At 40.8% G+C, this 57671-nt stretch carries 61 protein-coding genes (1 of these 61 running past the window's edge); 22 read left to right on the forward strand and 39 right to left on the reverse strand.

All coding sequences use genetic code 11. From position 1 onward, the window contains the following. Positions 1-23: 23 nt before the first annotated feature. From DU508_RS20325 to DU508_RS20430, 22 genes are all read right to left on the reverse strand, one after another. Positions 24-581 (reverse strand): ArdC-like ssDNA-binding domain-containing protein, encoded by a 558-nt coding sequence (locus tag DU508_RS20325; RefSeq protein ID WP_115404609.1) that lies wholly within the window; start codon positions 579-581, stop codon positions 24-26. Further along, positions 574-1110 (reverse strand): M23 family metallopeptidase, encoded by a 537-nt coding sequence (locus DU508_RS20330; protein ID WP_158542220.1) that lies wholly within the window; start codon positions 1108-1110, stop codon positions 574-576. The genes DU508_RS20325 and DU508_RS20330 overlap by 8 nt, the downstream gene beginning before the upstream one ends. Before the next feature lie 70 nt (positions 1111-1180). Continuing rightward, complete coding sequence (locus tag DU508_RS20335; RefSeq protein WP_056095029.1) at positions 1181-1603, reverse strand: hypothetical protein; 423 nt, start codon at positions 1601-1603, stop codon at positions 1181-1183. Positions 1604-1639: 36 nt separating this feature from the next. Then, complete coding sequence (locus DU508_RS20340) at positions 1640-3682, reverse strand: type IV secretion system DNA-binding domain-containing protein (protein WP_056095033.1); 2043 nt, start codon at positions 3680-3682, stop codon at positions 1640-1642. A 9-nt stretch (positions 3683-3691) separates the two neighbouring features. Further along, positions 3692-4519: a DUF4138 domain-containing protein gene (locus tag DU508_RS20345; protein ID WP_158542221.1), complete on the reverse strand. Its 828-nt coding sequence runs from the start codon at positions 4517-4519 to the stop codon at positions 3692-3694. An 18-nt stretch (positions 4520-4537) separates the two neighbouring features. Then, the gene (traM, locus tag DU508_RS20350) at positions 4538-5764 is read right to left on the reverse strand and encodes a conjugative transposon protein TraM (RefSeq protein ID WP_056095039.1); all 1227 of its coding nucleotides are present in this window, start codon (positions 5762-5764) and stop codon (positions 4538-4540) included. A 9-nt stretch (positions 5765-5773) separates the two neighbouring features. Continuing rightward, complete coding sequence (locus DU508_RS20355; RefSeq protein ID WP_056095041.1) at positions 5774-6160, reverse strand: hypothetical protein; 387 nt, start codon at positions 6158-6160, stop codon at positions 5774-5776. Beyond that, positions 6157-6780, reverse strand: a complete 624-nt coding sequence (gene traK, locus DU508_RS20360; protein WP_056095045.1) for a conjugative transposon protein TraK — start codon at positions 6778-6780, stop codon at positions 6157-6159. The genes DU508_RS20355 and traK overlap by 4 nt, the downstream gene beginning before the upstream one ends. 4 nt (positions 6781-6784) lie before the next feature. Beyond that, the gene (locus DU508_RS20365) at positions 6785-7912 is read right to left on the reverse strand and encodes a hypothetical protein (RefSeq protein WP_056095048.1); all 1128 of its coding nucleotides are present in this window, start codon (positions 7910-7912) and stop codon (positions 6785-6787) included. A 3-nt stretch (positions 7913-7915) separates the two neighbouring features. Continuing rightward, positions 7916-8689, reverse strand: a complete 774-nt coding sequence (locus DU508_RS20370) for a hypothetical protein (RefSeq protein ID WP_056095051.1) — start codon at positions 8687-8689, stop codon at positions 7916-7918. Further along, positions 8686-9351 (reverse strand): hypothetical protein, encoded by a 666-nt coding sequence (locus tag DU508_RS20375; protein WP_056095054.1) that lies wholly within the window; start codon positions 9349-9351, stop codon positions 8686-8688. The genes DU508_RS20370 and DU508_RS20375 overlap by 4 nt, the downstream gene beginning before the upstream one ends. Positions 9352-9355: 4 nt before the next feature. Beyond that, positions 9356-10012 (reverse strand): hypothetical protein, encoded by a 657-nt coding sequence (locus DU508_RS20380; protein ID WP_056095057.1) that lies wholly within the window; start codon positions 10010-10012, stop codon positions 9356-9358. Next, on the reverse strand, positions 10009-10671 hold the full coding sequence (locus tag DU508_RS20385) for a hypothetical protein (RefSeq protein WP_056095060.1): 663 nt from the start codon (positions 10669-10671) through the stop codon (positions 10009-10011). Before DU508_RS20385 ends, DU508_RS20380 begins: the two co-directional genes overlap by 4 nt. Positions 10672-10682: 11 nt before the next feature. Next, complete coding sequence (locus tag DU508_RS20390; protein WP_056095063.1) at positions 10683-13121, reverse strand: TraG family conjugative transposon ATPase; 2439 nt, start codon at positions 13119-13121, stop codon at positions 10683-10685. Further along, complete coding sequence (locus DU508_RS20395; RefSeq protein WP_115404611.1) at positions 13102-13398, reverse strand: DUF4133 domain-containing protein; 297 nt, start codon at positions 13396-13398, stop codon at positions 13102-13104. The genes DU508_RS20390 and DU508_RS20395 overlap by 20 nt, the downstream gene beginning before the upstream one ends. A 1-nt stretch (position 13399) precedes the next feature. Continuing rightward, positions 13400-13711 (reverse strand): DUF4134 domain-containing protein, encoded by a 312-nt coding sequence (locus DU508_RS20400; protein ID WP_056095071.1) that lies wholly within the window; start codon positions 13709-13711, stop codon positions 13400-13402. A 33-nt stretch (positions 13712-13744) separates the two neighbouring features. After that, positions 13745-14056 carry a DUF4134 family protein gene (locus tag DU508_RS20405; RefSeq protein ID WP_056095073.1) on the reverse strand — a complete coding sequence of 104 codons (312 nt, stop codon included), beginning with the start codon at positions 14054-14056 and terminating at the stop codon, positions 13745-13747. Positions 14057-14061: 5 nt separating this feature from the next. Continuing rightward, positions 14062-14394, reverse strand: coding sequence for a hypothetical protein (locus DU508_RS20410; RefSeq protein WP_147273667.1), 333 nt, complete (start codon positions 14392-14394; stop codon positions 14062-14064). Continuing rightward, positions 14381-14761, reverse strand: a complete 381-nt coding sequence (locus DU508_RS20415) for a hypothetical protein (RefSeq protein WP_056095077.1) — start codon at positions 14759-14761, stop codon at positions 14381-14383. Before DU508_RS20415 ends, DU508_RS20410 begins: the two co-directional genes overlap by 14 nt. Further along, positions 14758-15393, reverse strand: coding sequence for a ParA family protein (locus DU508_RS20420; protein WP_115404612.1), 636 nt, complete (start codon positions 15391-15393; stop codon positions 14758-14760). Before DU508_RS20420 ends, DU508_RS20415 begins: the two co-directional genes overlap by 4 nt. Before the next feature lie 12 nt (positions 15394-15405). Next, positions 15406-16596 carry a relaxase/mobilization nuclease domain-containing protein gene (locus DU508_RS20425; RefSeq protein WP_056095080.1) on the reverse strand — a complete coding sequence of 397 codons (1191 nt, stop codon included), beginning with the start codon at positions 16594-16596 and terminating at the stop codon, positions 15406-15408. 3 nt (positions 16597-16599) lie between these two features. After that, a complete protein-coding gene (locus tag DU508_RS20430) occupies positions 16600-17007 on the reverse strand; it encodes a plasmid mobilization protein (protein ID WP_056095082.1) in 408 nt (135 codons plus the stop codon). A gap of 258 nt (positions 17008-17265) precedes the next feature. Between DU508_RS20430 and DU508_RS24380 the strand changes: the two genes are divergently transcribed. Next, on the forward strand, positions 17266-17472 hold the full coding sequence (locus DU508_RS24380; RefSeq protein ID WP_056095085.1) for a DUF6965 family protein: 207 nt from the start codon (positions 17266-17268) through the stop codon (positions 17470-17472). Between the two features lie 129 nt (positions 17473-17601). Here the strand turns inward: DU508_RS24380 and DU508_RS20440 are convergent, their stop codons facing one another. Both DU508_RS20440 and DU508_RS20445 read right to left on the reverse strand, forming a co-directional pair. Continuing rightward, positions 17602-18573, reverse strand: coding sequence for a toprim domain-containing protein (locus DU508_RS20440; RefSeq protein WP_082489583.1), 972 nt, complete (start codon positions 18571-18573; stop codon positions 17602-17604). Positions 18574-19140: 567 nt separating this feature from the next. Beyond that, positions 19141-19983 carry an RteC domain-containing protein gene (locus DU508_RS20445; RefSeq protein ID WP_056095091.1) on the reverse strand — a complete coding sequence of 281 codons (843 nt, stop codon included), beginning with the start codon at positions 19981-19983 and terminating at the stop codon, positions 19141-19143. A gap of 295 nt (positions 19984-20278) precedes the next feature. On the opposite strand from DU508_RS20445, the gene DU508_RS20450 reads away from it, so the two are divergent. From DU508_RS20450 to DU508_RS20470, 5 genes are all read left to right on the forward strand, one after another. Next, positions 20279-21418 (forward strand): hypothetical protein, encoded by a 1140-nt coding sequence (locus tag DU508_RS20450; protein ID WP_056095094.1) that lies wholly within the window; start codon positions 20279-20281, stop codon positions 21416-21418. A gap of 109 nt (positions 21419-21527) precedes the next feature. Next, the gene (locus DU508_RS20455; protein ID WP_056095096.1) at positions 21528-21995 is read left to right on the forward strand and encodes a cyclic nucleotide-binding domain-containing protein; all 468 of its coding nucleotides are present in this window, start codon (positions 21528-21530) and stop codon (positions 21993-21995) included. 33 nt (positions 21996-22028) lie between these two features. After that, complete coding sequence (locus tag DU508_RS20460) at positions 22029-22595, forward strand: Crp/Fnr family transcriptional regulator (RefSeq protein WP_056095098.1); 567 nt, start codon at positions 22029-22031, stop codon at positions 22593-22595. A gap of 158 nt (positions 22596-22753) precedes the next feature. Continuing rightward, complete coding sequence (locus DU508_RS20465) at positions 22754-23230, forward strand: MauE/DoxX family redox-associated membrane protein (protein ID WP_056095101.1); 477 nt, start codon at positions 22754-22756, stop codon at positions 23228-23230. 102 nt (positions 23231-23332) lie between these two features. Further along, positions 23333-23710: a hypothetical protein gene (locus DU508_RS20470; RefSeq protein WP_056095103.1), complete on the forward strand. Its 378-nt coding sequence runs from the start codon at positions 23333-23335 to the stop codon at positions 23708-23710. Positions 23711-23754: 44 nt separating this feature from the next. Here the strand turns inward: DU508_RS20470 and DU508_RS20475 are convergent, their stop codons facing one another. The 4 genes from DU508_RS20475 to DU508_RS23930 form a co-directional block, all read right to left on the reverse strand. Further along, positions 23755-25143 carry a RagB/SusD family nutrient uptake outer membrane protein gene (locus tag DU508_RS20475; protein WP_115404613.1) on the reverse strand — a complete coding sequence of 463 codons (1389 nt, stop codon included), beginning with the start codon at positions 25141-25143 and terminating at the stop codon, positions 23755-23757. A 4-nt stretch (positions 25144-25147) separates the two neighbouring features. Then, complete coding sequence (locus DU508_RS20480; RefSeq protein WP_158542222.1) at positions 25148-28321, reverse strand: SusC/RagA family TonB-linked outer membrane protein; 3174 nt, start codon at positions 28319-28321, stop codon at positions 25148-25150. 58 nt (positions 28322-28379) lie between these two features. Next, positions 28380-29126 (reverse strand): TlpA family protein disulfide reductase, encoded by a 747-nt coding sequence (locus DU508_RS20485; RefSeq protein WP_056095111.1) that lies wholly within the window; start codon positions 29124-29126, stop codon positions 28380-28382. Positions 29127-29263: 137 nt separating this feature from the next. After that, a complete protein-coding gene (locus tag DU508_RS23930) occupies positions 29264-29413 on the reverse strand; it encodes a hypothetical protein (protein WP_158542223.1) in 150 nt (49 codons plus the stop codon). 356 nt (positions 29414-29769) lie between these two features. Between DU508_RS23930 and DU508_RS20490 the strand changes: the two genes are divergently transcribed. The 3 genes from DU508_RS20490 (at position 29770) to DU508_RS20500 (ending at position 32281) form a co-directional block, all read left to right on the forward strand. Beyond that, complete coding sequence (locus tag DU508_RS20490) at positions 29770-30144, forward strand: helix-turn-helix domain-containing protein (RefSeq protein ID WP_115404615.1); 375 nt, start codon at positions 29770-29772, stop codon at positions 30142-30144. A gap of 57 nt (positions 30145-30201) precedes the next feature. Then, positions 30202-30939 carry a LytR/AlgR family response regulator transcription factor gene (locus tag DU508_RS20495; RefSeq protein ID WP_056095117.1) on the forward strand — a complete coding sequence of 246 codons (738 nt, stop codon included), beginning with the start codon at positions 30202-30204 and terminating at the stop codon, positions 30937-30939. A 253-nt stretch (positions 30940-31192) separates the two neighbouring features. Further along, a complete protein-coding gene (locus tag DU508_RS20500; protein WP_056095120.1) occupies positions 31193-32281 on the forward strand; it encodes a sensor histidine kinase in 1089 nt (362 codons plus the stop codon). Between the two features lie 17 nt (positions 32282-32298). Here the strand turns inward: DU508_RS20500 and xth are convergent, their stop codons facing one another. From xth to DU508_RS20540, 8 genes are all read right to left on the reverse strand, one after another. Further along, entirely contained in the window at positions 32299-33075 is a 777-nt protein-coding gene (xth, locus tag DU508_RS20505) for an exodeoxyribonuclease III (RefSeq protein ID WP_056095123.1), read from the reverse strand. After that, positions 33072-33845, reverse strand: coding sequence for a DNA-formamidopyrimidine glycosylase family protein (locus DU508_RS20510; RefSeq protein WP_056095127.1), 774 nt, complete (start codon positions 33843-33845; stop codon positions 33072-33074). The genes xth and DU508_RS20510 overlap by 4 nt, the downstream gene beginning before the upstream one ends. Positions 33846-33849: 4 nt before the next feature. Next, a complete protein-coding gene (locus DU508_RS20515) occupies positions 33850-34143 on the reverse strand; it encodes a DUF3606 domain-containing protein (protein WP_056095131.1) in 294 nt (97 codons plus the stop codon). Between the two features lie 13 nt (positions 34144-34156). Further along, a complete protein-coding gene (locus tag DU508_RS20520) occupies positions 34157-34465 on the reverse strand; it encodes a hypothetical protein (RefSeq protein WP_056095133.1) in 309 nt (102 codons plus the stop codon). Next, entirely contained in the window at positions 34452-34643 is a 192-nt protein-coding gene (locus DU508_RS20525; RefSeq protein ID WP_056095135.1) for a DUF3606 domain-containing protein, read from the reverse strand. The genes DU508_RS20520 and DU508_RS20525 overlap by 14 nt, the downstream gene beginning before the upstream one ends. Before the next feature lie 98 nt (positions 34644-34741). Next, positions 34742-35563 (reverse strand): SOS response-associated peptidase, encoded by an 822-nt coding sequence (locus DU508_RS20530; RefSeq protein WP_056095137.1) that lies wholly within the window; start codon positions 35561-35563, stop codon positions 34742-34744. A 2-nt stretch (positions 35564-35565) separates the two neighbouring features. After that, positions 35566-35802 carry a hypothetical protein gene (locus DU508_RS20535; RefSeq protein WP_147273668.1) on the reverse strand — a complete coding sequence of 79 codons (237 nt, stop codon included), beginning with the start codon at positions 35800-35802 and terminating at the stop codon, positions 35566-35568. Between the two features lie 37 nt (positions 35803-35839). Then, entirely contained in the window at positions 35840-36472 is a 633-nt protein-coding gene (locus tag DU508_RS20540) for a hypothetical protein (protein WP_056095141.1), read from the reverse strand. A gap of 252 nt (positions 36473-36724) precedes the next feature. On the opposite strand from DU508_RS20540, the gene DU508_RS20545 reads away from it, so the two are divergent. The 7 genes from DU508_RS20545 (at position 36725) to DU508_RS20575 (ending at position 47934) form a co-directional block, all read left to right on the forward strand. After that, positions 36725-37462 carry an ImuA family protein gene (locus tag DU508_RS20545; RefSeq protein WP_056095144.1) on the forward strand — a complete coding sequence of 246 codons (738 nt, stop codon included), beginning with the start codon at positions 36725-36727 and terminating at the stop codon, positions 37460-37462. A gap of 5 nt (positions 37463-37467) precedes the next feature. After that, on the forward strand, positions 37468-38976 hold the full coding sequence (locus DU508_RS20550; protein WP_056095147.1) for a Y-family DNA polymerase: 1509 nt from the start codon (positions 37468-37470) through the stop codon (positions 38974-38976). A gap of 12 nt (positions 38977-38988) precedes the next feature. Then, complete coding sequence (locus tag DU508_RS20555; protein ID WP_056095149.1) at positions 38989-42219, forward strand: error-prone DNA polymerase; 3231 nt, start codon at positions 38989-38991, stop codon at positions 42217-42219. 148 nt (positions 42220-42367) lie between these two features. Next, positions 42368-43333, forward strand: a complete 966-nt coding sequence (locus DU508_RS20560) for a PDDEXK family nuclease (protein WP_115404617.1) — start codon at positions 42368-42370, stop codon at positions 43331-43333. Further along, positions 43320-43925, forward strand: a complete 606-nt coding sequence (locus DU508_RS20565) for a hypothetical protein (RefSeq protein ID WP_056095155.1) — start codon at positions 43320-43322, stop codon at positions 43923-43925. The genes DU508_RS20560 and DU508_RS20565 overlap by 14 nt, the downstream gene beginning before the upstream one ends. Beyond that, positions 43903-45903: an AAA family ATPase gene (locus tag DU508_RS20570; RefSeq protein ID WP_056095160.1), complete on the forward strand. Its 2001-nt coding sequence runs from the start codon at positions 43903-43905 to the stop codon at positions 45901-45903. Before DU508_RS20565 ends, DU508_RS20570 begins: the two co-directional genes overlap by 23 nt. 345 nt (positions 45904-46248) lie before the next feature. Further along, a complete protein-coding gene (locus DU508_RS20575; protein WP_056095163.1) occupies positions 46249-47934 on the forward strand; it encodes a hypothetical protein in 1686 nt (561 codons plus the stop codon). 125 nt (positions 47935-48059) lie between these two features. Here the strand turns inward: DU508_RS20575 and DU508_RS20580 are convergent, their stop codons facing one another. Further along, complete coding sequence (locus DU508_RS20580) at positions 48060-49997, reverse strand: DUF262 domain-containing protein (protein ID WP_158542224.1); 1938 nt, start codon at positions 49995-49997, stop codon at positions 48060-48062. 533 nt (positions 49998-50530) lie between these two features. Here DU508_RS20580 and DU508_RS23935 point away from each other — a divergent pair. Further along, a complete protein-coding gene (locus tag DU508_RS23935) occupies positions 50531-50701 on the forward strand; it encodes a hypothetical protein (RefSeq protein ID WP_157263924.1) in 171 nt (56 codons plus the stop codon). Positions 50702-51058: 357 nt separating this feature from the next. On the opposite strand, the gene DU508_RS20590 is transcribed toward DU508_RS23935, so the two are convergent. Continuing rightward, positions 51059-51865: a phospholipase D-like domain-containing protein gene (locus tag DU508_RS20590; RefSeq protein ID WP_056095173.1), complete on the reverse strand. Its 807-nt coding sequence runs from the start codon at positions 51863-51865 to the stop codon at positions 51059-51061. Between the two features lie 532 nt (positions 51866-52397). On the opposite strand from DU508_RS20590, the gene DU508_RS20595 reads away from it, so the two are divergent. From DU508_RS20595 to DU508_RS20615, 5 genes are all read left to right on the forward strand, one after another. Next, positions 52398-53489, forward strand: coding sequence for a hypothetical protein (locus DU508_RS20595; RefSeq protein WP_056095176.1), 1092 nt, complete (start codon positions 52398-52400; stop codon positions 53487-53489). A 33-nt stretch (positions 53490-53522) separates the two neighbouring features. Then, positions 53523-54242 (forward strand): FRG domain-containing protein, encoded by a 720-nt coding sequence (locus tag DU508_RS20600; protein ID WP_056095179.1) that lies wholly within the window; start codon positions 53523-53525, stop codon positions 54240-54242. A gap of 65 nt (positions 54243-54307) precedes the next feature. Beyond that, the gene (locus DU508_RS20605; protein ID WP_056095182.1) at positions 54308-54772 is read left to right on the forward strand and encodes a hypothetical protein; all 465 of its coding nucleotides are present in this window, start codon (positions 54308-54310) and stop codon (positions 54770-54772) included. A gap of 5 nt (positions 54773-54777) precedes the next feature. After that, positions 54778-54966 (forward strand): hypothetical protein, encoded by a 189-nt coding sequence (locus tag DU508_RS20610; RefSeq protein WP_056095184.1) that lies wholly within the window; start codon positions 54778-54780, stop codon positions 54964-54966. Next, a complete protein-coding gene (locus DU508_RS20615; protein ID WP_056095188.1) occupies positions 54950-57376 on the forward strand; it encodes an AAA family ATPase in 2427 nt (808 codons plus the stop codon). The genes DU508_RS20610 and DU508_RS20615 overlap by 17 nt, the downstream gene beginning before the upstream one ends. Before the next feature lie 57 nt (positions 57377-57433). Here the strand turns inward: DU508_RS20615 and DU508_RS20620 are convergent, their stop codons facing one another. Then, positions 57434-57671: the 3' portion of a type ISP restriction/modification enzyme gene (locus tag DU508_RS20620; RefSeq protein ID WP_056095192.1), read on the reverse strand. Its footprint extends 2741 nt past the window's final position; only the last 238 of its 2979 coding nucleotides appear in the window; its start codon lies off the right edge, out of view; its stop codon occupies positions 57434-57436.

Below are 57671 nucleotides of genomic sequence, written 5' to 3' on the forward strand. Positions count from 1 at the left end.
GGTATAACAGAAAGAGAAGGCATTCAGCATTGGACTATAACACTCCCGAACAAGCCGGGCAGACCATCGCTGGGGAAAAAACAGAAGCTGCATAAAAAGGTCTCTACTTTTCTATTGCAATTCCATGGCTTTTCTCTTTCCAGTTTGGGCATGCCCTCGATCTGCGCGGCATTAAACACGTAAGCATTGCGAACAATGGCATGGGGAAGTTCCCTTGTTTCCTTTATGGGCTTTCCGAGCTCATCATGCATAACCTTTCCTGAAGCGTCGCGCCTGGTTCGCTCATCACTTGTTTTAACGAACTGGATGAGCATGGATTTCTCTCCCTTTCTCACCTGCATTCCGCTTTCCTCTGCCTGCCTGTAGGTCATCCATCTTGGATCTTCCCTACCTGCCATCAAAAGTGATAGGGCATTGATTCCCTTATATCTATTGCCGCTCTGAAAATTGTAAGGCATTAGAAGAGGCATGCCCGCTGAATCCCATGGAATCTGCCAGGGTGCGGTTCCGGCGCGGAGTGCCTCAATTACTTTCTCGGCAACCTGAACGTGCAGGGGTTTATGAACATCTTTTTTATCCATCTTGCTCTTCCTCCGTATCCGCAAAACCAATTCCGTAAACCCAGGCCTCGTCCTGATTCAGTTCCACTTCCTCTTCCATGGCGAGTAGTTCCAGTTTTTGCCTTAGGGTCAAATAGGCTGAATTTTCCATAAAATTTATTTGATTAATTTTGGCTACTTTATAGTAGCGAAGAATAAAGTTTACAGGATCGATGTAGACTCCCCCGATGCGCAAACTAAAGTGCAGGTGTTCGCCAGTCACCCTACCGGTAGATCCCGTAACCGCTATAACTTCCCCAGAACGGACTTCCTCGCCCTTTCGAACCAGAATAATGGAGAGGTGGCCATATATGCTTTCAAGGCCTGAATGATCAATCCTTATAAATTTTCCCAGAATTGGATTAAAGCCTACGCCGGATACCTTTCCGGTAAGAAAAGAAAATACAGGCTCATTTCTTGCGTGAAGATCAATGCCACGATGGAAATCCGCAAAATGGGTAATAGGATGTATCCTTTTACCAAAAGCGCTATTTACCTTTATTGAATTCAAAGGCAAGGAGATTTGGGAGTAGCAGGATAGAGAAGAGCAAACAAAAATGAGAAGTACGCCTGCCAAAAGCCTAACGCTCAAAAGAAACCGCTTCGCTGACATTTATATTGTGATTTCGTGAAATATAGTCCTCCAGGGAAATCATGCTCCTTTTCATCACCTCTGGATTTTCGACAGCAATCTTCATCGCAGCAGAGATGTGACCATAATCTGAATACTCCTGTTTCATATTAATATCGAGCAAGTCTTTAAAAGTACCGGCATCCATATCCTTTACCCCAGTCATAATATCCTGATAAAGCTCCCTTTTATCCTTTAGCACAAGGAGGGCATCTGAGGAATACCTGCCAAGTGGGCCACCACCAAAGCCGACGCTAATGTTATCTTTTTGAAGATCCGCTATTGCAATTACACCTATCTGACCCTGTCTGGAAACAGGATCTGTTGTCAGCTGGGGATGTACCACCACAAGCCGGCCGGTTAATTCTTCCATAAAAATTGATTTTAAGATTGAAAAAAAATAGTTTGTTTATCTCTTCATTCCGCCTGCCATGGAGGCTTTGGGACTTTCCCCATTTTTTGGGACGGCAGCCTCGGTTCTGAATTTTTTAACCAATACCTGTATTTCATCATTTATGCGCATGAAGTTTTTACGGAGAATCTCATCCTTTTTTCCTGCGAAATCATAATACAACGGCATATCAGGGTAAGCTTTTTCCTCTGTAGCTAATGCCTCCATATCAAGATTCACCCTGCAGTTGATCGCCGAGGTATCAAATTTTCCGGTATATTCTTCTACCGCATCCGCTGCAAGCATACCAACGAGCTCTCCGGCCTTCAATGATGCGATCTTACCTGCAGGAATCAGCGATTCTAGTTTTTCCGAGAGCGACACCGATGTCTTGGTTCTATCAATGGACAAGCTCTCTGACTGTTGCTTAACTTTCCCAAAAAGCCGCTCCAGCCATTCGAGCGTTTCCTTGTTCCTTACCGAGCCAGAAAGTACATTCCCTACTACCGAGGTAATGGTGGTTGCGGTATCCTTTCCATATTGCTGCTGAAACTGTGGAAGCTCCTGGAGTCCCATGAGAACCGCTACCTTATTTGATCTGGCAGTGGCAATTAGATTTTCAATGCGGTGCACAAATAAGGTTGGCAGCTCATCGATAATCAAGGCCGAGGGCCGGTTTCCTTTAGAGTTGATAAGCCTGGTCAGCCTGTTGAGCACCACAGAATAGCAGGCGGAATTGATATTCTGTGTATTGGGGTCATTGGCAAGGACTAATATAGAGGGCTCCGCCCGGGATGAAATCTTTAAGTTGAAATCATCCGCGGAAAAAACCCAGAACGTCTCTTTAGTAGCTAAGCGGGAGATGAATACCTTTAGCGTTCCTATCTGCCCCTCTAGCTGGTTGAAAGCTTTAGCCTGCCATGCAGTGGCAAATGGAGAAAGTAAGCTCCCAAGCTCAGGATTGGAAAATAGCACCGAAAAAATCTGCTCATAACTGCAGTTCAAAAATGAAAGTACGTGCGGAAAAGTAGAATACTTCCCTCCCTGGTACTGAGAAAAGAAATAAATGCAGGAAGAAAGAAAATTTACCGCACTCTGGGTAAAGAACTGATCGCTACCACCGGATTTATCCCCTTTTTTCAAGGCTTCAACCAGGGCTTCCGCTGTTTCGCCAGCATCGGCGAGCGTTACTATGTAATCTGGTCTTAATACATTTATCCTCCTGCTTCGCTCTACCTGGGTTAAGTTGATGACATGAAAATCAAAGCCTGAGAGCCTGCCCTGCTTTTTACCCAGCAGATAATGGTAATAGGCGATCTGACCCAGGTCGGGAAACTTAAAGTCATAACAGCAGATACAGAATTCCTTAAAGATAAGCTGCCGGATAAAGGGCATAACAATGCCAAAACTCTTGCCCGAGCCCGGGGTCCCGATCAAAAGCGTTCCGCGAAAGATGTTCTCTATGTTAATGAAGCCCGAATGTACTTTCTTGCGGTAATAAAAAAGTGAGGGGATGGTAACTGCAAATGGTCCGTTTACAGGCTTTCTTGCCTGCATAAAGGATTCTTCTTCGGTATTCCACTTATCCTTACCTAAAGAAGAGCTGATAATCTTGGAAACATTATCCATCGCTAGGTGCACCAGGATCGTACCTATCAACAATAAAAAGATATACCCGATATCCTGCCAGCTGGTCAGATAAAAAACCGCAGTCCCCTTTTCACCAAAAAAAAAGATACTGGCCGCCATTAAGACTAATCCCAACACGAGCGGATAAATGATCGCTGTTTTAGCATCAAGATCTTTTTCTTTTTTGCTCAGTGTCCCGATTGAAACCAGCGAGATAAGCAACAACGAGAAAAACCGGCTATAGAGAGGGTGCTGGTAAATAATAATCCGTGACATGCGCACTAGAAACCTGGCGAGCCCGATTTTCTCTGCACCTAAATCAGTTAACAGCTTAGTTGCATAGACAAACATGAGCACATCTAGCAAAAGGGCTAGATAAATGGCAAACTGAAGGAAGCGGTGCAGGCTCTGTTGTTCCTTGCTTTCTTCCATAATGAAACATTAAAAGGTGTCGGCGTTTAGGATATCGGAGTAACTTAATGAAGCGCGAAGATTTCTTCCGGAAATCTGCTTTTCCGATAATTCAATACTGAATTCCTTGTCACCGGGAAAGGTGGTTTTTTTAATGAAATAAATATTACGATAGGATTTCGAAAATCTTTCAAAGGGATAAAGCTGAAAAACCGGCTTTAATTCTATGGACTGGACATTGGTAGATTTATTGATCTTTCTGTCCGCTATCTTAAACCTGAGCTCGTCGACATCAAAGGTGAGATTTGTCGAGTTATGGAAGCTCAGGTCAAGAAGGATGCAATCGCCAAGGGTATAAACCCGGTTTACCACCAGTGATATCCCGAAAGCTGATTCTTTTTTAATTCGGGAATCCCCTCTGCGCTTTAGCAGGGAAAGCGCATTGCTCTTCATTTCGTTCTGTGATAATCCTATCCCCGAAATATCAATGGATCTCATATAGGTTGGCAGGATATCGATTTGTGTGGAAACCAGCTCGGGACTAGCAGGCGATAAAAAGGAGAGTCTGTATTGTGCAATAAAGGTTTCTCCGACAATGGTAACCAGGCCAGCATCGCCGCTGGAGAAAAGAGCGGCAACAGAGTCTGGAATCGCCTTGATCCTGAGAATGTTCTTTTCCGGAAGGTCACCAATCAGCGAACTGCTGGATAGGTCTACATAGGAAATTTTCTCTGGCGAGATGAAGTGGATAGAAACTGAACCCGATATTCCGATTACCGGAATATCGGCAACGGTAACTGAGTGTGGCACTTGCGCATAAAGGGCCAGTGAGCTCAGGAAAATTTGAGCTAGGAACAATATTTTTTTCATGAAATTCTAATAAGATTGTTGTTTTCTTTTAAGCTCATTGGGATCAATGAGATAAACCTGGGTATTGTATCTGACCTTGACCTTATTGGACCGGATCAACTTGTTTACCGCTGTTGTTGTAGACTGGAACATCTTGGAAAGCACCCCCATAACGAGTTGATTGTTGTTTTCTGCCATCTGCTGTATGGTAATCCCTTGCGTGCTTGAACTGCTCATGTCCCTGGTAAATTCGCGAAAGGCGGAAGATGGAACATAAATACCGGCCATTCCGTCGTTGTCATAAACCTGAAGATTTACCGGCAGAATTTCCCCGCCATGGAATACCGATGAGATCACCAAGGAAACCCTTTGGGCAGAGAAGCCTGAAATAGTTGCATAGAGGTAGGTGCCTTTAGGGATCATAAACTTGCCGGCCATGATATCATCAGTCAGCCTTATACGCAGGCGCGATCCGGAAAAGCCTGTAACATCCTGATCAATGATCGCAGAAATAGGGCGTTCGACATCTCCGGAAAGTATGGTATTGAAGCCAGCCGAAAATCCATGCGATCTTTTGACCGGAATGATCTTCTTGCTTTTGGCTTCTGCTTCGGCCAGTTTCAGAGCCCGTTCTTTTTCAATATTCTCCTTTACAGCGGGATCATTAGCTTTCCCCATACTGTCGACAAGAGCCATCTGTGCCCGAAAAAGCTGCATGGGATCGGATGGGTTTTTAGAGTTATCAACCTCCTTAGTTACCCTGTTCTCCTGCATTTTTATCTTCGACAGTGCCGAGGCGAGTGCGATGTCCTGCTCAGTTCTGGAAGGGTTCCGCGACTTTACAAAGCTCTGTCCTGCCGCAGAATATCCATGGTTTACATTTTCCGGTCTGCCTGGCAGACCATATTTTGCCTTCATTACCTGGTCAATGGAATCTAGCATATGCTTTTCCCTCAAATTGTAGGATGAGCTTATCTCTGCCAGCTGTTGGTTTTCTTCACCAATACTACCAACAGCAGTGTATCCATCGGCCTGCTTGAATTTATTTCTAAAGGCATCCAGCTTTCCCGAAAGCTCCTGGTTCCTCACCTGCTCGGAAACATTTGCCACGTTGGTCTGTAGCGAATCTCTTCCCAGGACTATTTTACCTTCTTTTCCAAAACTGCTTTTATAGACATAAAAGAAGAGAAAAAGAAAAGGCAGACAGATTATGGGAAGAGCGTACCTGGGCTTTTTTAAATCTATTTTTTTCATATAATTTAATTAATTCTTCGTGTGGCCGGCACGCTCAAGCTCGGCTACCATACTGACCATGAGCAGGCTGTCCTGGCTATTTAGCGTTTCCTTGGCCAATAAAACTTTCAGCGCTTCCCTAATTTCCAGAGTTCTTTTAAGCTTACTTACAGTTGTTCCTATTTCGCTAAGCCCACTCTCAACTTTTAGCAGTGCTTTTTTTTCTAAAGGGGCTTTTTTTGAATCCATTCTCAGCAGCGTAAAGCACAAGAGAAAGGAACTGCCTAGTAGCAGCACCATAGATGAGAAGATAACCTTCGGATATTTTTTGAAAAAACCTGATATGGAGGCCAGGAGGCGTTCGATCAGATCAGAGAACTCATTTCTGAGTTCTGAAAACACAGTTGTCTTTTTCATTGGAATGCATTTTTATCTATAGTTGAAATATCCCTGTTCTCTAATGTCTTCCATCTGGTAATTAACACCGCGTGGGGATTATTATCAGATCTTGTTTCAAGATCGACCAGGCTTCCCTCCGTGATAAGCGAGCGGGTGACGCTTGAACTTCTCCTGTCTATTTTCTGTGTACCATAATACCGGAAATACATTCTTTTTTCATCTAAAAAAATAGAATCGGTTCGGAGCGTGAGTACAGCAGAGGAGGAGAGAATAGAGGTGAAAAAACCTTTTTCCTTCAGATTATTATACTGAAGGGCACCACTTTCATCAATAAGGTACATGGCCTGTTTCATCTGATATTCTATGAACTTATCATCTGGTACCAGCGAAAAGAAAAGAGAATGGAATTTTGCAATATGTGCGCGATATTCTGCTGCTCTGTTTAGCTGCACATCGGTCTGTTTTGCCAGGATTGGTGTTCCCGAGGGGTCAAGAATATAAATACTTTTACGAGAATCCCTAACATATCCATAGGCAAAAAAAGAAACAACAGCGACTACCGATAGACAGAGCAAAAAACTTCCCAGCGAAAGGAATGTGGCTAGACGGATTTTGGATTCGATACTTTTTATCATCATCTCTCTATCCTCCCATTATCTGTCCAGCAACCCTGGTCATGCTTGATGCACCTCTTCCCATAGAACTTGCGGCAGAAGATACACCCGATGTGGATACTATCCATGTTGAAATGCTCGGCACGGTAAGCATGGTTAGTGCACCGATGATAAAGGTTACGATTACCATTCCAAAGGAGAGAACTCCATTGCTGGCAAACCAGCCGAGCTTTTCAAGGCTTGCCCCGCCAGTCCCAACAAGCTCCTGATAACGGGTAATTTCCGCCTCAAGTGCATAATGCTGGAAAAGGGACGCTACATACATCACCAGATATGCAATCCCTGAATAAAGGTTTACCGAGATGAACCTGGCGACCCATGTCGAAAAGGAATCCCTGAAAGCTGGCAGAATAGAGACGGCTACTGAAAAGGGGCCTAAAATAATCAGTATCGTGGAAAAGATGATCTGAATGATAAAAATAATGTAGGTGCAGACCCTGAGTATCCATATAGCGAGTGTTTCCAAAAGAGAGGTAGCCAAAAGTTGCAGACCAACCTCCAGCCGGTTTCTCATTTCCACTATCGGGTTCCAGACTTCGGAAAACCCTTCCTTTACCGAAGACTTAACAGATTCCCATGCATTTTCATACCAGGTATCCGCTTCTGTTTTTGCTGTCTGCGTCTCGGCCTGAATTTTATAGAGCTGATCAGAAACCTCTACCATGAGCTTCGCCCGCTGTAGCCTGAGATCATTGATCTCTGCCTGGCTGCCATCGAACATTGCTGAGGTCTTCTGTTCTACAACATCGGTTGGATACGCAAGGACCCGGGTAAAGATGCTCCACCATAGAATCACCATGGTCAGACCGAAAGGACGGAGCAGCGGCATAATTTCAAGCTGTTTATCCCCGGAGATCATTTCATAGCTTTTGATAGCAAAAAAGATGAGCATAAAAATTGCCGCCAGTGCCTGCGCATCTGCAATAAAGGCATCATAATGAGTCCAGATCGTACTTTTCATCTCATGCAGAAAATGCATCATCCCCTCTTCATACACGCCGTTGCCCTGAAGAAAATTAAAAGTGTCCTTGAACGAATCGGGCACTGCCTGCACAAAAAAACCGGCTGTGCCGGTTATAACATTTAAAATATCCATTGCTTATAGTTTTGATTTTTTAAGAATATCATTGGCAATCTGGATATCGCTCTTTGGGGATGCTGGTCTTTGAACTTCACCGGCCCGTAACTTCTGGACAGACGAGCGGATAGAGAGATAGGTTTTTGCCCTGGATTTCTTGGTTTCCCAGCTTGCCGAGAGTTTTCTGAATTCAGATAGCATCCTGTGGTAGGCCATTATCCTTGATCCCCGGTCTAAGGTAGTCGACCTCGCGATTTCCAGCCTTTCAAGAAGTGCACTGCTTTCCTCCCTGTACCAGTCAAACAGACCCACAGATATTATGTATTTCTGTTCTGCAAGCGAAAGGCCTGCAAGCATATCGGCATCTGCCTGATTTAATAATCCTTCAAACTCGTTGCGATAGTACATTAGCCAAAGGGGATCGGCAAAAGAAAGTGCCGAAGAATAATTGGAGGCCTCGCTCAGCGCAGTATTGCGAAGGGTATCCGCATGCAGTTTGTAGAGATTATCTGTGTTCTGCATGGCTGCTGCCAACATCAGCCGTTGCGTTTGTGGACCGAGCGGGCCAAGGGGTCTTAGATCCGTTTTGGGATAATTGGGGTGAAGCGCCCAAGTAATCCAGTAATCAGGGTTGAGCCCTAAAAATCCTGGTTTGGGCGTAAACTTATCCGCATCCCATTGCTTGAAGACCATTCGTTCCTGCTGGTAGGTAATGTGTTTGTCGGTAATTTTCTTCTGTGACCAGAGGAGCGTTGAGAGCAAACAGAGGAAAAGAAGCAAAAAAGGTTTTTTCATGGTTTTAAAAGTTTTGATTTGAATAAAATATCACTCCCGAGACGCAGATCCTGATTGATAAAGCCCTGATAGGGATTAAGCGAACGGAAGACTCCATTCATTTTTGTCCAGTACATGGATTTTTTCATGCTGAATACCAGGGCACGGATGACGCGGAGCTCTAGGGCAATTTTCTTAAGCAGCGCATCGCGCTTTTCGAAATCCATGAGGACGTTTTCGCCTTCCTTCAATACAAAAGCAGAGACTTCTGAAAATAGGTTTATCCCCCTATCTTTTACCTGGCGGGAAACGTCTTCTGCAAAAAGCAGCAGATGGGGATCTGATTTGGCGATATCAATCATCCCGGCACTTTCCGATGAAATCTCGGCAACCAGTGAGCCGATCTGTCTGACCGCGATTGCTGTTTTGAGCCCCTGATCAACTTCTCTTAAGGAAGACAGGATTAATGACTGAACCATAACGACCGCGCCCAGATTGAGATTAATATCCGAAAGGCGGTTGTTGATCGTATTTAAATAACTGTTATACGTATTTTCAGCTGCCAGACGTACTGCTCCATTTTCATTTACGATATTAAAATGCCCGCGGTCAAAAACTAGCCTTTGAGCTTTACTACAATAATGACCAATCAGCATTAAAAAAATTAAAATAAGCAATTTCATAACATCAGTTTTTTAGGATATCTTTTTTTCGCAGGATTTCATCTACCAATTTTTTATCGGTATTGATAAATTCTGAGAAAGGGTTTAGCTGATTGAAGACCTTTTTTCTTGAAGAATATTGAAGGGTTACCGCCAGTCCTCTGGATGCCCCGGCTATCAGGCGGAGTTCAGTGAGCACATGGGAAAAAAGCATTTTGCGGTCGCTCTGCTTCATCTGGTTGATGTCCTGCATAGAAAGAGCAAGTCCGTACAAAAAATTCAGCAGTGCATGTGCCCGATCCCCCATATCCAGCTCTGCCTGTATGGCCAGAACGGAAAGTATAGAATCGTCCTTGCATAAATCAAAAATCATCCCCTGGCTTTCGGTAATATCAGCAATCAATGGATAGGCTTCGATTCCGATCTGCACCGCATCAATGGCAAGTCCCAAAGTCTTGAACCGGGACTGGATATCCCTGTATTTATTCTTTAATCTTACCATCAGGGTTTTGTTTGCCTCCTCATTTGCAGTGGATCCCGCCTGCCTGTCCCTCGCATCAGACTGTTTTCCGTGTTCTGTTTTGCTATTACCCACAAGCTGGTGCAAAAGCCCGACATTCAACTGCGCATGAGCAGCTATTGATATGAAAATCATAGCCGTGAAAAATGCTGCGCTTTTCATTGCTTGAGCATCTTGGCATTCCTGATAATATCGTCCGCTATGCGTTTATCAATATTGATATATCCTGCATAAGGGTTTAGGGAATTTAAGATTCCGCGCTGCTTTGCCCAGTACATCGTACGGTACATGCCATAGGCCACTCCGCGGAGGATGGTAAGTTCTGTGACGATCCTATTGAGAAGCTTTGCCCGTTCACCGGAATCCATCAGCGCGTCCCTCCCGTCTTTTAATACAAAAGAGCTAACCTCGGTAGCAAGGTTGATCGAACGGGTTTTGAACTCCCTAGCACCTCCTTCGGCAAACAGCAATAATACCGGGTCACCAGAGGCTAGATTAATCGCCTTATTCACATCAATGACAATATCCTGAGAAATCGCATAAATATCCTTAACAGAAAGCAGAGACCTCATTACTCCTGAAACCTCAGATAAGCCTCTGTAAATAGTGGATTGAAGGTCATTTACAATTCCAAGCTGACCAGTTACCGCGAGCTGTGCCCTTTGCACAAGAGTAAGGTTGTCGCTGGTTCGGGACAGACCGCTGTTCATCACCCCTGCATGGGCAGCCGTGGCCGCAGCGGTTGTTGGGTCAACGTATATTTGTGCGGAGGCCGATTGCACGAAGATTCCAAATAAAAAATAGATGAATATTTTTCGCATAAAAATAGAATTTAACTTGTGATGGATGAATTGACTTTCTTGACAAATTCGGGAAGAGAGATTGCGCTCATTTTCATATCGGCAACGAAATGTTCCAGTCCCAGAGGATAAGAACCGTAACGCTTGACATAAGATTCGACAGCAGTCTTTTCGGGTTTTTCGGTTGTGAAGGTTAAATACTGAAAAAGCGACACTTCAACGCCATAGACCTCCCCTATACTTCCGCGCTTAATGTAAACCTCCTTGAATTTCCCGCGTCCGGCCTTATTTTCAAGCGCATTGATGGTAAATATCTTTCGCTGCTCTACCTCACTGAGCGCCAGGAGCTTTGCTACCTCTGCATAATTCCCCCTGAACTTGGATTGATCGAGCAGGCAGATGGTGTCGGAACTGGCCAGAATGGAATCCTTTATTACAGCATTTCCGATAATATCGCCCAGTTCCTGCGTCACCACAATTGGCTCTCCCCAGAATTTCCTCATCGTTTTATAGAGGTAAAGAATGTAGTTAGCCATTAGCGGAGATGCGATTGCCTTCCACGCTTCTTCCAAAATCATCGCTTTTCGCTGGCCTGTACGGTGCCTCATTTTCTGCAGTACCAAATCCATAATCACCAGCGTCACGATTGGAAAAAGAACCCTATTTTCCTTGATTGAATCAATTTCGTAGACAATAAAACGCTCTGTAAAATCTGAGAGATCAGCGCTTTCGTTGAGCAGCCTACCGTACTCTCCGCCAAGACAGAATTTTTTAAGTACATAACGGTACTCATCAAGATCGAAACTGATCTTCTCATTTTCCTTGATCTCCGAAATCTTAACGATCGAATAATGGTAGAAAGAATCAAAACACAGCGCATAATCAGCCTCTCCTAAAAAGAAGTCTGAATAGTAGGCCGAGAGTACATTTGAGAAAACCGTATCCTCAATCTGCGATACGCTTCCCTCTGCACCCTTTAAAAGAAGTCCGATAAGTGTTTTGAGGAAATCCTTCTTTTCGATGTTATATTCTGCTTCAGAAATAAGAAAGGGATTCATCGTGATCGGATTCTCCTCGGTATAGGTGTAATACTTTCCTCCAAAATAATTGCATAGCCCGGAATAGGAATGTCCTACATCAACGATCACGATGTCGTAATTATAAAGCATATACTGTTCAAGCAGGCTGTTCATAAAAAAGGATTTACCAGTACCAGAGCTGCCCAGAACAAATTTTGAACGGTTGGTAATCCTGCCAGATTCCATAGGAAGATCTGCTGGATCTATGCCTACAGGGATTCCTCTCCTATCGGTAAAGCGCATGAGAAACTTGGAGGGCTCATCCCGCATCAGCCGTTCCTTGTAGAACAGGCAAAGGGCCGCATCCGAAGTGGTGAGGAACCAGTCGTATTTTTTCAGTTCCACTGCATTTCCAGGCAAGGCACTCCTAAAGAGTTCCATCTGGTTATAGGCATTCTTGGAGGGGATAATCCCCTGCTGAAATAGGGAAGCTTCAATAAAGTTACAGCTGGTATCCAGAAGTGGAAGTTCGCAGCAGACCAATAAAGAATAGTGCGCATTGACGAGCAACTGGTTTTCCCTTGCCACATCTATGAGCAACTTATCAATATCCTCCACACACATCTGATTGGCTGGATCAGGAACTCCGGAATGCCGCTTGCGTTTCAGCTGCAGTTTGTTCAGGGTAATGCCCTGGGAAGGAATTTCAATTAATTGGTTATAAACAAGACTTTCAATACCCGGAACTGATGACAGGAAAGAAAGGTTGTCCATCGGAAATTCCTGTAGTCCTTTCCCGTCGTTCGCCATTAAATATGGCCCAATGGATTCAGGCATGTCAATGGAATCGATATTGACCAGGCTCATGCAGCGGATCACCTTTTTCCCAATACCTATTTCAGTATCCCCGGCCCTTAAGTTATTGAGCGAAAAATGGTCTGAGGAGAAATCCATGGCAAGCATCCGCGAAATATAGCGTTCTATCTCACCCTGGGGCAGTACTTTTGGTGATACCGATGCTCCTTTCAATAGTTCACAGACCTTGGCAATATTGGATACAAAATCCAAAAGGGCTTTCCTGTCATAAACGTACATTGCCCTTCGTTTGACCTGACGGGTTATAACCAGATAACTAGAGTGCTCAATATATTCCCTCCCTGAAAAATGCTCATCGTATTTTTGCTGAAGGGGTTCACTTTGCACTTTCGCCTGATAAGTTCTTTTAGAGAACACATCCTGTTTCTGAATGATATACCCTTCACTCAATATCTTGATCACATTGAGAAGCAGAAGATGAAAGGCCTGGTAGCCTGCCGGATCAGCGGAATAAATAAGCACCGGATTTTCGATAGAAAGAATTACTGAAAAATCGCCTGACTCACCATAAAGAACGGAAAGTCCGCCTATCTCTTCTATTCCGGCATATGGCAGTTTAAATTCCTGTTTTCCCATAACCTCGCCTTAAATAAATACGATGAATGAATATCTCCCTGGATCTGGTCTTATCATGAAGACCGAATGCCTGCTTGGAATATGTGTAGAGGAGCCCACCGGCTATTGAAAGAATGGTTAAGAGGCCACCGATATACATATTGAGGAGCGCACCGGCTAGGCCTCCTGTGACCAGCCCAAGACCTAAGGAAGAAATTCCATAAGCAATAAACTTCCCTTTGAAACCGCGATAAACAAGGGGCTTTTGAAGCCCCTTGTAAACTGGATACATCCTCATGCTATACGCCAAAGAAAGCCTTGATCACTACCGATACCAGAACCAGAAAAAGGCAGGAACCTCCCCAGCCCATAATTTCTTTGTTGATGTCCTGATCTCCGGAATTCCATTTGATGTAGACACGTACCCCGCCGATAATACCTACCACGGCACCAATCGCAAGGGTGAGTGTAGAAACCGGATCTACATAAGAGGTCAGCGAGGAAGTCGCCGCATTGATTCCTGTTGTTCCTCCCCCAGTCTGGGCGGAAACTGCCTGCACTAAACCCAATAGCGCGGCCAATGACAAAAGTCTTTTGCTTTTTCTTGTCATAAAAAAATTGATTTAAATTGAATAAAATTGTATTTACAGTCCGAAAAGACCGCGGAGGAATACACCGATGAGAGATAAAAAGAGGCATGAAAAGAACCATCCCATAACCTGCGCATCAATGTGGTGCTTGCCCATCTGCCAATTGGCATAAACCCTAAGTCCACCTAGGATTCCTGCGATTGCGCCAATAACCAGTACCAGATCCGAGAGCGAAAAATACCAGCCTTTCACCTCTGCCGAGGCGGAATAAAACTCTGAGATTCCTGGTTGAGCATTAGCGGAAAAAGTAGAGAGCAAAAAAAAAGAAGCTGACGCTGCCCTTAAAAAGAATAAAGAAAACCTCATGGAGTTTAGTAAGGTATTGCCCGCGTATGTTCGATGAGGTTGTCTTTCGCAAGGGAAAAAAGCTGTTTTAGTCCAATGCCTCCACTTGAGCTAATTGGACCTGTTGGCAAATAAGGGGCTGGTTTCTCCTTTTTTTCTGAATCCGTAGGCACAGCCTCCTCAGCTTTCTCTTCCAGGGTAATCAGCTCAGGGGTAAATGTTTGTGCAAAGAAAAGCTCGTCTTCCGGAGTTTCATTCACACCAACTCTTTGAGATAGAAAAAGATCAAAAAATAAGTTCAGTAAATAATAAACCATATATACAATAAAGATTATGGTCAAGAAATTAGTCCAGCTCATGGGTCATATTTTTTAAAGTTTGAGAAATATATTCGTTTAACCAGGGATGGCCTTTTAAAAACTGGTGGAGGGAAAAAACGATTACCCTGGTCATATCAATATTCGAAGTAATCTTTAGTTGCCTAAGCTTATTCATTGTGCGCTTATCAATGCGGATAAGGATTTTCTCCTGCCCATCCATATTAAAGTCCCGCAGGGATGAGAGAAAGCTAGCTAGCCGCTTGGTATTCACGACCGTTTCTTTGGATTCAGTTTTTTTTACACCAATCTTTTCAGCCCCATGACTGGCCTGGGATTTTTCCGGCAATCCCTTTTCCTCTTGGATCCTTGATTTCAATTGATCGGCAAGGGACTTGATTTCGCTCATGATGATATACCTCTCTTCATAAAGCTGCCATAGATAAAGTCCATTGCCGGCATAAAAACTTGAATTAAAGAGGCCGGGACATGGATGGTTCCTACCCGCTGAAAATCGATGCGGTCAGAAATACCGGGAGAAATCTTTCCAAATCTGGATAGTACCTTGTCTACCTCTTCCCTGGTTTCATACTTTACGGTTGTTTTAATCCTATTTGGCACATACACCATGGGTGATAAATTATTGATCTCCCGACATACAAGCGAAAAGAGCACTGTACTGTCTACAGAAAATTCATCATAATTAAACGGGCAGATAATGAGTTCCGCGGAACTGATAATGGGAATCAATAGATCATCGTCCATTTTACCCGGAAGATCAATGAGCACAAACTCATCCCTATTTTGGTTAAGCAGTTCCAGCAGAGCCGGGAAGTACTTAAGATCAGAGGGAATAACCTCGTAGAGGGGATCGTTCTCAAGAATTTTTGCCTTTTCAAACTTGCCTGAAATCGAAGCCTGGTAGTCCATATCCAGAACGGTAACCTTCTTTTTTTTAAGCATTGAGAGGAAATAGGCCAGTAACAGGCAGAGTGTACTTTTACCTGCTCCCCCTTTCTGATTTCCAATTAATATAACCATAAGCATAAAAATTTAACGTGTATTGGTTCTTGCTTTTTTTTGCCTGCGCCTATTCCGTCCGAGGATCTGCTCATCATCAATATCATCAGAGATATCTATATCCAAAGAGAATTCGCCAATGGATATACAATCATGCATTTCAACCTCGTCAGCAGGAAATATTGACTCTGATGGATTTTCAAGGAGCATCTCTTCCTTTGGAGAAAACTGATTTTCATAAATACCCTCCGAAATGGGTATTGACGTTTTTACTTCTTCGGTTTGGCGTAAAGTCTCCATAAATTTAGTTATGGACATAATATCGCCACCTTTAAAAACTTCCTTGGTGGAATGGTCTAAAATGGTATAGCCATATGGCGGCTTGTCACCTTTAAAATGAAATACAAACTGAAGGCCGAATGAAGAAGATAATTTTTCGCTTAACTCAGAGTTATAGAATATTACTTTTCCTTTCTCGCCACCTGGAAGATCTTCCCTGATCGCTTGAATTCTGGAATCGGTAATTGGCCTATACTTTGCAAAAATCTGTTTTAACTGTTCCTTTCTTTTCTGATCAGGTGAAAACCGGGCAATTTTTTGTTCTATTCTGGTTAAGTTTATACTGCCTACTTTTTCACCATACTTTGACAGATCAAGCGTATCCTCCAGAACTTTTAATGCATATCCCTGTCTTTCAAGCAACATCATAAACTGCGCCTTATTGGAGAAGCTGTATTGAAGTGCCCTCGTCAAAGCTTTTTCAGCAGCATGTTTCTCATCATTACCGATAAGTTTATTCAGTACCTTATAAGCCCTGATCTTCTCAAAGCTGTCGGAAATCTTTTTCCCTTCCAGGTCTATTCTTGAAGATACCATATGGATGTGATTATTCTGCGTGTCCTTGTGGAAAATGAGAAGATACGGCTGATTTCCATAACCCATGCCCTCTAGCCAGCCTTCGGCCAGTGTAACTAGTTCCCCCTTGTCCAAGCTTCTGCCCTTTGAAGATATCATTGCATGAAATTGCGGATATACAACCCTGCGGTTTCTGCTCGCTAGGGATGAGAGGTAGTTTATATAATCTCCAGGCCTGATCTCAGATAGCCCTTGCAGCGCCCCAAAACCGGATACCTTTACCAGTTCTCCCTTATTTTTTTCAACTTTATTGGTATTGTACCTAACTGCCCTAAAAGTCTTTGATTTCCAAAGAATTTTCACAATCATAAACTAAGCCTTTAATAATCTGAGTAATTCCCTGGTTGCTCTCTCCATTCCTCTAAATATTGAAATGTAATCAGTAAAAATCGTGTTGAACTGAAGTACAATTTCAGCAGAGAGCATTCCTCGTTTATTTAAAAAGTTCGCATGCCGGGCAAGCTGGTTAATGTTGTTTCCTGACCTACCGATCTCTGCACCGATCTGGTTCAGGTGTTTTAAAACTTCGACAGCATTGATTTTATTTGAAACCGCAGAGGAGATTAAAAGCCTTTGCCGCAAGAAATCACTTTCTTTCAATCCAAGGGAAAGCCAAAGGTTTCGGAGTAAAGCATATTCTTCCTCGGTAAATCTGGCCTTAATGAACCTGGTTCTTTTACCATCTAATTTTAAAGGCCTCCCATTCTTTTTCTTGGTCATATTCAACAATTAAGGGACATCCTCCGAAGAAGAAAAAACTAGTTGCGACGTTTTTTCCATCCCGCTACGCCCCCAAGGCGAAAAAAAGCGGGCAAGTTATAGGGTTTTTGAGCAACAAAAACACAACTTGCAGGCTAAAAAACCAAAATACACCAACTATAACGAAAGGATAAAAACCAAAAAACTTAAGCTTGGTTTATTAGGATTTTGTTAAAAAGTATTCCGGCAAAACAGAAAGCCTAAAGCTATCTTTGCCAGATGGAGCTGCAGGAATTAGAAGAGTTTTTCAAGAATTGCCGGAGACCGGAAATGCCGGTGTTTTTAAATGAGGCAACAAAAGTAACTGACTTTGATTTATTTCTAGAGAGCCATTTCGGGCCACTTAGAGCTAATCCGGAAAGTAAAATCAATAAGCCACTATTAGTAAGACTAAAAATGATGAAACTTATCATTGAGTTTAACTAGCTAAACATATATCCACATATTTCTATATAAGAATATCCACATATACCGATAGAGACATATTGATATTTAAGCATATATAGATAATTATATCTATATAGCTCAATATTTACATAGTTATATATTCATATATCAACGTGTTATACCAAAACCATTCTCTACACTAAAAGGCATAGGCTTAACAATAGATTTTTCAATTTGCCTTAGATCAGCCACAAGCTTTTCATTATAATCCTTAAACCCTGCATATTTGAACGAACAGTCTATACTTCCATGTACATCTCGGATAAATTCCTGCGCAGCAGATTTTCCTGCTTTATCATGGTCAAAATAAAGTTCAATAGAACCAAACTGGTTTGACCTACCCTTGGCAGCCTGTAGAAACGAAAGGGAATTTAACACCAATATGGATGCAGGATCCTGTGGATGTTCGACTTTCCAGCTCAGAAAATCAAAGTAACCTTCAAAGACACCTAGCCTGTCAACAGCCCCCTGCAAAAAACTCATTCCCTTGTGCCCCAGGCAACCCTTAAAATATTTGTTGCGTACCTCCCAGCCACCATTCTCATTTGGCCATGCAGAAGCAAAGTAATTCCTGCGCTTATTGCTGCTGTCCATGACCGAATAATAAAGTTCATATAAATAACCACCTGCAACGCTTTGCACTCCCCTGCCTTTAAGATATGAGCTGATGACATCGTTGCCGATTGATTCATTTACTACTTCTACTTCATATCTTGGAACTTTGAAGGGCAAGGGCCTTCGGGAATTATCAACAGGCACATCCGCGGTTCTCTCAAGGTTTATTTTTGCATACTCTACGATTTTTTTAAGAACCTCAGGAAAGCTTGAGGGATACCAATATGCAAGGCCAAAATCGATTATGCTTCCGCTTTTTATTCCCGATACTCCTGCACCGCCATGGTCAAACCAGACCCCCAGATTATCATTTACACAAAGTGAGGCCGTATATTCTTCACGCAACATACTTAGAAAAAAATACTCTCCCCCCGATACTTTCTGGGGACTAAACCCCAAGTTCTTCAAAAGATCGAGGAGCGACACTTTCTCCTTGATCTCATTAACGTTTAAAAAAGCTGACATACCGATTTAGTTTTAGAATTTTCAGAAACAAAAAAGGGGCTTATCGCCCCTATAAAATAGAACCCAAAAAGAAGGGCCTCTATATATTGTAATTTCGGAACTACTCGCGTCGATTTCTACAAACCGGACTTATCGTCTGCCAATGCGCTTTCACCTTTTTGACGTCATCTCAAAGCTTCGCAAAATTCCCTTCAATTTAAAGGGTAATGTTTCATTCCTGAATGTCAAAGACCAACTCTTTTGTTGGCTCAAAATTCAGTATGTGCAAGACGTGTTATTGACACTATGAAAATAGTGTGAACGATTTTTATAAGGCTATTTTTGCCTTGATCTGAAAGTTATTTATTGGAGATCAGATTTGTTATAAATTTTACATTCATCAGTTTAGTTGATTACTGATCCATTTTTATTAAACAGAAGAGAATTTCATTAAATCACTAGCATTTTATTTACAAAAACTATAACACTTTTATTTAGGTGTGTAATTTTTTTAATCTGGATTATTTTGAGGATATCCTGCGATATGAGAAAAATTATACAAAGTGAAATTGGCAATTTGGTTGATTATCAATTAAACTTAAGTTTTCTGGCAATGTGATCGTTTATGGCATTTCTCATACTGTCTAAATAAACAGTATATCCCTTGCTTTTCCTTCTAGAGATATCAATGAACTTGCGATAAGCGACACCCAGATCTACATTTAAGCTCTTTTCAAGAATATCAACGACCTGAGAAATATCTGCTTTTCCATTATTCAATGACCCCATAAAATATATGCCATAGGCAAGTTCTACAAGCTTCACTTTATCGTCTGTCCATCTCAGGTTTGAGTTTTTTGACAACAATTGAAATATTGAGGATTCTGGGTCGCTGTATAAAAGTCTGATGCGTGTCAATAAAAACTCCCGCAAATGTTCATACGCACGGAATTTAGCAAAGGTATAATCTCCCTTTGTCTCGAATTCACTAAAATTCACTGCGGGAAGTATGTTCTGCCTATTACGCCTTAAAAAGTATTCTTCATCTAGTGCGCTCTGGTCATTGAGATAATATTGGTAAAGAAATTGATTTTGTTCGAAATATCTTCTTAAGAAATCTATTTCCCTTATGTAATAATTTCGGATTGCCTCGTCTGTATCTACTGGAATATTCGAGACAATATTGAACTGTTCTACAATAAAAATTTTCCAACTGTAAAACTTGGGCTTGATCTGTTTAAAGAAAAATATCTCTTCTGCTTCCGAGGAAAAACCTAATCGGTTTGCTAGGGAATTTAAACGGATTGTGCCGCTTTCTATCATTTCAAGGGAGGAGGATAACCTAAGCAGATCACTTATAAGTTCATTTTTTCCAGCATGAAGCTTAGAGGTCATTTCCAGGTACAGCTGTTCAGATTGGGGGATTAACATACACAAAGGATTTAGATGAAAAATAGGTTTATTTTAGGCAGCTAAAATTCAGCCTGCGTTGCTGCAAATTGAATTATTGCAGGCATAGAATCAAGTTAACTATCAGTTGCATAATTGATCAACCCCCTTTGAATTCATTATTTGCAGATAAATTCTAAAGACAATATACGTCGGTTTTTACTTTTGAGAATATGTTTGTCAGCCTAATCAAACTATTCGTGTAACCACCCAAGGCCTCGGTGTAAAAATCTTTTTGACAGGTAAATTCAGTCATAAATTGTGCTAAAAATCAGCTATGAATTACCAATTTATTTTTTTTGAGGAACATCTCACAAGCCTGCAAACGAAAAAAAGTTTTGCAAAAAATTTTGCAGTGGAGTCAAAAAAAAATCTTGAACGAGAACATTCCAGACTGACCAGAGCCTTCAGGGATATGGCCGTTGAACTAAATAATCATAAAAAGTCAAAAGCATATTTAAATTTTCACCAACAGAACTTAACCCTTTTAATGGATAAGACCAGTAGAGAAAAAACGCAAAGGGAAAAAGATCCGGACCACACGATTATCATAAGCACTCTGAAAGCACTGCTGGACATAATGGAAGAATTACTAATCTGGATGAAACAAATCTTTCCGGAAATATTCAATTATAAAGGCAGGATACCTATAAAAATGATTGAGTCAGAAATTTCCGAAATTGAGAATGATTTGAACTTAATCGTTGGAGAATTTGAAAAGAAGAAATTGGATCCTAAACTGATGCAGGTCACAAGATCGGTTTTGGATATAAGTCAGATAGTCAGTTTTAAAGATCTTAATTTTTGGAAAGAATCCTGCGATAAAATCCATCAAGATCTTATGTTGCTTGATTTGATTGATGAGTTTAGCATTATAAAAATTTTCATGGGGCTTGGAATAAATCATCCTGACTTATTTTTTTATGCCAAATGGCATATTTCAAAAGAGATTGAGCATAAGACAACTTTAGGGGAAAAAATTTCTGCAGTCTGTTCCTATCGGAAAGAGATAAGAGTGTTATACAGAGAAACCCAAATGCTCCAGTTTACAAGGAAACCCGATATTCAGCGCACTATAAAAAAATTCCTTCGAGAAGAACTCCTTTTACTCCGGGCTATGGAATTCGTGAATCATGAAGTTGAGGAAGCGGGAATCATGAACGCCAACTATAAAGTTTCCTTTTCCGTTAAACAGCTGGCCTTTTTTGTCCATCTTCAGATGGAGACCGGGATAATAATATGGCAAAGGGCAAAATTCGCGCACCAGTATATTGCAAGGCACTTTAGCACGGTGGAACGCGATTCAATATCTGAAAAAAGTGCTAGAAATGCCCACTATAATCATGCTAGTGAAGATATTAAGAAAGTGATCGCAAAGCTCAGTGAAATGCTAGCATTAGCTCAGGAAAGATATTGAAATTGTGAGAATACTGCGAATCTTGCAATTTGATGAGGGGTTGCAAGACCATAAAATTTCTGCAACTTGACAAAGTTTTCAAATAGCCGTTCTTTATCCCTAAAAAGATATGGACGTAGAAAACTATTCACAGAAACTAAACGCATTTCACTCACTCTCGCCTGGACTCAAAGCATACATCTCAACCATAGCAAAAAAAACTGCATACAAGGCTGGCCAGACAGTGTTCTTGACTAGAGAAGATTATAATTTTTATCCCTTGATTGAAAGCGGGTCATTACGGCTAATGGCAATCGATAAGGATAATGACGAAGAAATTGTTATCCGAACCTACAATGCTGAGGAATTCCTTTATCATTTCCCAAACGTTATGCCAAGGTCGAGATTTGAACTTTATGTAGAGTTTTTAGAGGATTCTTATTTGATAGCGTTTAGCGAAAAGCATTATTCGAACCTTCTGAAATTATTCCCTGATGCGTACCTCTTGAATCTATCCTATACAGCCTGGCATTTAAACATACAGTTGGAACTTCTATTCGGCAACAATAAAATTCCTGATAGGCAAGAACATATATGACACACCTTAAAGTTTACCCTAAATCATATTTAAATGAAACGACTCATCGAAAAACTGCAAAGTCTTCAAAATGCAAGCGAACCTTTTGTAAGCCAACTGGCGGAAATCTCTGTTCAGAAAACTTTCAACAAGGGCTTACTTATTAGCACACCAGATCATTCATACCCAGAACTGTATTTTATCGAAGAGGGCCTTGCAAGAGGGTATTTTATTTTCGAGGGGCAGGAAAATACTTCCTGGATATTACAGAGTGGGTTTATTTTTCCGACTACGTCGTTTTTTTCCTTCACTCACACAAATGAGTACGTAAATTTTTTAAAAGACAGTTCCGGCTATTCAATAAGTCTATCCCAATGGAGTGAACTTGCCAAAGCAAATCCCCAATTTCTAATGATTCTTCTGGAAATCTATGAGGAACATTACCGTGAAATTACGCAAAGAGAACAAATGCTGAGGATCAGACATGCGGAAACAAGATTTCTCTATTTTCAAGACAGGTATCCAGAATTAATTAATCTTCCCATTCATAAGATTCTGGCTTCCCTTCTCGCAATTGAATCAAAATACCTCTTCAAAATAAAAAGGAAATACCGCAGATGACACGGTAGGGAATCGCATTATTACACAAATAGGTGTACGATTATTTCTTTTCCCAAGGGGTGCAAAAAGAGTAAAAATTGCCGAATTCGGGTAGTTAATATTATTTCTGTTGTTTCGAACTTTAATCCACAATCAGATGGGTTTTTAATAAACAAAACATGGAAAATATTTATTCACATAAACGGACGCATATAAGCTATAAAAGCTTGGTATCAAATCTAAATACCGTTGGAATATTCCTGCTGACATTGCTATGGTGTTATGCAGTTTTTGCAAAGCTCGCAGATCTAAAACTTTATCAGCTCCAGATGAAGGATCAACCCTTTTCTGAAGAAATACAACGCGTACTGACATATCTGGTCCCGGTTCTTGAGCTGACCGCTGCTACGCTGCTGATTTTTAATAAACACAAATGGGGACTGTGGCTTTCCTTGTCCCTGATATTGGGATTTACCATATATATCACATTGATCCTAACCCATGTTTTTCCTAATGCCCCATGCAGCTGCGGTGGCTTCATTTCTAAGATGAGCTGGAAAAGCCATCTCTACTTCAACATGCTTTTGTTTTTTATAAATATGGGTTGTCTTATTAGAGTTACCAAAAAGGAAAGGAGGTTAAGCGGCAAAGAGTGAAAAATATAATTCCAAAATTTAATGCATTCAACAGGGCATGGTGCCCAAATCTTAAACTAACTTTTTCGCTTGTTTTTTCGAAGTAAAAAGCATCCTTAAATTATGTATACAGCAATAAAAAATGTAAGCAAAGGCCTAATGGCCGCCGCTTTAGGATTAGTATTAGTATTTGGTGGTTCTGCATTCAAGGCAGATAGCAAAAGGGTACAATATACGTTTCAGTATACCGGTAGCGATAAGTCCCGAACTGAGGTTGAAAAAGAATCTAACTGGACTTATAGTCCTAACGCAGCGGGCTGTGATGAAATTCAACAAGAAGCCTGTCTTATACGAGTAGATGCAAGCTTTGTGAATACAAGTGGCACCCCTACGCTAGACCCTTCACTTAACTTAATCGCAAGTCCCCACACATCAACACGTGCTTATGTAGTATCCAGTGATGATGGAGACATGGACATCGAAAACAAAACTGCCCAATAACCTAAGGGTAAAATATGAGGGGGAAATGAACTCCCCCTTATAGTTTAGTTTTGTGGCATGCCTGAAGATTCAATAATATCAGTGGGCAACGGCAAAGCATAATATCGTGAATCTGGCGCAAGGGTGAAGACTTGACTTCCGAGAACCCGTCTTAGAATTATATTTGCTCCTTCTTTGTTGTACCTTTTAAGGTCAGCAAAACGAAGACCTCTCATCAACAACTCCTTCCTTCTTTCTTCACGGATTTTTCTAATAGCATCAGACTTATCGGTTGCAGTTACAGGCGAAAAGGGCACTGTATTTCTCCAACGGGACTTTAATAAAATATTCAATGTTTCCATAGCCCCAGACAGGTCATTGAGCCAGGCTTTACATTCGGCGCTGTTAAGATAAAGTTCATCTGTTGCAAGGCCTGAAAAGTAAATCGTTCCACTTGCGGTGTAATTCCCCTTGAACTGCTGGTATGGCGCAGAAGCCCGGAAAAATGCAGTTCTTCTTAAATCGTTAATGTTATAACTGGCATACAAGGCAGTATCGACTCTAGAATTTGTAGTATTATTGACTCCAAAATTACTGGAAAGTTCTGCATACCAAATCGTCTCCTTATTAAACTTTTTGATTGGTACTGTGCTACTTAGCGCCAGGAGATCACTATCGCCATTGTAATCCATTAGCTTGCTGTTGAATTTGAGTGCTTCCAGTGTATATTTCAATGACGTTTCATATTCATGACGGTACAGAAAACATCTTGACAACAGCGCTGCTGCGGCTCCTTTTGAGGGTCGCATCACATGCTGAGGGTAGTCGGGCAGTAAGGTTAATGCTAAAGTTGCATCTTCAATTATTTTTTGGTAACAATCGCTTACCGAAGAACGTACCGAGGGGACATTAAAGTTAGATGATGTTCTAAGTGCAATACCTAAATCATTGCCAGAATTTTTTTCATCAAAGGCAAGTCCATGTTGATTGGTCAACATCAAAAAATAAAAGGACCTGTAGAATAAGGCGCTTCCCTTGGCATTGTCCCATTGAGAACTGTTCGCTGGCGTTCTGTCTATGCTTTCTAATAACTCCAGGCAAAGATTACTATTAAAAACAGACGTATACGCCAGACTCCAATCATTGGCATGTCGATAAGGAGTAGGCTTCCAGGTATAAGCTTCTTGAGCCCTTACACTTAGCGCATTGTAACTGTTGACTGTCAGGAAAAAATCATCACTTGATGCTTCGCCAAATGACGGAGTTAACCTCAGGTTCATAAGATTGGCATCGTCCAAAAGTCCTTGTACGTCAGATAAAGTATGTGGAATTACCAATTTGGCATTTGATTTAACCTCAAGGTACTTTTTACAACTCAAGGTAAGTAGCATTGCAGTACAAAGTACAATACTTATTGCAATATTATTTTTCTTCATAATTACTATTTCTATCATGGTTTTAGAATGCCCCCTTTATACCAAATGATAACTGGCGGGAAGGAGGTAATATGTTTGAATAATCCGGATCATAACCGAAATGATTCGCTTTCCAGAGTAATCCGACATTTTGTAAACCTGCGTATACTTCAAGATTCCGAAATGGAAATTTCCACTGAACTGTATTTAATGTGTAACCAAATCGAATATAATCAAGGCGAATGTGGTCTCCCGACATCACATTAATTTCAGATTTACTGTAAAATGCATCCCGAACACTTGGTGCAGGGTAGATGAACGAGGGAACATTAGTTACGTTTTCATCACCAGGCTTCTGCCAGCGAGACTCATATTCATAATTTCCCTGCCCAGTTTCTATTAGCGTTGAATATGCCAGTGCCGGTTTTCTGACCTTATAACCTAATTTGTAATTGATATTAACCGACAAACTGAAACCCCTAAATGACAAAGTATTGATCAAAGAACCGAAATACGTCGGACTGGCAGAACCCAGAAAGGTGACATTATTCCCCGTATTAAAAGATTCATCTGCGATAGACTCGTAATCAGTACTGAGTTTACCATTCAAATATCCCTGTGGATTCCCCTTGCTGTCCAGCCCTCCCCATTTATAAGCTGCAACCGCATATAGTGGATAGCCTTCGATTGGAGTAATAGCATTCCCTGCGGTAAGTAAATTGTAAAAAGCTGATGAATTGTCTCTGCTTTTATATTTTGTGGTTTTACTGGTGTTATAACTAAAATACAGGTCAGTTCCCCAACTAAAATTGCCAGTTTTAAGATTTTTGCTGTGAAGATCGAGATCAATACCCTCTCCCCTCATATTAGCAACATTCTTTGTGATTACATCACGTGCACCCCAACTGGTATAGTCATAGCCCGTTATACCATACAAATCCGTTCCTGTTTTGACGTAATAAGAAAATGATCCGGTCAGAATTTGCTTGGGAAGTTCAAAATCCAGTTTCATATCAACCTGCGAAAGCTGTTCCCATTTCAAATCGGGGTTATTTATTGCATTTATCCTCGTGATTGGAAATCCCGTCAAAGCATTCGTGCCATAAGTGGCAATTGGGGACGCAGTTTTCGTTAGGTCTACATTACCACTGTAGCCAAATGTAGTGGTTAACCGCAGAACGGGCAGCCATCTTAAATTATAAAAGGATTCATCTGAAATCTTCCATCCAATACCTGACGACCATAAGGGCTTCCATTTATCATTTATATCAGCGCCAAAAATATTTGATCCGTCACGTCGTATGCTTCCTGACAACAGGTAACGTCCTTTGAAGGAATATGCGAAATTGGCATACATGCTTATAAAACGGTATGCAGTCTGAGTTAAAGTATTGACACTTCCGATCTGGCTGCTAAATCCAGTTAAGTATTGGCGGTAAAGCCCTACCTCGTCAACTGGAGTAAAATATAGTGGGTCGGATTGATAGCCTAATCTTCTGCTTCCACGAGAAGAAGTATTCGCACTCCTTGCCTCAGCACCGAAAATTGCATTGATGCTATGCAAGCCAAAAACGTTGTTGTAGTTGAATTGCGCTCTTCCTGTTTGTGAGTTGACTACCGAAGAAGAAGAATTCAGTATCCCTCCTCTTGGAACCGGATAAGTAACTATTCCCGTAGAGGCATTTACCTGACTAAACGAATTGATCAGATTTCTGGCCGCATAACTTTGTTCATCGGATGTTCGTTCAATATCTGAGCTCTGCCGTTGATATTGGTAATTTACCTGCAGGTTTAACCCTTTGACGATTTGATACCTAAATCCGACGTTAGCAAATAAGTCCTGAGAACGGGAATCGGTATAGTCATGTTTATAATCTTCTGTGGGATAAAATTTCCAGTCTAAAAGTCTACCTTTTGCCAGTGTATCAGTATATGCTGACCGAAATTCTGTAGCAAGTCCTCCAGCCTGTGCAAAATCCAGGTATGGCGGATACCTTCCCCCAGCGCTCAGATAACCATTCGCAGGACGGCCGGTCTTTCCAGTAAAATTTGTATAATAAACATTAGTACTTAGATTTAATTTTTCAAGCACCTTAAAATCATTGGCAAAATGCAGGTTTAATTTACCTGAGGTATTGTAAACTTCCCCTCTATTCTGATCGTATGCTGCAGAAAGTAAATAGGTATTCCGCTCACTCCCCCCTTTAAGATTTAAACTATACTGTTGGAGAATCCCACGAGTGTAGAAATTGTCCAGATAGGATTGTTGTGTATTATTTCCCGCTAATAAATTTATTCTAGCATCAGCCGTTGACTGAGAGATCTGCCCGTTTCTTCTTGCTAGAAGAACTTCTACAACAGGGGTTAATGCCAACCATGGTGTGGTAGATATCCGATCATTAAAGTAGCCCGATTCGAAAAGTTGTTTTTCAAAAGCGATATAATCGCTACTATTCATCTGCCTGATAGAATTAAATCTTGGTAAATCCTGTACCAATACATTTGCACCAAAGGCAATTTGCATAGGTTGGTTTTGTCTGCCTCTCTTGGTTGTAATCACAATTACGCCATTACCAGCCATTGCACCCCAAATCGATGCAGCTGCTGCATCTTTTAATACAGATACATTTTCTACATCATTGGGATTAATGTTAGATATATCTCCCTCATATATAAAACCATCTAACACGATTAGCGGATCTAACGGACCATTGATTGTTCCAAGACCACGTATAGAAATGTTGGTCTTATTTTGCGGATTGTTATTACTCTTTCCTACCTGGAGCATTAATCCGCTACTTTGACCAATTATCCTTTCTAAAATATTCGACCCTGTACGTTCTCCTAGAGCTTTCTCACTAATAGAGGATATTGTTCCATTAACTTCATTGGGTTTCAATGTTTGGTAACCTGTCTGAACGGTGACCTCCTCTAACTGCTGGGAATCATCGGTCATTTTAACTGAAATGAATTTTTCATTTATTGAATAAATCCTGAAAATTGTTTTATATCCAGTTGCAGTAATACGAATTGTATCTCCAGGGTTTACTTTTCCTAAAGTAAAATTTCCAGCCTCATCAACTATTGTCATATTCTTTCTGGAGCGAACGCTGGCCGGGATTACATTTCCATCAAAGTCAGTAACCTTCCCTTTTAACACATTTGCTTCCTGAGCAAAAGCTGTTATTGCAGAGAGGATAATGATTATCAGAGCCATACAAAACAGTAGAAAATTCCACTTCATTTTTCTAGTGTTGAAATGATTTGCCATCATATTAATCTTTTTTAGTTTTAAGGTTAAGACTTAAGCCTGCGATAAGCCGCGAGACGTTTTCTTCTGTAAGTTGATCCGCGCGCGTAATCGCTTTAATACGTCCATCGGCACCAATCCAGATATAGTGCGGCATTGTATTGACTGGAAAAACGTTCTTTATTTCAGCGCTATTGAGAATTATGGGTAATGCGAAATCTTTAATTTTTGCCTTTTGCGCTGCCAAAAATTTTTCTAGAACTTCTACAGTATCACTTGCATAAGTATTCATCAGTAAAAACTGGATATTTTTACCATATTTTTTTTGCATAGCATCCATTTTCGGAAATTCGGCTATGCACGGCGAGCAGTATGTCGCCCAAAAATCGAGGACGAGTGCTTTATTTCTAAAGCTCGAAAATTCAGCGCTTTTTTGGTTAAAATTTAGGATTTGCGAAAGGGTAAGATTAGGTACTTTATCGTTGATTGCGAGTTGGCGGCTCGTTGCCTTTGCCTGTGCGAATAGAGTAGTTGAGAAGAAAAATAAAACCGTAGTTAACCGAATGATTTTCTTTCTAAGTAGTCTTTCTAGATTTATCTCTCTATTAGCCAATTTAGCAACATTCCTTGTTGTCTGGCCATCCAATTGAAAACAGCTTAAGCTTAAATTCCCATAAGAAGGTGGAACACATCTCTTGGGTTTCTTTATAAGGTCGATTCCAAAAAAAAGGCATGGCAGTGCCCTAGCGATAGAGAATATCGTTTTTTTCATTGTTTGTTGGTTTAAGTTAGTTGATCGGAAAATTAAATGAGGAATCTCAAATATTGAAGAGAACTAAGGCAGGCGCATTATTAAAGAACCTATTTTCTATCATTAACCGTAGGGTTGACCTGCCTTAGCCTGGCATCTTATTCAGGAGAACAGATAACCAGGCTAATTAGGATGATAAATGTCCATCCGAGAGTATAAAAAACAGAGATTTGAGGACCTAAAAAGTAGGCCAGAAAATAGCATGTTCTGCTGAAATTTGAAGAAATGATGATTTCAAATGCTTTCATGGCTAATCTGTGTTAACCGAAAGTCAAACGGAAAAGGGCCGCCTTTACGCTTTATTTGAAGTGAAGGTGTAGGACCACCACCGCCTCGCAGCGGCCGAACTCAAATAAAGCAGGCGACCCAAATCCGTATGCTATACAAAGATAGCATAGGAATTGAGTTTTACCTACCTCTCGTGTTCGAACGTCCTACTTTTCACCACAAGTTCTTTCAGTAATTACTCAATCCAAATTAATGGAAGTTATATTCTATCGTTTTTCTATATCGTTAATTTTATTAAAGCTAAGATACAAAATATTAACCAAATCCACAAGTGGAGTTGACTTAAATCATCAAAATCAGTCACTTGCACATGTAAATGGTAGCACCTGAAGACGAGTTAATTTTTGTTGAAATCTCTCAATTAGATTTTATGTTGATTGAAAGAGTTAAGGCCTTGAGAATTGCCAGTAAAATGACTCAACTTCAGTTAACTCAGAAGATGAAATTAGCTGATGGGTTTATTTCAAAAGTAGAAACTTTTACAGAACGTGCCAAATATAGCATTAGACATATAAACTTGTTAGCAAGCGCTCTCAATTGCACTATACAAGATATCCTCCCCTTGGAGCAGCCAAAATATGACATGGTCATAGTAACTTTAAGGAGAACAAACAAAATTAACAAAGATGGTTCTTTGTCTCAAAAGAAAACCACTGAGGTGATTAAAATCGAACCAAAAGAAAAAAGTTAATTTGGATATGCAAAGTAATTGAGGGATCATTTTTGAGATTACCCTAAACTTTGACATATGGAACAACTTCGTTGCGTCGTAATCGACGATGAAAAACATTCAATCTCGATTCTCTCAGATTACATTGAGACGAATCCCAACCTAAAATTAGTCAAGACTTTTTTTGATCCTCTTATTGCACTATCAGGAATCAGTATCAGAGACAAAATAGACTTTATTTTTTTGGATATAGACATGCCAGAAATTACCGGCATTGAGCTCGCAAAAAAATTAGTCAATCGAGCTCGATTTATTGTATTTACCACTGCATTTACAAAATATGCCATAGAAGCTTTCGAAGTAAATGCATCTCGGTATCTGGTTAAGCCGATCTCAAAACCGAAATTCATTAAAACCGTTTGGGACATTTTAGATGCAGAAAGAAAAAGAATTGAAGGGATACGGATTGCCCAAAAAAAATATTTCTATGTCAGCATCGGCGAAAGGGGACAGAAATTGAAGATAAGGAAATCCAAAATATTATTTTTCGAAAGCTTGAAAAACTACATGAAAATTGTCACTGAAGATGAAGATTATACAGTCTATTTGACAATGAAGGAAGTTGAAAAGGAGTTTTGGGGCACATTGTTCTACAGAGTCCACCGCAGTTACTTCGTAAATGAAGAAAGGGTTGAAAAAATAGCTGGGAACACATTAAAGCTTGGAGCACACATCATTCCGATGGGCAACAACTACAAGCAAGGTTTTATTGAATTTTCTGAAAATAAAACATTAAGATCCGGCCGGAAGTCTTAAGGATTCAAATGTTGAACCAACATTCAACGATGGCTAATCAACGTTTCATTGGAAATAATGATGATACTGGAAGTAGTCGGATCAGTTTCGGACTTTCGAATTGTTTGCTGCGATCTAAAAACAAATACTGTTTTTTTGACCAGTTTTTTAGGGTTCTGTTTCATGTTTTTATTTTGAAACTAGAGCCATTATTTAGCGTAAAAAAAGTTTTTACACCGCGATAAAATGAGGTTACACCAAGAGCAATTATAGCATGACTAAGAAAATTTTCGAATGGGGAAAAGTGCAGCGCTTGCACCTAATTGGATGGGCAATATTCATAACATTAGAGATCGGACTAATCGGACTTTCAATGGGCTTTTTTGGAAAAGCTTTTAATTATGCCCTCCATTATATTCTTAATATTATTCTATTTTATACGAATGCGCATTTTGTGCTTAAGAAGAGTTTTACGAAGCCTAAACCCTGGACAAGGGTAATTATCTTCATGATAATTCAAATCGGCTTATATATTTTTTTCAGGTCTTATCTTAATTACGTACTGGAAGGAACCCATAAAGGATTTAACATCCCAACAATTATTACTAACCATAAAAGTTTTTTTCAATCGCTCTGGAGAGGTTTGTTTTTTATCGTTCTTTCCTGCTTTTACTTTTTATTTTTGCGTTTCAAAGAGGAACGTTTAAAAAGAGAACATTCAGAAAGAATGGAATATTTAAACGATTTGAAAAATAAAGAGATGCAAAATGAATTGCATGTTGCGAAGTATGAATATTTGCGAGCCCAAATCAATCCACATCTGTTATTCAACACATTGAGCTTTTTGTATGATAGCGTTCGAAAATTTAACGAGGACGCCGGAGAAGCAGTTCTTAATCTGGCTGAATTGATGCGGTTTAGTCTTGAGACGAAGGAATCCCCCGAAGAATTTCCCAAGCTGGAGGAGGAACTGCATCAGATTGATAACCTCATATCCCTTAATAAAATAAGGAAAGACAAAGAACAGTATATCAATCTTTCTTTTCCTGAAGAGGTTAAAAATTTTCGCTTTATACCATTGGTCGTAATCACATTGTTAGAAAACATGCTTAAGCATGGAAATTTACAAAAGCCAAACCAACCTGGATTATTAGATATTAAATTGAGTAAAAACGAATTGTCAATAAGTACTTCTAATTTGATCAACACCAGGATCCACCATTCAGGCTTCAATAAAGGAATGGAGAATATTGAAAAGCGATTAGGTTTGGCTTATGGCGATAAATTTTCATTGTCTTACGGAAAAAGGGATAGTAACTATTTTGATGTCAATTTAATTTTAAAAATTTATCCAGCTCTGTAAGTCATTGATATAATGTATTATTTTGTTGGTTGAATTTCGATCCAAACAGGGCAATGGTCACTGGCTCCCTGCCAGCCCCGCACATGTTTGTCGACTCCACCGTCAATCAGCTTGTCTGACAAATCCGGAGACAGCAGGAAATGGTCCAATCTCAAACCGGCATTCCTTCCAAATGCATTCCGAAGATAATCATAAAAGGTATATATAATTTCATCGGGATACAGGGTTCTTATTGCATCTGTCCAGCCCAGAGCCAAAAGCTTCTTGTATGCTTTTTTGGATTCGGGAAAGAAAAGCGCATTATCCCTAAATCTATCGGGATTATAAAGGTCAAGGTCAGTCGGTATAACATTATAGTCACCGATCAAAATTGTTGGGATGCCAAACGAAAGCAGCTTTTTCGAATGGGCGGTAAGCCTTTTGAGCCATTTAAGTTTATATTCAAATTTTGGACCTGGTGCCGGATTTCCGTTTGGAAGATAAATGCAGCCTATGATCAGTCCACCAATAAATGCTTCGATGTATCTGCTATGGTCGTCGGCAGGATCGCCAGGAAGTCCGCGTTTCGTTTCTTTGATTTCCGTCTTAGATAAGATTGCAACACCGTTCCAGCTTTTCTGACCTTGCCAGATGGCGAAATAACCTGCTTCCTTTAATTTCTTCGCCGGAAAATCTTTGTCCTGACATTTTATTTCCTGCAGACATACAACGTCCGGTGACCGCTCTTTCAACCATTTAAGCAAAATTTCGATCCTTCCATTGACCCCGTTAATGTTGTAGGTTGATAGAATCATTCAAAAAGTTCCTGAGATTGCGTAAAGTAAGCTTTGCGCCCACCGATTTTCTCAGACAAAATCTCCTCGCCCTTTGGTGTCTTTTTTAATTCGGCACCATGTACCATCATAAAATCGCGCAGCTCACCTTTGAGTTCGTCACCGTTTGCTTCTGCGATTTTTAAAATCGCCTCAGCTAACACAGATTTTATGCTTTTGTATAATCTCTTTGCCGCTTTATCCGGGATAGCTTTGGCGACTGAAAAGGGAGAAATCCCGGCATGATAAAGTATCTCATCCGAATAGGAATTGCCAATACCGCGAACAAGATGCTGATCCATGAGCAAAGTTTTTATCGATGTTCTCTTTTTAGCCAGCAAATCAAAAAAATATTCCTCCTCCATTTCCAGCGCATCCGGGACGTCGATAGGTTCAGGATTCAATGTGGGCGTTGCTTGCTTTTGAAGATCGATCAATGCAAATGCATCGCCCCCTTCAAAATGAAACCCTAAAATCTGGAAGCGTGGCGGCTCATCCTGATCAATAGAGATCAGTTCTCCCCTGAGCATTAAGTGAAGACCAAGAACCTGGCAACCCGAAAAAATAAGTTGAAGCGTCTTTCCGGAACGCCGGACATCCAAAAGTTCTCTTCCTTCCAAAGCTTTTTTCATTTCCTTGGCCGAGACATTAATTTTTTTGGATTCCGTAATTTCCAGCGTTTCCAAAATCTGCCCTTTGAACTTTCGGGTTAGTATCTGAGCAAATACGGTTAAATCTGGTAATTCTGCCATAGATTTAAGCGGATATGTATTTTTTTATTTCGAGGATAGAATTTCCCCGCAACAGTGCTGCGGATTTTAGCTCACCCGTACTAATCTGAAACTGTTCAGCCCAATAGCGGAGTTCCCTAGGATCATCTACATTTAGCTCGCCGTCATTTGTCCCAAACTCCTGTGGTTCCAGGGAATCAAGATCGCTTTCAGTTTCATGTCTGTCGAGGCAATCATCAGAAGTGACGAATTGTTGGGAATTGATGTCCTTTTCCACTTCATTTCCAAACTTTGGCTGACTGTTTTGCTGATTATCCATAACTATATTTAGATTACTGTTTTTTTCTAACCGGGTAAAATTGATCATAAAAGGACTGAACATGATCAGGCGTTGTACTGCTCAGAATTTTTTGAACATAATCCACTACAGGATCCCCGGTGGTACTGTTGCGGAGATGAGCCTTGAGTTTTTCATCCCAGTTGTTTACAGCTTCAGCAACAGAATTCCCTCTTCCAAGTATCGATTCATGGATATCCTGAGGGAGCACACAGAGAAAACCCGGAGATTCACTAAAAATCACTGCTCCAAGTTTTCCGGCAAGCCCATCAAGTGAGACATCTACCGACTTACGCCTTGGCATTTGACTTAATATATTCGGCAATTTTCGCCCTGGAAGAACTTCCCGACGCTTTAGCCAGTTCCTTGTATTGAGCAGAAGTTACCCCAGCCTGTTTTGCTGCATAAGCAACTTCGCTTGCATCGTTCAGATCAACTTTTGAATCTTCTCTGCCATCCTGTTTCTGTTTGTTATCGCTCATAATATTAGTTTTTATGATATAACTGATCTCAACTGAAAATGGTTTTAAAATCTAAACAATCACCCCTAAAAAGTGCTTTATGGAAGCATCCAGCCGTGTTAAATCGAGTACTCGATAGCGGGCAGGTCTTCATAAATAAAGGGCGTTGATGGTTCAAGTGTCGACAAGAACTCTTTCGCAATCGTGCAGGCATCCATTTGTTTGGCAGGAAACTGACTGGATGCAATCTCGGTGATTCGCTCATCGCTTAAATCCCCGAACATCCATTCATAGGCCAGCTCATCATTTAAAATTGTAGGCATACGTTTTTTGGAATTATGGACCTGTTCCATAAGCGGATTGGCCGGCGCGGTAGTGACAGCGACTGTCTCAACAATTTCCCCGGTTTCCTGATCGGTCCACTCCTGATAAATTGCCGCCATGTAGAAGTATTCCTCGTCCTTAACAGAAATGTAGTAAGGATACTTAACGGCAGTTTTCAAAGGCTCTCCTGTTTTTTTGTTCTTCGGAAATACATGGCGCCACTCGTAAAATCCCGTTGACAGCACCAGGCATCTTCGCTCGCGGGCTGCCTTTGCATAAATCGAGGGACCGCCCTTTTCATTTGAAAAAAGATTTTCGGCCTTTGCATTGAGTGTTGTATATCCGATATGCCATTTACCGGCAGCATCTTTATATCCGTTGCGAAAATTCTTTGCAGCCTCGCGGTTTTTAAGGTAGGGAGGCAAGAAACCCCATTCCATCTGCACGATATCAAAGTTTGTCTGCTCTGCATCTCTTTTTAATACCGCAACGGGTGAATAGGCAAAACCGTTATGAACAGCCCTGTCGAGAAACTGATAATTTTTTACCGCCTTTTCAAGTTGAAGGAGTGAAATAAACTCTGCTCTTGAAACGCGTTGACCATTGTAGTAACACATAATTATTTATTTTTCAAATGTTCAGCAATCTTTTTACCAAAAAATTCTGCCTCTATCTGTCTTCCCTGCGGAACAGATGTCCAGAATGGCCTGTAACCATTCGCTTCGGTTACGTTTAGTGGTGGTCTTCCATCCGAGAACTCGATCCTATATATTTCACTGCCTCCGATCAGATGTGAGGTAACGATCATCTTAATATCGGGCAGGACAATCTCAAAAGCCTCTTCTATTTTCATCATCTTAAAAATACAAAATCTTGAACCAAATAGGAAATAGTTAGTTGATGCCTATAATTACAAAATACGGATCATCTGCTTTCTTGACAATCAAGTCCAGGTGCTCCTCGAAATCAACCAGGTTTAAGACCTCATCTTTTAAGAACGTAGTGAAGACTTCCATATCTGTTTCCTTTGAAATAACCACCTCAAGGGTTTCACTGCTCTTCCACTGGGTAGACTCAATTTCGGGATAGGCTCCCTTTAATAGTGAGGGATATCCTTGTCTGGAAAAAGCCTCTGAGAGCTTGGATGCGATATCCCAGATATGAGGCGCTAGTTCTTCATCAAGTGTGTCCCATTGAAGACCAAGGTTTTCATCACGCCACATGCTTCCGATGTATTTGCCATCAAGCGTCACCCCGTAGCATTCGCCTGAAGTTTCTACGACAGCCTCTTTTATCCCGCTGTCGGTGGGGATTTCAAAAATATATCTTTCCATATTCAGTCCGGGCTCCAATGGTTTTAACGGCTTAGCCAATTTAAAATGTTTTTTTGAGAAAATTAGATAAGCCGTAGTTAAGGAAAATCCGAAAATACCGCCAATGATCAGTTCACTGCGGTGTGCTTTTGCCCAGCTAATGACACTTTTTTCTACCTCGCTAAATAGGCTGGTTACTTCTTTTCTTTCCATTTTGTAACAACAGTTATTTGAGCAGATAGGTTTTGAAAATCAGGAAGATGGGATAAAATCGATTAAGAATTATTATCCATAAATAAGATTTTAAGATCTATTTTATCAAGGATAGTCATCACAGTAAGGAATGCAAACTTTCCACCAAAACGGGAATGTTTTCCACAATTCATTTTTTACTAACATTTTTAGCTTTATGTTTGTTGTATAATTTTATAATACTAAATATAATAGTATTTAATTCAGTAAGTCATGAATGCCAAAAAAGAATTACTTCAGAAATTGCAACAGGATATCCTGTTATGGCAGGGGTTTAAACCCCATTGCACAGGCAATGCCGAACGCATCGGACTGGGAGAGATTGAAAATTCATTTCCTGGTGGTGTTTTTCCCAAAAAGGCAATTCATGAATTTATCACAATTCAGCCGGAGCATTCGGCGGCCAGTGACGGCTTTATCGCCGGGCTACTTTCCGTCCTTATGGAAAATGGTGCGGCCTGTGTGTGGGTAAGCACGACCCGGAATCTCTTCCCCGCTTCTTTGAGCTTATTTAACGTAGAGCCTGAGCGCATTATTTTTATGGATGTTCAGAGCGAAAAGGATGTGCTATGGATTACAGAGGAGGCCATCAAATGTGAGGGGCTTGCGGCGGTTGTGGCAGAACTTAACAATGTGAGTCTTATAGAATCCCGCAGGCTGCAGCTGGCGGTTGAGACCAGTGGTGTTACGGGATTTATCCTGCGCAAGGACGGAAATAAAAAGGCGAGCACCGTGGCAACAGCAAGATGGAAAGTCAGCCCACTTCCTTCAGTTACGCAGGACGGCTTGCCCGGGATCGGATTCCCGCGCTGGCAGGTTGAGCTGCTAAAAGTCCGTAATGGAAATCCGGGAAGCTTTATACTGGAATGGGCAGGCGAAAAATTTGAAGAAATTAAGAAAACAGGTAATCAACCGATTTGGTCTGATCTGGAGGGCAGACAAATTGGATAGCTATTATGCAAAGGCGTTTTGTTTCGATATGGTTCCGCCAATTACTGGCTGACTGGCAGCTTATCCGCCGCCCTGAACTAGCCGAGGTGCCTTTTGTTTTCGCTGCGCCCGACCATGGGCGGATGATGATAACCGCAGTAAATCCATTGGCATTTAGCTTTGGAGTTGAGGTCGGCATGCGTGCAGCGGATGCGAAGGCCATATGTCCCGGGCTCGAGGTTCTGGACGACAAGCCAGGCCGCCCGAAAAACCTGCTAAGGGGACTAGGCGAATGGTGTGTGCGCTATTCGCCCTCTGTATCCATTGACGAATTCGGAATGGACGGACTGTTACTTGACGTTTCAGGCTGTCCGCATCTTTGGGGTGGAGAGCGAGAATACCTGAAAGAAATTGTAAACAGGCTTAAAAGTAAGGGATATACCGTACGCTTAGCGATTGCCGATACACCCGGCGCTGCATGGGCGGTGTCCCGGTTTGGTAAAGTTACGCCATTGATTCCTTCCGGCGAACATGTAGATGCTCTGCTCAGTCTGTCTCCTGAGGCGTTAAGACTGGAAGATACAGTTCTTGCGAAACTTCGTAAACTGGGATTCTATCAGATAAAAAGCTTTATAGGGATGCCCAGATCGGTGCTCCGAAGGCGATTCGGGGAAGATTTTTTATTGCGGCTGGCTCAGGCTATTGGAACTGAAGCAGAAGCGCTTATTCCATTAAAGGTTCCCGTAGCATTTAGCGAAAGGCTAGCCTGCATGGAACCGATCAAAACCAAAACTGCAATTGAGATCGCGATTCAAAAGATGCTTGAAAATCTGTGTAACAGGATGCAATCTGAAGGTAAGGGATTGCGAACAGGAATGTTGACAGGATACCGTATCGATGGAAAAATTGTGCAGGTTTCCATTGGAACCAGTGGCGCTTCGCATAGTGTGAGTCATTTATTCAAACTTTTTCAGTTAAAGATCGATCAGATCCGACCAGCCCTGGGAATTGAACTATTTGTTCTTGATGCGCCAAAGGTGGAGGATGTCGATGTGCCCCAGGAAGAAATGTGGTCATCCAAGCCCGGCCTGAATGATAATAGTGTGATCAGGTTTCTGGACCGTGTTGCCGGAAAGGTTGGTGCGCAAGCAATCCATCGTTTTTTGCCTGCAACCAGATACTGGCCGGAACGTGCAATATCAAAGGCAGCTTCGGTAACAGAAAAGGCCTCAAATCCATGGCGAACGGATAAGCCCCGGCCGACCGAAATGCTTAAGGTTCCCGCCCCTATTGAGGTAATGGCGCTTATTCCGGATCATCCGCCAAAGTTTTTTATTTATAAAGGCGTCCGCCACCTGGTTTCAAAGGCAGACGGTCCCGAGCGGATTGAGCGCGAATGGTGGATGGATAAGGGAGAGCATAGGGATTATTATCAGGTGGAAGATGAAGAAGGATGCCGCTACTGGCTTTTCCGTTCCGGACACTATGGTGGGGAACAACAACACAAGTGGTTTATTCATGGATTTTTTGCTTAAAGGAGATGGGTTATGGCTTACAGTGAATTACAGATTACCTCAAACTTCAGCTTTTTGCGTGGCGCTTCGCATGCGCACGAACTGGTTGAACAGGCCGAAATCTTCGGTTATAAAAAAATAGCCATAACCGACAGGAATACCCTTGCCGGAATTGTACGTGCGCATGCTGCCTGCCGTGAGAAAAACATAAAACTAATTCCCGCCTGCAGGCTGGATCTGCTGGATGGAGGGAGCCTGCTCGCCTATCCGACGGATAGGGAAGCTTATGGCAGGTTGTCCGCACTATTGACATTGGGCAATATGAGAGCAGAAAAGGGCAGCTGCCATATTTCCCGTGCCGATGTTTACGCCCATAGCAAAGGGATTCTTTTTGCCCTTGTAATGCCTGGCGCTTTGAACCGTCGCTTTGAATATGAGGCTAGCTTTATCGCCTCAGTTGCAGAATATCGCGACGCTCTAGGTGGTCAGCTTTACCTTGCTGCAACAAGATCTTATTTGGGAAACGACGATAAGCTGATATTTAGAACTTCACAGCTTTCCAAATTTTACGAAATACCGGTCGTTGCAACAGGCGACATCCATTATCACAATCCTTCACGAAGAGAACTTCAGGATGTACTGACCTGTGTAAGAGAGAAATGCACCATTCAGGAAGCAGGGTTTCGTTTGCATCAAAATGCTGAGCGGTACATGAAAGAGGTGGCTGAGATGGACAGACTTTTCAGAAAATATCCAAGCGCAATTCAAAACACGATGGTCATTTCCGAAGCCTGCAATTTTTCTCTTGATGAGCTCAAATATGTCTACCCCGAAGAAATCAATCCAAGCGGACGCAGTCCGATGGAGGAGCTCGAATTTTTAACCTGGAAAGGTGCTCATGAATTTTATGGCGAGAAGATCCCGGAAAAGGTTGTTAACATGATCCATCATGAGATGGCTTTTGTGAGGCAGATGGATTATGCCAATTACTTCCTTTTTGTTGAGGATATTGTTCGTGAGGCCAGATCCCGCGGGATTCTCTGCCAGGGTCGGGGCTCGGCAGCTAATTCTGCAATTTGCTTCGTGCTGGGTATTACCTCTGTTAATCCGATGAAGTTTGATTTGCTATTTGAGCGCTTCATCTCACCCGCCAGAAACGAGCCTCCCGATATTGATGTCGACTTCGAGCATGAGCGCAGGGAAGAAATCATCCAGTATATCTATACCAAGTATGGACGTGACCGTGCGGCAATCGTTGCAACCGTCACACAGCAACACCAGAAAGGAGCCATCCGGGATGTAGGCAAGGCAATGGGGCTATCTGTTGATACAATCAATCGCCTGTCAACTTCAATATGGGAGTTTACAGATGAATGGTTCGAGGGCAAGCGCGTTACCGAGCAAGGTCTAAATCCAAATGATCCGCACCTTAAGAAAACACTTGAGCTTACTTCCCAAATGATGGGCTTTCCGCGGCAGCTCGGTCAGCATACAGGAGGATTTGTAGTTACGCAAGGGAAGCTTACAGACCTCTGCCCTATCCTAAATGCCCGGATGGAAGACCGCACCAATATCGAATGGAATAAAGATGATATCGATGCGCTGGGTTTTTTAAAGGTGGATGTGCTGGCGCTTGGGATGCTTACCTGCATCAGAAAGGCTTTTGATCTCTGCCGGGATCATTACGGCGTGCAATATACACTGGCCAACATTCCCCAAGATGATCCAGAGGTTTATGATATGATCTGCCTCGCCGATACCCTGGGCGTATTCCAGATCGAAAGCCGGGCGCAGATGTCCATGCTCCCTAGGCTTAAGCCAAGAGAATTTTATGATCTGGTGATAGAGGTCGCGATCGTTCGCCCGGGACCCATTCAGGGAGATATGGTTCATCCATATTTGCGCAGGCGCAGCGGCGAAGAACCTGTTGTCTACCCCTCGCCGGAACTGAAAAAAATTCTTGGACGCACGTTAGGCGTTCCGCTGTTTCAGGAACAGGCGATGAAAATTGCTATAGTAGCGGCAGGCTTTACCCCTGCTGAAGCTGATGGCCTTCGTCGCAGCATGGCAACATTCAAGTTTAAAGGAATGGTGAACCAGTATGAGCAAAAACTCATCGACGGAATGATGAACAAGGGATATACAGAGGAATTTGCAAAAAGGATATTCAGGCAGCTGGAAGGGTTTGGGAGCTATGGATTTCCCGAAAGCCATGCTGCCAGTTTTGCCCTCCTCGTTTATGTATCCTGTTGGCTTAAACACTACTATCCTGACGTTTTCGCTGCCGCATTGCTAAATAGTATGCCGATGGGCTTTTACCAGCCGGCACAAATTGTTATTGATGCGCGGAAGCATTCGGTTCAAGTTCGCGAAGTTGACGTCAACCATTCCTTTTGGGACAATAAACTTGAGGAAAAATCAGGTAAGTATTTTACGCTTCGGTTAGGGTTCAGGCAGATCAATGGCATTAGAGGAGATGACATGGACATTTTGGTCAATGGTCGCGGAAGTGGTTATCAAAGTATTACCGCAATCAGGGATTCGGGAATATCGATTGCCACCTTGGAGCGATTGGCCGATGCAGATGCATTTCATTCGATGGGAATAGATAGGCGAAAAGCACTTTGGGAAGTTTCTGCCCTAAAAGATATGCCGGAGGAACTATTCAAGGGGCAACCGTCTGAAAGCATATTGGAAACACAGGTTGAACTTCCGTTAATGGGCAAGGGAGAGCATGTCGTTCAAGATTATGCCACTACAGGACTTTCTCTAAAAGCACATCCGGTGAGTTTTGTGCGGACTCAGCTCGAAATGCTCAACATCAGAACATGCCATCGCATTAATAATGGTTCGACAGATGGTCAGCTGGTGAAAGTAGCAGGACTGGTATTGGTACGCCAGCGTCCCGGAACGGCAGGCGGGGTATGTTTTATTACTATTGAAGATGAAACAGGCTATTCCAATCTGGTTGTTTTTGAAAAGCTTTTTGAAACCTATAGAAAAGAAATTCTGCATTCGAGGCTTCTCATGGTGGAAGGCAGGTTGCAGCGCGAGGGACAGGTGGTGCACGTGATCGTGAGTAAATGTTTTGATTTTACAAAGATGCTCGGCAAGTTGGTGCAACGGGAGGTTGATGAGCTTCCAGTGTTGACCTTAGCCGGTGGAGATGAAAAAAAATCGTCCTATCCTTCACAGAATAAACGTGCTCAGGTTCGCGAGGATGCCACGAAAAAAGTGTTCCATGAGGGCAGGAATTTTAAATAATTGTTTATTGTCAAAAGAAAACAGTAGGTAAAAGCAGGGTTAAAATGCAATCTGTAAGTTTTAATGAGATAATTTGTTAATATTGAGAATTCTAAGGAAAGGAACTTTTGCTTGGACACGCAACTTAATTAACGACTAACTCAAAAAAATGCCAATTACTGGTGAAGATTTCGAAAAACTTGTGGCGCCTTTCTTCAAAAAGTTGTTTCAAGATATGGGCTTTTTAGTCATTCAGGTAAGAAAACAGACAGCCGGCACTCAAAATGGTTTTGATATCAGTGTTTTGTTTTTAGATGAGAATGAATTGGAGCGAGAATTTTTTATCGAATGTAAATACTATGCTTCCGCCAAGCTGGAATGGTCAGAGATTTTCAGTAAACAGGTACAGCTTGACTCTTCAAACCACGATGCAACAGCATTTATTGCACTTTCTCCGTTGAAAAACCTAAGCAATATTGATCATAACATACAAGCAAAACAAACAAAAGCATTTAAATTCCCTGTTGACTTTTGGACACCCGATAAGGATGTTGAAAAGATGTTTGCATTGGATAAAAAACTATATCAAAAAATATACGACGAGCCCTGTTTACTTGTTTTGGACGAGGAAAAGGAGCTTCAGCGGCTCAAAGTACTTGTCAATTTGTTGATTAGCAAAAAAGATCTGCTTAGACATGCAAATCTAATAAAGATCCCTGATGCCACTTCACCCATTAACGGTGATGAAGAAATGGTGACATCACTTGATATCAAATTAAACGCAATATGCAAGTCAGATGATCAGTATCGGATTATCTATCACAAAGCAAGAGCTGACTATAAAGTATATCTCGAAAGTTTAGTTGATGTACATTCGGAGCTTAGAACCAATATTTTAAATTGGGAGGAAAATATGAGACTAAAGGCATCGCGACTTACGCATAACTTTAAGATGGACGATTCCTACACTCCCCAAAAGTTCTTCAGTGACTTTTTTAATGAAGCGGAAAAGGAAATATTAACCTTTTATGGAGAAAATGAACTAAAGGGAGATAAAGAAAAATTATTATGCGGAATTGTATTTGAGTTAGCAGCACAATGCCCATTAGATTGGAGGAAAAATGGAACTGATTAATCACTTAATACAAAATATTACCGAGAAAGGCTTAACACCAAGCATCAACCTGGATAGACCGCTCTTTGTCCAACCAGAAGACCGTATGGAGTTCCGGGCCGCAAGAATTGCGGTAATTCTTGGTATACTTAACACGAAAAATGGATTAAGTAAAAACGTTATTGCATGTGTTGATTTTCTTCTAAGAAATGAAGCCTTCCAGTCTAAATTCATTTTGGAATACTTCAACGGCAAAAAAAATATTGTTGATAAGATTAAGAAATTCGAGACAACACAACAAGTGGAAATTGACTTCAATATTGTCCAATATAAAAGTGTGCCATGGGACATCAGGTTCAATGATATGTTTATGTATTTATATACCAGAAATCTTTTGGCCTATAAATCTGATAAGGATCAAAAAAATATCAGATTATTTCTAACCGATACTGGTAAAACATATTTTGAAAAAATAAAGGATGCATTTCCTCGTGAACATAATTTTCTTGATCTTTTTGGTACAAGCATAGTTGAAGAAAAACTAATTAAAATAATAACTGAAGTAATACCTAATTCCTATTGGAAACAGAATGCCACGTTTGATAATAAATAAACTAATCTACCATATCCAAACTGATGATGGTAAAAAATATGGTGCTGAAATTCCTTTTCGGGATGGTCTAAATATTATTTTTGGACCTAACTCAGTCGGGAAGACAAGTATTGTAACAGGTATAGTCTATGGGTTGGGAGCCGAAAAAGGTTTAGGTGTTTTTAAATCGATACAAAACCCTTTCAAACCGGAATTCTATAAAGAAATAGATAATAAAAGGGTTGCGAGATCTTATTTGTTATTGGAAATCTCCAATGGTGAGGATGTAGTAACGATTTTTCGATACATAGCTGGCGGAGATAATACAATAGCTGCAATAAAATCTTGTCCTGCTGACCAATTCTATACCAACCCAGAATCGGAAAGGCTAATAGTTGTCGGTGAAGGTGTTTTTTCTGAGAACGGCTTTCAAACATTTCTTTTTAGTTTTTTGGGTCTGCGCCAAGTTGAATTACCAACCTATGATCGTAAACTATCCAAATTATATTTCGAGAATATCTTGCCTTTATTTTTTGTTGAACAAAGGGCGGGATGGTCTCAGATTCAAGCCCGTCAGGTCTTAAGGTATAATATCAAAGACATCAAAAAGGTAGCATTTGAATTTCTTTTTGGAATGGATCGTTTTAAAATTCACATCAGTGAGATACGTTTGAAGGAACTTGATTTAGAGCTTAAAAAAATAATTGAAGAGTTATCTGGAAAAGAGGAAAACCTGTTTGTTATATCTGATGGTGAGAAGTCGGAAGATGTACTTATAGTCAATACCGACTCTATTGGTAAAGCCAGTATAAGCGACTACATTAACTACCTTGACGAGCGTTATAAAGTCGAGGCAAATTTGGTAGAAAGTGCGGCAAATCCAGTTACAGACTTTGAAGATTCCAAAATAAATCTTCGCGAGAAAATAAAGGTTGCGAACTATCAGTTGAGGAAAGCTAACGAGAGGCTAGAAAAAATAAGTCTAGAAATAAATGAATATGAGAAATATTTGGAGCGGATACAGCTGAATAAATATAAAAATAAACAGCTTAAAAAGATTAAGGAGGCTGAAACGGAAATAAATATAACCACATGTCCGGTTTGCGAAGCTAAATTGTTGTCTACTGAGGATGACGAATGCAAATTATGTCATAGTGATTTGAGAAAGAAATTGTCAACCCCTGATCAAAATCTGAAGTTTTTGGAAGATGAGGAAGCTACGTTTAAAAAAGTCATTGAAAAGCGATTGTTGGATAGACGCAAGGTTTTTGAACAAAGGAATAATCTAAAAGATGAAATTTCTGGTTTGGAGAAAGAATTAGATCATCAAATTACGACTTTTGCTGGTAGTGACTTTGCGATTTTAAGGCAAAGAATATTGAATGCCGATTCATTATATAAAGACCTCGAACGTTTCAAACGCGTAAGTGAGCGATGGAATGGACTTACATCATTGCGACAGAAAATCAAAACCGATCAGGCTGCTTTAGATAAACTAAAAGCGGAAGTGGACGCTTATAAGCAAACCGCGGATGACCAGAAAACCATCGATACAATAAAAACATTTCTGCAGGAAAACGTAAAAAGCTTAGGCCTTTTTAAGAAGAATCGTGAACTAATAGCTGCGATTAGACTTGATGCATCGGATAACTATACACCATATCTAGACAATTACGACATTTATAACATCAGTAGTTCAAGTGATAACATTAGAATCATCCTAAGTTATTACTTAGCACTATTACAAACATCTATTGAATTGAAAACTAAAGGGAAGATTATTTTTCCAGACATATTAGTACTTGATGAGCCCAAACAGCAAAACTTAGATAACGATTCCCTGATAGATTGTATAAAAGTTATGGCCGATCTGCCGGTTAATTCTGGTCAGATAATTTTAACGACATATAGTGAATTACCTGAAGATAAACTGAAATTGAGTGAATACATAGTGTACGAGATGCATTCTAAAACAGATTACCTATTAAAACCGATTTAAAAATACCTTGAATTTTTATGGAAGTAAACTTTTAAGTAGCTTAATTTCACCAACGATGACAAATTGATGATTTCGCTTAGTCTGATTAGGTTGTTACGAAAATTTGAGTCAATAAGTTCCGCTCAAATTGACCACCAAAACATATTCATTGATGAGAGATTAAGGCCCCAAATTCTTGGATGTTTAATTCGCTGCGGAATCGCCTGGTTAGTGGCTGATTTCGAATCAATGATACCGAAGTTTCCATCCTCTTCACAAATTATAAGAAGCGTTATCAAATTTCGGAGATTTTTAATATCCACATCGAAAATGGAAATTTGAGACACCAGTAAAAAAACCAACTGTATGCAATTTCTCCATGTAACAGGTTACACCGAGGTGTATCTTGAGCCAATCCCAAAAGACACACTTACTTTTGTATCGGGCTATCCTACGGATACGTTGTTGATAAGGCTCTCGAAGATTAATGCCATGCTATTTCAGCAAATGGACAACCAGATGATCGATCCAGAGATACTCAGAGAAGCAGTCTTTTGCGACGTCCCTGGTTTTGAGCGAGTGACGGAATTCCGCCCCCTATTTACCGATGAAAAAAGATGGTTTGCCGAAGGTCCGATTGGTTTGCTGATTATGGACCTACTCAAGAATTTTAAGATGATCGAGACACTGACTCCTATCGAACCTTTGGAGTTTGCTCGAAACCTTTTCAAGACTATGTTAATCTATAATGATCTTTATTATGGCAGGCCGAAGGGAATTGTTTTTGAATCGCTTGAAGGTTTATTCACCATGGAAACAATGCAGCAGGGGTATCTGAGGGCAAAAGGGGTGATGAAAATTGATACCTTTACCAAGTTTCTCTTCATGAGCAAATTTCTTGATAGCGATGAACTGCTTAAAGAAGAAGCGGACATGTATTGCGAGAAGATGAAGATTGAAAACCCCGGGACTTTTGCTAAGTTTTTCCTTGCCGTACTTGGCTCGGCTATCCATCCTCAAAACTGGGGCAACCACATGTTAGACCTTTCTCATTTTTGGCCGGAAAAATTGATGAGGGAATTTGGGGCAGAACCTATGGAATTAGCTGGTAAGGAAAAGGTTTCACTTAATATGGATGTAGTCACCAAGCCATTTTTATTCCTAAGTCCGAAAAAAATTCTCGTCCTCGACTACAATTTTTTCCAGTATGCACTAGAAAATGGTTTCCTGTACTCTTTGTATCACCATAGCTCTGAGAAACTGAAGAGCAAGTTTAAAACCTACGCAAATTTTAAAGCCTATATCGCGCTGGAATTCTTTGAAAAATACCTTGTCGGTAGTCTGCTCGGTGAAATATTTCATAAAAGGAGTCAACAGCTTATCTCCACTGAGAAGTATCAAGATTTTATCGTCCGTGCTTCGAGCTGTGATGTTTTCGTGTTTGAGGTGAAGATGAACGATCTACATCCCAACACCTTCGAAAATTTGGACTATAAGGAATTTACCAAAGAATTTTTGGACAAGCGTTTCCTTTCAGATAAGATAAATGGCAATAAGGATAAAGGGGTAGGTCAGATTATTAGACAGCTTGGACATCTTTCAGAACCGAATAGCGACCTTCGGAACAAGCTTGGCATCACGCGTTCGGAAAAAATGAACATATATCCTGTAATCATCTGCTCAGAGCACCATATGAATATCGCGGGGGTGAATCACTATCTTAATGAAGGTTTTCAACAAAAGAGCAAGAATCTGAAGGGTAATTTCCAGACCATCAAGCCGCTAACAGTCGTCCATATTGATTTTCTGATCAAGTACTTTGGGCCGCTCAGGCGTAAACCTGCGCTTTTTGCCGAATGGTTGAGCGGTTATCATCGCAGCAGAAAGGGGCTTGAAAAACTCTATGATGAGAAAGGAGGCCCAATAACCTATCTTCTATCCAAAAGGTCACTGTTTGGCTACATGGAAATGAAAAAGAATTTCCCAAGCCCATATAAGGCGACTGTAGACGAGATAGAAAAGTGCTTTGATTTGGAGACACAGGGTGTTTAAAATGCACTGGGCATTCGAGGTCAAACGGTATAAAAACGTTAGCTGCCAATGGTTATGCTCAAATCTATACTTTGCAAATAACGCTTATAGCCGCCATTAACTTAATGAAGCGGTTTGGCATAGGCTTAATCTTGGTTGATGGCATCTTCTCTTCTAACTGGCGGCTCATACTTTTTGCCATCCCTGATTGCGCTGCAGATTGAAGGGTTCGAGAATAGGATGTTTTCGATATCGGAGCTTTGAAGGATAAGGCCCTTGATCTTTGTGGTCATAAATGTTAACATATCCTTTCCCCTTTTACTAATAGTTTCCCTATCCCAGCCTTCACTTATGGCTACATCGATTTCATTATATGATCCGGTTTTGAAACGTTCCCTTTTATCTGACCAGCTCCTGTTACCAAGAGATGAGTTTTTCCCGTTTTTAAGAATAGTAAGATTACCTAGGGTATGCAGCAATACCTTTGTTCCATGATAGGCATGCTCTTCGGTCAGGTTTTCAAAAACCGAACTTACCTGCTGTTGCCAGTTGGCTTCATATTCCTGGGGAATAATATGTTCAATGGTTGTTGAATCAAAATCCGAAAGATCTACCTTGTCATTAGTCTCTTTATAATGATATTTAAGGTGTTCCTCATATTCGAACAGAAAATATTTAAGTGCACCCCAGCGGTGGAAACCCTTCGGTCCGCGCTCGTAGCCATATAACCCATTAAAGTAGTTCACCATATTCGCCGTTAAAACTGGAATGTCCAATTGCTCATTCAAACGGGCCATGACAAGCACTGCTGATAGGTTGCCATTATAGATATCCCTTGCCCAGGTAGCAAAGGAACGCTCATCAATTACCCCAAGCCCCTGAATCCGATTACGGAACATGATGCGCTCGAGCTTGTCCAATGCCTGATCCAGTTTCCCTGGTTCCCATTCAAATGATTTTAGTTGAGTGAGAAAAATCTTCATTTCCTTTCCACCATTTAAAAGTAGTACCTTATTTATCATCGGATGACTAGAGTTATGGATTTCGTACCATTTTGGGGCAAATGCAGAAAGCTTCAAGATATAGTCTTGAATTTTTTCATAACTGACTGGACTTTCCTTGGTATTTTCCTCTCCCGAGTCATATTGTTCGGCACGGTTGGAGAATATTTCAAAGACTTTTTCCTCGGCAAGTTTTTCAGAAAAAACAGCATCCTTAGGTGTCCGGACCAATGATAGATGTGCAGATAGAAAGATGTCCTCATCGAGAATCTGTTCTGGATTTTTAGCCAGCCAGTTGTATATGATGCCCCAGGATCTGTTCACGTCATTCCTTAGCGACTTGCGGTCTTCATCCGCCAATCCCAGTTTTTCGGTCAGGTGCATTAGGCGGTTCTTTAGTTTTTCGAGCGTGGATAAAGGCTTCCCCCTGTTGTTCATCGTTTCGAAAACGGCCTGAACGTCAAGATCCTGCTCAATTTCACGAAAATCAAATTTTAAGGCTGTAGTTACCTTCAAAAAGATAATTTCCCGATCTTGACTGGTAAGCGGTTTGATTCTTTGCTCAAAAAAATCCTTGGCCTGGGATAGATTTTTGCTGTACAAGTTAAATTGACTTTCATCAAACACAGTACCGGAATGCTCGAATATTTTATTCAGAAGATAGGCATAGTTCTTGTCTGATTGGAAATAACAGAAACGGTAAATCCTACTGGCACCACTTCTGTTTGATCTGAATATGTATGCTTTTTCTAGGTCTTCCCTTGTTTCATTACAATATCCTTCCCCTGCATATTTTAAAAGTACTTGAAGCAAAATGCTAATGGTGGTCAACCGTTGCTGTCCATCTACTACGTTATAGAAAGTGAAGCCCGTAAGCCATCTTTCGATTTCCTCTGGTTGAGCAGCCTCTACGTAAATGGTTCCAGTATAATGCGGTCGCAAGCATCCATTAATTTCAGAAATCTCCAGTATATCCTCCCAAAGCTCCCGAAGCTGTTTATGTCCCCAGGCATAACCGCGCTGGTAGTCGGGAATCCTATAAATTTTTTGACCGAATAGATCTGAGAGGTTAATAGCTTTCATCGTGCTTTTAAATTGAAATTTAGAGGCCACAAGGTAACCTTTTCTAGTCTTGCAGTCAATGGCAAACAAGCGTTTTTTGCACAAAAAATGAGACTGATAGCCATTGAATATTTTAGTTTCCATGGCCGTAAATCATTTGGTGTTTTTTTCTCTCGGTGCTTTGGAAGGGTGTAAAACGGCAAAGCTTCGGCTAAAGTACAGATGATATCACACCTATTTTTGCATAGAGGAAAAGTCGAAAATCACTTGTCGTTTATCGATTGGAATGGGTGTTTTACCTTTAACAATTGGCACTGCAATAGTCGCTGGCCCAATTTGTTTTTTATGAATATCAGAATAGAAATTTTAATCAGAAAAGGCATGATGTGCAAAACTTGCGAAGCAGAAACTCAACCGCTTCAAAAGTTTGGTGTATGCAGATATGGCGATTTCAAAGCCCAGATTTGCCTGTCCTTTGGAATATCAAAGATTATTTGTATAATAGGGCGGTCCAACGCCCCTAAAAGGGGGCGCAATAAAAAATTGCGATAGCTATGGACTATAACCAAATCATCAAATTAGTTGCCGTCATCGGCGGGTCTGCAAATGTCGGTATTGCGCTCACACTTATCTATAAGTTTATATTAAGGAAGAGGCCTTTGGAGGAAACAGAAGAATTTGACAGCAAGGGAAGGGTATTGAAACGCCATAAAAAATTCAGGTAACAGGATGCAATCTAATGGACGAAAATTTATTCGTGTCACTTTGCTATGCTAGATTTGGCCTTCGGGGTATTGGTTACCTTCCAAAGCTTGTAATTTATATTGTACATAATCTTGAAGGCCGCGCTTGCTTTTCAATCAATTCCTCCCAGTCGATGCTATGGGCATCCCACTTCAGGCAGAACTGTCCAAGATCTAATGATGGAGGCAGCTGATAATTACTTCCGTTCCATCTTTTCGGTCTTATACTAAAATTTATAAAAAAGCGGGGATGTCTAAAGCAGATAAATATTTGGCGCAATCGTATTTGGATGGCATCAAATATAAATATTACTGAGAATGCAATACCCTTAAATAGTGTCAAGCAAGTTTAAGTTTGATAAAAGTCTCAGCAAAACCTGCTGCAAATTCGTGACTATGGTTCACAGTGACCGTTTCTTTGTTATACTGGGCCTTTACAGTCCAATTGTAAGAGCCATGAACAACAGTCTTCAAATCAATGATACAGAATTTATGATGCATCAGGTTTTTGTATGTGCCTTGAGGTAATTTGTAATAAGCTTCAAAGTGCTGTAGAACTTTTGACTTTAGCTTTGCATTAATATCATCGTCCATTGCTACAATCTGGATATTGACACCAGCAATTTTCTTTGCGTGTAATTCCCTTAATAAATCCAAATCTGTTAGCCACGCGACGGCTACCCAGATCAAAAACTTGGCTTTCCTGATCTCATCTATAATAATTCCTCTGTTTTCCTCAAAATATGCTTCAATTTTTATAGGATCTTGTATAAGCGCACCGCTTATCTTATAGCCACCATTTCCAGCATCTACAAACTCATATCCATCTTCTTTGATAACAACATTTATTGTCTTTACTGCCGCATTAAGGTCTAGACCAGATTCAAGAAAATGGACTTTAGACACAACTGTTTCGAGCAAGGCTTGCATTTCCTTAGTGCCATTAATCTCTTTAAGCTTTTCTACAACATACGCATTTCTGGAAAGAGCATTTGGCATCCCCCCGTTCCCCCATTCATAAACATCCTTAAAGCCAACACTATGGAAAAGCGTGAGTATTTCCGGCCCTGACAATTTAGGGAACGATTCTTTATCGCCAGAAATATAGGTCTTAAGTCTGTCTAGTGTCAGGGGTGATAATTTCATTGTGGAGTTGTCCAATTGATTACGGCTAATCTAGAAATTATTATCATTATTATTCCATCCAGCTTATGGGTATTTATGCTAACTTATTAATTTTAACCAATTACAATATTTGTGGTTAGATTATATCCCGATTTAAAAAAAATCTAGCCATTTTTCCACTTTTATATAGAAAAACAAATAGCTCCAATAAATCGACAGAACAATACGGAATTAGACTACGTGCATCTGGCGGAATAAATAAAAGACTAATCTAATTAAAGATTTCGCTTGGGGTGACCAAGGTCATTATAGGATTTTTGAGTCAATTTGTATCGTTCAAAATTGACCACCTAAATATATCAATTGCTAAGGCATTTAAGAAGTGAAGGTCATTACTTGGGCTGGTCAACTCACTATGGAATCGCTTTATCAATCTTGCCGAAATCTCTGGTAACGGTGATAACGCTCATACGATTATCTCATTCATTGTCTAAGTGTTATTGTGACTATAAATAACCAAAAAAGGGTATATTCATTGTTTTTAAGTATTAGTATGACGGCGGGACAATTAAAAGGAACATTACTAGAATACATCGTAAGAAATTTGATGATAAACTGCGGTTTTGCATCCGTTATACCAGATGGACATTACATCTACCGGCAAGATGGATCAGGGCTGTTTTTCATAAATGGCAAGGGTGCGGCGCATGACGCTGACGTTTTAATGGAACCTCCCATACAGATGCCATTTTCTTACCCATCTAGGCTCTTGTTTGAATGCAAGAGTTACGATAGGAGGATTGGGCTTGATGTAGTTAGAAACGGCCTTGGTCTTCGGTACGACATAAACGAATTTGAAATCGTAACCGATGAGACGATTCAGCGAAGAAAAAACAACAGGCGTGACACCTATGCCATTTCAAGCAGAAAAAGATACCATTACCAGGTCGGCATTGCTTCAGTGGAGGAGTTTAGCCGGCCAGCTTTTGAATTTGCCGCAAACAATAAAATTCCGCTTTTATCGATGCGTTGGTTTTTAAAAAACTCCACTTGTGACCTATTCCATAGGATAAACGACACCTACCTTCACGACATGTCCGTAGAAACCAGGGGGCTTTTATATAAATTTCTGAAAGATAAAACCCCCGATTCAAAAACTTCCAGTTTATACGATGATTTGTTTGAATATCTTCTTACTGATAATATATCGGGTCAGATTTTAAGGGATTTTGAGGAGGTAATCAATAATTGCGTTGTTGGGCTATTGGAGACCGGGGACCTGCTTTTTTTGTTTGCTAATGAAAGAGGTGTTGGCAATCTCTTTCGGGAGCAAGGCCAGGGGGGTAATATGGAAGCGAGGTTACATTATTATGCTGATGACGTGACCAAATGGACATTGGCAATTAACAATTACCGCAGTCAGGTATCGCGTCCAATCGAACTTGAATTCAATGTCCCGATAGGCTTGCTATACCAATGGCGTGATTTTAACTATGATAAATATGCTGGATATACAATGAAAGGTGCGTTTTTTTCCAGGATCTTTATTTTCTCGCAACGAGCCAGCAGCTATGGCTTGCCTTTTACAGTTGTTAATTTAGATAGCGAATGGCTTGAAGAATTAAGGTCCAGAGGAGAACAATAACTATTCACACTAAAACACTTTATACAAATCTCAATGACAAGCAAAATCGAAAGCCTTGAAGAATATATAAGCTTAATTTCAGGCACCTATTCTTGTGGGCACCACGTTTTTAGAGGGGTAAGCAATGCGCAGCATAAACTTATTCCATCTGTCGGCCGTAATCCGCATTATTCAGACAGAGACGAAATAGAACTTTTTGAGCAGTTTAAGCGTAGGGCACATTCAACGGTTGTAAGTCAGCTCAAAAATGACTGGGACTGGCTGGCGGTTGCACAACACCATGGCTTGCCTACCCGCCTTTTGGATTGGACTTCCAGTCCTCTGGTCGCCTTATATTTTGCAACAAAGCCAAGGATAGTCAATTACGCTATTGAACCCTGTTCTCCGAATGGTGGCTGTGTAAGCGTACTGCATTTTTGCAATTACATTGATACCAAAGGGCATGAAAACCCTTTTCAATATCCAACAGTTGGTGTCTTCCAACCACCACACATTGCCACAAGAATTACAGGACAGGCGGGTTTATTTACTATTCAGCCAAGCCCGAATGAAGAGCTGACTTTTGTGAAAGACAAAACCCTGCCAGATGAAATAGAACGGATAGAATTTGACCAATCTGCGGCAGCGCATATCCAAGGACAACTATTTAAAATGGGCATCAGGGAAGATATGCTGTTCCCTGACCTCGACGGTTACGCCAACGGTATAAGGATTAACGAGATACTTGGTGCACACCATTACAAACAGTGTTAGATTTAAAATTTTAGTACCTTTAGAAACGCTGATGACCTTTTATATTATTAGACCTTTACCCTAAAATGAGCGAGACAACCCCAACCGTCAATATTTATTTTGATAGCCCTAAAACTTTTGACGCGGGTAATATCCTTTCATTGAACGGCATTACAGGCCTGTACTTTATTTTTAGTTCTTCTATTCAGATTCAATATCCCTTTGATCCTTCCAGGCTGCTTTACATTGGCATGAGCGAAAAGAAAACCAACAGTATAGGAAGCAGGCTGAATGGTCACTTTGGCGGTAAATCAAAAAACGTCGGTTTGGTGAGTTACAGAAAAGTTGAACCGCTTTGGTTTACCTACATCAATTTCGAAATGCTTAAAAGTATCTGGGCTTTTCGCGTTGAGGATTTGGAAAGCTATTTCATTTTAAATTTTGTGGAGCATTTTGGCATATATCCGATTTGCAATAATAAGACAGGTCTGGATGTGATGAGTAACAATATCGCAACCCATTTCAAGATCGACTGGAACTATTTTAAATAACAGCTATGAGTAACGACGTAAAATCCGGCAAAGAAATTTTGGACGACTTTTTCAAAGAGATCGAGAACATTCCAAACGTGGACAAAGTGCTTGCACGGTCCCTGGCAACCCTATATGACCAGGGCAAGCTTACCGACACAAACGTGAAAAATGAATTACACACTTTAAGAGAGCAAGATGCCAATCAAAATTAAGCAACTTCATATTTCCGGGTTAAGGGGTGTCCAGGAACAGTTCGCCTTAAATCTTGGTGAAAAATCCATCCTTTTATACGGGGATAATGGCACTGGTAAAAGCAGTATATCGGATGCACTGGAATGGTATTACACTGATGCGGTATCGCACCTGGGTAGCCAGGAAATAGATTTGAAAGATGCGCTTAGAAACGCTTACCTGTCTGGGGAAAAAGAATCGTCGATCAAGATCAACTATAGTAAACCGGTCATTAATGCGGAAAGAAAGCTCTATTATAAAAAAGGAAAATTAGTTACTGAATTTTCAAATGATACAACCGATTTTGCAGAATACCTTGAACGGTCACGAAAGGAAAACTTGTTACTGCGCTACCAGTTCCTGCGCGATTTTGTTGACCAAACAAAGAGCGACAAGCTAAAAAACCTGTCGGATATTATCGGTTTTTCCGAAGTGACAAAAGCAAAAGAAGTACTAAAGAAGTCTTTCAACTTTATCAAAGCTGAAATCAAAAACCAAAACTTTGAGAACCAAATCAATACTCAAAAAACTACCTTAATTGAGAAAATAGGGGCGGCTTTTAGCCAAGAGGCTAATCTTTTTGAGAAAATCAATGAAACCATTGCTCCATTATGTTTGGGCTTCACCGTTGGGTCAATGGCCGATATAGATAATGTCTTGGCTAAATTGAAAACACCTGCATCCTCCAAATTCGTAAACGAGCTGAGGTTTCTGGAAACTTGTCAGGCCTCACTAACAGACCTCGAAAAGGAAGTTGATTTCATCGATACGGAATACACTAAATACCATGTAGAATTTAATAAAATTGCCGATGATGTAGGATCTATCATGCAGACCTATCTTGCCGAACTCTTAAAGGTTGGGAATGATGTCATCGTCAAAAAATTCCATAAGGACGAAAGCTGTCCGCTTTGCTTACAACCAAAAAATCTGACCGACTTACAGGCAGAAATAAATGTGCGTCTTCAGGAAATAGGAGAAGCCGCTAAAAAGAAAGCGGTTTTCGACAGTTCAAAAACAAGCATGGTGGCCATTGCTGCGGAACGTATAAAAAGGCTCGATGCTTTGGCAACCGACCTGTTGTATAAAGATCTGGCCAATTCAAAAATCAGTAAGGCTGTTGCTGGATTGAAAGTCAAGATTGGACTGTATCAGAAAGCTGCATTGGAAAAGGTTACCTCTGGTAATAGGTTAAGTGATGCATCTTCCCTGAAACTTCACGCTGCGGATTTTCTTGAAAACGTCGACATAGCTGCCCGGATCTCAAAGATAAAAACAGCCATTGCAAGTGATAACACGACGGTGCTATATGCTAATATATCAGCTGCCAAAGATGCTTTTATGAAAATCAAAAATTTCGAAGAAGACCGGGAGAAACTTGAAAAACAAAAAAACTCGCTTGAGATCATCTTTAACGAGTTTGTAAAAAAACAAAAAGAAGGTCTACAGAATTTTATTGATACCTTTTCGGGTACCATCAATGATTATTACCAGTACATGAACCCTGGTGAACTTTTTGAGAAAATCCGTATCGTCACCATTGGCGAGGATGACGAGCTTAACGGCATAACCATTGAATATAAATACAAGGGTGAATGGGTATCACCACCTCAAAAATATTTTAGTGAATCTCACCTGAACTGTTTTGGCATTTCATTCTTTTTGGCTTCGGTAGTCGCGTTTAACAAGGAAAACAAGTTTTTGATACTGGATGATATAATTTCCAGCTTTGATACCAATCACCGGAAAAAATTTGCTGACCTTTTATTCGATAAATTTTCGGAATATCAGATTGTCCTGCTTACCCATGAAGAACAATGGTTCCAATATGTCCGTCAGATTGCTAAGAAAAAAGGCTGGCTGATTAACGAAATCAAATGGACAGAGATCAAAGGAACACATTTGAGTGAATCGCCAGATGATCTGAAAGAGATAATTGAATATAACTTAGCTAATGGCAATGTCACATTATTAGGCAATCCTATAAGGAAATATTTAGAGCATATTCTGAAGAAGATCTGTTTGAACTTGGAAGTAAAGCTGAGTTTCAAGTATAACGAGGTGAATGAAAAACGGATGCCGGATGAAATGATCAACGAGCTTAAATCAAAGATTAATAAAGCTAGTGCGGAATTAAAAGTTAACCTTCCGATTATAGATAAGTTGTCCAGTTCTTCTGTGTTCGGTAATCTGCTTTCTCACGATAATCCTTTCGATCCGAAACTCGGGGACCTAAAGGCTTTTTGGGCCGACATCATCGCCTTTGAAAAGCTTTTTCATTGCCAAAACAAAGAATGTAAAAAACCGGATGTGTCGCTACGAAATTACGACACAGTTGCCAAAAACATTCGCTGCGGTTGTGATACCACCAAATATGATTGGAAGAATTAATTCAATTAAATCATTATTTAAATCAATAATATAAAATTAGATAAGACAATCCTACGGTTAAATGCTCATTTTAAATATAATATCCATTGTATCGACACTTGTTGAACAAACTTTTTTTAGTAAAGTTATTACCTCAGTTTTATAAGAGGAAAACTCATACAAATTAAATTTAGCTGTAAGGCTTTCATCTTTAGGACTCTTTGTTTTGTATTGATCTAAGACCCATTCCAGCGCACTACGATTACCAATTTTGTATTCCCAAGCACTATTGGGTATACCACGGAGCTCGGTGTTC

Origin of the sequence: Pedobacter chinensis (assembly GCF_003339865.1) — a bacterium.
GTDB classification, from domain to species: Bacteria; Bacteroidota; Bacteroidia; order Sphingobacteriales; family Sphingobacteriaceae; genus Pedobacter; species Pedobacter chinensis.

Bases quoted from the DNA above. Each gene is read 5' to 3' on its own strand.
- DU508_RS20355 (WP_056095041.1), bottom strand. From the start codon at position 6,160: ATGAAAAAGACAACTGTGTTTTCAGAACTCAGAAATGAGTTCTCTGAT.
- DU508_RS20580 (WP_158542224.1), bottom strand. From the start codon at position 49,997: ATGAAAGCTATTAACCTCTCAGATCTATTCGGTCAAAAAATTTATAGG.
- DU508_RS20540 (WP_056095141.1), bottom strand. From the start codon at position 36,472: ATGGAAAGAAAAGAAGTAACCAGCCTATTTAGCGAGGTAGAAAAAAGT.
- DU508_RS20445 (WP_056095091.1), bottom strand. From the start codon at position 19,983: ATGTTAATCCCCCAATCTGAACAGCTGTACCTGGAAATGACCTCTAAG.
- DU508_RS23930 (WP_158542223.1), bottom strand. From the start codon at position 29,413: ATGAAAGCATTTGAAATCATCATTTCTTCAAATTTCAGCAGAACATGC.
- DU508_RS20390 (WP_056095063.1), bottom strand. From the start codon at position 13,121: ATGGGAAAACAGGAATTTAAACTGCCATATGCCGGAATAGAAGAGATA.
- DU508_RS20535 (WP_147273668.1), bottom strand. From the start codon at position 35,802: ATGATGAAAATAGAAGAGGCTTTTGAGATTGTCCTGCCCGATATTAAG.
- DU508_RS20615 (WP_056095188.1), top strand. From the start codon at position 54,950: ATGCCAATCAAAATTAAGCAACTTCATATTTCCGGGTTAAGGGGTGTC.
- DU508_RS20490 (WP_115404615.1), top strand. From the start codon at position 29,770: ATGGTAGCACCTGAAGACGAGTTAATTTTTGTTGAAATCTCTCAATTA.
- DU508_RS20555 (WP_056095149.1), top strand. From the start codon at position 38,989: ATGGCTTACAGTGAATTACAGATTACCTCAAACTTCAGCTTTTTGCGT.
- traK (WP_056095045.1), bottom strand. From the start codon at position 6,780: ATGATGATAAAAAGTATCGAATCCAAAATCCGTCTAGCCACATTCCTT.
- DU508_RS20550 (WP_056095147.1), top strand. From the start codon at position 37,468: ATGCAAAGGCGTTTTGTTTCGATATGGTTCCGCCAATTACTGGCTGAC.
- DU508_RS20510 (WP_056095127.1), bottom strand. From the start codon at position 33,845: ATGGCAGAATTACCAGATTTAACCGTATTTGCTCAGATACTAACCCGA.
- DU508_RS20475 (WP_115404613.1), bottom strand. From the start codon at position 25,143: ATGATAGAAATAGTAATTATGAAGAAAAATAATATTGCAATAAGTATT.
- DU508_RS20410 (WP_147273667.1), bottom strand. From the start codon at position 14,394: ATGAGCTGGACTAATTTCTTGACCATAATCTTTATTGTATATATGGTT.
- DU508_RS20455 (WP_056095096.1), top strand. From the start codon at position 21,528: ATGGACGTAGAAAACTATTCACAGAAACTAAACGCATTTCACTCACTC.
- DU508_RS20495 (WP_056095117.1), top strand. From the start codon at position 30,202: ATGGAACAACTTCGTTGCGTCGTAATCGACGATGAAAAACATTCAATC.
- DU508_RS20400 (WP_056095071.1), bottom strand. From the start codon at position 13,711: ATGACAAGAAAAAGCAAAAGACTTTTGTCATTGGCCGCGCTATTGGGT.
- DU508_RS20600 (WP_056095179.1), top strand. From the start codon at position 53,523: ATGACAAGCAAAATCGAAAGCCTTGAAGAATATATAAGCTTAATTTCA.
- DU508_RS20605 (WP_056095182.1), top strand. From the start codon at position 54,308: ATGAGCGAGACAACCCCAACCGTCAATATTTATTTTGATAGCCCTAAA.
- DU508_RS20465 (WP_056095101.1), top strand. From the start codon at position 22,754: ATGGAAAATATTTATTCACATAAACGGACGCATATAAGCTATAAAAGC.
- DU508_RS20380 (WP_056095057.1), bottom strand. From the start codon at position 10,012: ATGAAAAGCGCAGCATTTTTCACGGCTATGATTTTCATATCAATAGCT.
- DU508_RS20480 (WP_158542222.1), bottom strand. From the start codon at position 28,321: ATGGCTCTGATAATCATTATCCTCTCTGCAATAACAGCTTTTGCTCAG.
- DU508_RS20375 (WP_056095054.1), bottom strand. From the start codon at position 9,351: ATGAAATTGCTTATTTTAATTTTTTTAATGCTGATTGGTCATTATTGT.
- DU508_RS20425 (WP_056095080.1), bottom strand. From the start codon at position 16,596: ATGATTGTGAAAATTCTTTGGAAATCAAAGACTTTTAGGGCAGTTAGG.
- traM (WP_056095039.1), bottom strand. From the start codon at position 5,764: ATGAAAAAAATAGATTTAAAAAAGCCCAGGTACGCTCTTCCCATAATC.
- DU508_RS20590 (WP_056095173.1), bottom strand. From the start codon at position 51,865: ATGAAATTATCACCCCTGACACTAGACAGACTTAAGACCTATATTTCT.
- DU508_RS20525 (WP_056095135.1), bottom strand. From the start codon at position 34,643: ATGAGCGATAACAAACAGAAACAGGATGGCAGAGAAGATTCAAAAGTT.
- DU508_RS20565 (WP_056095155.1), top strand. From the start codon at position 43,320: ATGGAACTGATTAATCACTTAATACAAAATATTACCGAGAAAGGCTTA.
- DU508_RS20500 (WP_056095120.1), top strand. From the start codon at position 31,193: ATGACTAAGAAAATTTTCGAATGGGGAAAAGTGCAGCGCTTGCACCTA.
- DU508_RS20530 (WP_056095137.1), bottom strand. From the start codon at position 35,563: ATGTGTTACTACAATGGTCAACGCGTTTCAAGAGCAGAGTTTATTTCA.
- DU508_RS20370 (WP_056095051.1), bottom strand. From the start codon at position 8,689: ATGAAAAAACCTTTTTTGCTTCTTTTCCTCTGTTTGCTCTCAACGCTC.
- DU508_RS20430 (WP_056095082.1), bottom strand. From the start codon at position 17,007: ATGACCAAGAAAAAGAATGGGAGGCCTTTAAAATTAGATGGTAAAAGA.
- xth (WP_056095123.1), bottom strand. From the start codon at position 33,075: ATGATTCTATCAACCTACAACATTAACGGGGTCAATGGAAGGATCGAA.
- DU508_RS20595 (WP_056095176.1), top strand. From the start codon at position 52,398: ATGACGGCGGGACAATTAAAAGGAACATTACTAGAATACATCGTAAGA.
- DU508_RS20405 (WP_056095073.1), bottom strand. From the start codon at position 14,056: ATGAGGTTTTCTTTATTCTTTTTAAGGGCAGCGTCAGCTTCTTTTTTT.
- DU508_RS20515 (WP_056095131.1), bottom strand. From the start codon at position 34,143: ATGGATAATCAGCAAAACAGTCAGCCAAAGTTTGGAAATGAAGTGGAA.
- DU508_RS20395 (WP_115404611.1), bottom strand. From the start codon at position 13,398: ATGAGGATGTATCCAGTTTACAAGGGGCTTCAAAAGCCCCTTGTTTAT.
- DU508_RS20560 (WP_115404617.1), top strand. From the start codon at position 42,368: ATGCCAATTACTGGTGAAGATTTCGAAAAACTTGTGGCGCCTTTCTTC.
- DU508_RS20545 (WP_056095144.1), top strand. From the start codon at position 36,725: ATGAATGCCAAAAAAGAATTACTTCAGAAATTGCAACAGGATATCCTG.
- DU508_RS20420 (WP_115404612.1), bottom strand. From the start codon at position 15,393: ATGGTTATATTAATTGGAAATCAGAAAGGGGGAGCAGGTAAAAGTACA.
- DU508_RS20335 (WP_056095029.1), bottom strand. From the start codon at position 1,603: ATGGAAGAATTAACCGGCCGGCTTGTGGTGGTACATCCCCAGCTGACA.
- DU508_RS23935 (WP_157263924.1), top strand. From the start codon at position 50,531: ATGGACTATAACCAAATCATCAAATTAGTTGCCGTCATCGGCGGGTCT.
- DU508_RS20485 (WP_056095111.1), bottom strand. From the start codon at position 29,126: ATGAAAAAAACGATATTCTCTATCGCTAGGGCACTGCCATGCCTTTTT.
- DU508_RS20365 (WP_056095048.1), bottom strand. From the start codon at position 7,912: ATGGATATTTTAAATGTTATAACCGGCACAGCCGGTTTTTTTGTGCAG.
- DU508_RS20385 (WP_056095060.1), bottom strand. From the start codon at position 10,671: ATGCGAAAAATATTCATCTATTTTTTATTTGGAATCTTCGTGCAATCG.
- DU508_RS20470 (WP_056095103.1), top strand. From the start codon at position 23,333: ATGTATACAGCAATAAAAAATGTAAGCAAAGGCCTAATGGCCGCCGCT.
- DU508_RS20325 (WP_115404609.1), bottom strand. From the start codon at position 581: ATGGATAAAAAAGATGTTCATAAACCCCTGCACGTTCAGGTTGCCGAG.
- DU508_RS20610 (WP_056095184.1), top strand. From the start codon at position 54,778: ATGAGTAACGACGTAAAATCCGGCAAAGAAATTTTGGACGACTTTTTC.
- DU508_RS20440 (WP_082489583.1), bottom strand. From the start codon at position 18,573: ATGTCAGCTTTTTTAAACGTTAATGAGATCAAGGAGAAAGTGTCGCTC.
- DU508_RS20460 (WP_056095098.1), top strand. From the start codon at position 22,029: ATGAAACGACTCATCGAAAAACTGCAAAGTCTTCAAAATGCAAGCGAA.
- DU508_RS24380 (WP_056095085.1), top strand. From the start codon at position 17,266: ATGGAGCTGCAGGAATTAGAAGAGTTTTTCAAGAATTGCCGGAGACCG.
- DU508_RS20415 (WP_056095077.1), bottom strand. From the start codon at position 14,761: ATGAGCGAAATCAAGTCCCTTGCCGATCAATTGAAATCAAGGATCCAA.
- DU508_RS20450 (WP_056095094.1), top strand. From the start codon at position 20,279: ATGAATTACCAATTTATTTTTTTTGAGGAACATCTCACAAGCCTGCAA.
- DU508_RS20520 (WP_056095133.1), bottom strand. From the start codon at position 34,465: ATGCCAAGGCGTAAGTCGGTAGATGTCTCACTTGATGGGCTTGCCGGA.
- DU508_RS20570 (WP_056095160.1), top strand. From the start codon at position 43,903: ATGCCACGTTTGATAATAAATAAACTAATCTACCATATCCAAACTGAT.
- DU508_RS20340 (WP_056095033.1), bottom strand. From the start codon at position 3,682: ATGGAAGAAAGCAAGGAACAACAGAGCCTGCACCGCTTCCTTCAGTTT.
- DU508_RS20575 (WP_056095163.1), top strand. From the start codon at position 46,249: ATGCAATTTCTCCATGTAACAGGTTACACCGAGGTGTATCTTGAGCCA.